This is a genomic window from Arthrobacter sp. SE2 (assembly GCF_058244265.1).
In genome coordinates, this window is the sequence record NZ_JBZAYA010000008.1 from 172,218 (window position 1) to 218,671 (window position 46,454).

The window sequence follows — 46,454 nt, forward strand, 5'->3', positions numbered from 1 at the left end:
GAGGCTGTGCGGGACCTGGGCATCGCGCATTCAGGGAACCCCTCGGGCACCCTGACCCTGAGCGCTGGTCTCTCGGCCTTTGTCCCCGACCACCGGGTCAGCAGCGAACGGCTCCTCAAGGAAGCCGACATGGCGTTGTACGCCGCCAAGTCCGCCGGCCGCAACCGCGTGGAAGTTGCGCCGGAAGTTCGCCAGCACACCCGGAGCTGAGCGGCGTCGAACTGCCGGCACCGCGCCTACAGCTCCGGAACAGCTTCCTGTGCCACAGCCGTCGCCTCCGCGAACTGGGTGTTGTACAGCTCGGCGTAGCGACCGTCCGCGGCGAGGAGCTCTGCGTGCGTGCCGCGCTCAACGATCGATCCGTCCTCCACTACCAGGATGACATCGGCCGCCCGGATGGTGGAGAGGCGGTGGGCGATCACGACGGCGGTGCGTCCCTCGAGTGCCTCGCCCAAGGCCGCCTGGACGGCGGCTTCGTTCGTGGAATCCAGCGCCGCCGTGGCTTCGTCGAGGATGACGACCCTCGGTTGGGCGATGAGGAGGCGTGCGATGGTGAGCCGCTGGCGTTCCCCGCCGGAAAGGCGGTAGCCGCGCTCCCCCACGACGGTCTCCAGGCCATCCGGCAAGGAGCGGACCATCGCTTCGAGCCGGGCGCGCCGAAGCACGTCCCACATTTCCGCGTCCGTCGCTCCTGGCCGGGCCAACCGCAAGTTGGAGGCGATGCTTTCATGGAAGAGGTGGCCATCCTGGGTGACCATGCCCAGGGTCGCCCGGAGGGAGTCGAACGTTGCGTCCCGGACATCCAGGCCGGTACCTCGCCCGTGCCCGCCCAATCGCACGGCGCCGGAGTCGACGTCGTACAGGCGGGACAGCAGTTGGGCCACGGTTGACTTGCCCGCGCCCGAGGACCCTACGAGCGCCACGGTTTGCCCGGGCTCCACGCGGAAGCTGATTCCATGCAGGACCTCTTCGCCGCCGCGGGTATCAAGCGTCGCCACATCCTCCAGCGACGCAAGGGACACCTTCTCCGCGGACGGATAGCCGAAGCGGACGTCGTCGAACTCCACGGCAACGGGTCCCGAAGGCACCGCGACGGCGTCGGGCTTCTCCTGGATGAGCGGCTTAAGGTCCAGGATCTCGAAGACCCGCTCGAAGCTGACCAGCGCGCTCATGACCTCAACGTGGGCACTCGACAACGCGGTGAGCGGCGCATAGAGGCGGGTGAGCAGCAGCGCCAGCACGACGACGTCGCCCGCTGCCAGCTGCCCGCTCAGCGCAAGCCAACCGCCCAGTCCGTAAACGAGCGAGAGGGCCAGTGCGGAAACCAGTGTCAGTGCGGTGATGAACGTGAACTGCAACATGGCGGTGCGGACACCGATGTCCCGCACACGGCCGGCGCGCAGGGCGAACTCGGCGGACTCTTCATCCGGGCGGCCGAACAGTTTGACGAGCGTGGCGCCGGGTGCGGAGAAACGCTCTGTCATTTGGGTTCCCATGGCCGCGTTGTGGGACGCGGCTTCACGCCGGAGGTCGGCCAGCTTGGAGCCCATGCGGCGTGCGGGGATGAGGAAGATCGGCAGAAGCACCATCGCCAGGACGGTGACGAGCCAGGACGTGTTGAGCATGACCACGAGGGTCAGGACCAAGGACACGACGTTGCTGACCACTCCGGAGAGCGTGCCGGCGAAAGCCGACTGGGCTCCGATGACGTCGTTGTTGAGCCGGCTGACGAGGGCTCCGGTGCGGGTCCGGGTGAAGAAGGCGATGGGCATGCGCTGCACATGGTCGAACACCCGTGTCCGCAGGTCAACGATCACGCCTTCGCCGATCACGGAAGACAGCCACCGGGTCAGCAGTCCCACCCCGGCGTCGGCAACGGCCACGGCAGCGATGAGCGCGGCCAGCCCGATCACAACGTCCACGCCTGCATGGGCGATGAGCGCGTTCACCACCTTGCCGGCCAACACCGGGGTGGCCACCGCAAGGAATGCGCCGGCGATGGAGGCCAGTACGAAGGCAATCAGCTTGTTACGGTAGGGTTTCGCGAAAGCGAGCACGCGCTTGATGGTTTCCCGCGAAAACGGCTGGGAGCCGCTCTTGGCGCGGGTGATGTTGTAGAGCGAGCGCCAGGCGACGCCATCCATGCTCATGGCTTGTGATTCCCCATTCCGGAAGTGTGGTGCAGTTCGGTCACGGTGCCGTTGTCAAGGTGCCAGCGGGAATCGAGCCGGACGTTTTCGAGCAAGCGGCGGTCGTGCGTGACCAGCAGGAGCGCGCCTTCGTAGCCGTCGAGCGCATCCTCAAGCTGCTCGATCGCCGGCAGGTCGAGGTGGTTGGTGGGTTCGTCGAGGACCAGCAGGTTGACGCCGCGGGCCTGCAGCAGCGCGAGCGCCGCGCGGGTGCGTTCGCCCGGGGACAAGGAATCCACGGTCCGGGAGGTGTGGTCCGCCTTGAGGCCGAACTTGGCCAGCAGGGTGCGGACATCCGCGGAGTTCCATTCGATCAGGACGGATTCGACGGCGTCTGCCAGGGTGAGGTGCCCCGCCAGCAGTCCGCGGGCTTGGTCGATCTCGCCGATCGCCACGGACGCACCCATGGATGCGTCTCCGGCGTCGGGCTGTTGAAGCCCCAGCAGCAGGCGAAGGAGGGTGGACTTTCCTGCCCCGTTGGGTCCGGTGATGCCAATGCGTTCGCCGGCGTTGAGCTGGAGATTGACCGGTCCCAGCGTGAAGTCGCCTTGATGTGCCACGACGTCGCGCAAGGTTGCGACGACGGAGCTGGAGCGCGGAGCCTGGCCGATGCTGAACTGCAGCTGCCATTCCTTGCGCGGCTCTTCCACCTCGTCAAGCCGGGCGATGCGGGACTCCATCTGTCGGACTTTCTGGGCCTGCTTCTCCGAGGACTCCACGCTCGCAGCCCTGCGGATTTTGTCGTTGTCCGGGCTCTTCTTCATGGCGTTGCGGACGCCCTGCGAGCTCCATTCGCGCTGCGTCCGGGCCCGGGACACGAGATCAGCCTTGGTGTTGGCGAATTCCTCGTAGCGTTCGCGGGCGTGCCGTTTTGCCACCGCCCGCTCCTCGAGGAAGGAATCGTAACCGCCGTCGTAGACCGCCACGCTATTCTGGGCCAGGTCCAGTTCCAGCACCTTGGTGATGCAGCGTGTCAGGAACTCCCGGTCATGCGAGACCAATACGGCGCCACCGCGAAGGCCCTGGACGAATGATTCAAGCCGGGCGAGTCCGTCGAGGTCCAGGTCATTGGTTGGTTCGTCGAGGAGCACGACGTCGAAGCGGCTCAGCAGGAGCGCCGCCAAGGCAACGCGCGCAGCCTGCCCACCGGACAGGCCCATCATGAGCGCATCCGGACCCGATTCCAGGCCAAGGTCCGCCAATACCGCGGGGATCCGGTCCTCCAGGTCCGCGGCACCCGATGCCATCCAGCGGTCAAAAGCCAAGGAATACGCGTCGTCGGCATCCGGGGTCCCGGCCGCGAGCCCCTCGGCGCCGGTTTCCATCTCGGCCGTGGCCTGGGCGCAACCGGTGCGGCGCGCAATGTAGGCGGCCACGGTTTCGCCGGGGGTGCGTTCGTGTTCCTGGGGCAGCCAACCGACAAAGGCGTCGCTGGGAGCGAGGCTGACCGAGCCCTCTTGGGGGCGGTCAGCTCCTGCGAGGATGCGCAGCAGGGTGGATTTCCCGGCGCCGTTGGCGCCGACGACACCCACGACGTCTCCTGGCGCGACGGTGAGGGAGAGCTTCGAGAACAAGGTGCGGTGACCGTGGCCGCCGGAGAGCTCTTTGGCGACAAGCGTTGCAGTCATTGGTCTATCCTCTCACTGCTCCGCCCTTGAGCGGAAAGACCGGGGCATGGAAGAACCCGCTGGTCCGTACTTGGGGGGTGTGCGGACCAGCGGGTTCGAGAATCAAGCATAATTCAATGTGCGCGCATCGTAAAATCGACCTCGCAGTCCTCGCAGGTACCGTCTTCCAGAAACCTCCTGCGGGAACCGTCTATCAGAAAGTGGTTCATGTCCCTCCCCTCCAAGGCGTTCCAACGCTGGCTGCACGGGATCGCCCCGAACACCAGCACGGCCGATGTCTGCCGCTCTTCGGGAGTGAAACGCACCACGCTGGCCCAGCAATTGGTCCGCGGCAAGGTGGCCGAGAGTTCGCTCGTGAGCATCAGCCGGGCCTTCGACATGAATCCCTTCGACGCATTGGCACAATTCGAGGCGTACGCGGCGCTTCGCGGGACCCCGATTCCCCCCACTGATGCCGAACTCGTCAGCCAGGTCTCCACCATGGACCTGCTTCGTGCAGTCCTCGAGCGCTCGGACCCCCGGGACGGCGTCCCGTCGTTGGTCCTGGCGGAGACCCCGCACCCGAGTTCAGTCAGGAACTGGGTGGACGCGATCGACGACGGCGAGCTGCGCCACCGGGTGAGCGGCGCCACCGGGATCGCACCGCAGAACTTCTCCGCGCACCTGACAGCCAACCGCCTGCCCCCGGAACTGGCCTTGGCAACGTCCCGGGCGGCCGGCGTCGGACCGGCCGGAGGCCTCGTGGCCAGCGGCCTCGTCACCGAGGCGGAGGCGGGATGGCCCCCTGGTGCGCGGAGGGACGCCCTGGACCGGATGACCGAAGGCGAACTGGCACTGTTGGCCGGAGAGCGGCTGCAGGCCCTCGGCAAGGCCCTGCGCCGCCATGAGCATGAGCTCGACCACACGAACAGAATCTGGGAGAACCTGGGATGACCACCGTGTTGGCGTGGGCCACCCTCTCCATTTGCCTCGTCTTGACGGCCATTCGCATTCCGAGCGCCGTCCGGGGCGAGAACCGGATGATGTTCGTCCTGTTCGCACTGATTTCCCTCGACATCCTGCTGAGCATCGAGGGTCCTTATTTGTTGATCGACGCGTGGCTGGGCAGCTTCAACCTCTGTAACCTGCTGCTTCGGTTCATGCTGTACGGAACGTTCCTGCTCATGGGCATCAAGGTGGCGAGGGCCTTCGCTTCGCCCGGCGGCGAACGAGCCATCCGTGGCCCCGTTGGCTTGGCCGTTTTGGGAGCAACCGCGGTCCTCACGGCATTCTTCTTCTTCTCGATGGACACCTCAGGCTCCACCGTGGGCCTGGCCGGACTGGATCAGGGTCCGTCCCTCGAGGTCTACGCGGCTTTGGGCAGGTTCTACCCGGGCTACGTTGCCGTATGCCTCATCCCGGGGATCTGGCGATCCATTCGAGGTTCGGGTCCCGTTTTGCTCCGGGTCGCCTCCGCGACATTGCTCCTGGGCCTTGGGTTGCTGATCGTTTCGCAGGTCTTTCCGCTCATCCCGCTATCCAATACGTGGTTGCGGCCCCTCATCAACTACTTTGCCGCTCTGGCGACAGCGCTTGGCTTGGGAGGCATCTGGCTGTCCAAAATCGTTGCAAGCCGGACCCGCCGCACGGTAACGTAAAAACATACCGCGTAACCTCTTTCATAAATCCATTATATCGTGCCATAATTATGAATGTGTGAAGGCGACGCAGCCTGACCTTTGAATCAATGAACGGGTTTCCAAGGTTCGTGGCGCGTGCGGAAGCACTTTTGGGGGGATGAGTGGTGGCGGGCTGTTGGGGACCGCCCCCACTCAGCCTTTTTAAGCGTCCTCCCGTGTACGCCCGCACCACCCGGGTACGGTCCCGTGACTAAGATGGCTCTCATGAAGAGCCTGCTTACCCGCCGCACAGCACTGTCCGCAACCCTTGCCGCCGTCGCGCTGGCACTGACCGCTTGCGGCGGCGGCTCCTCGCCGTCGTCGACGTCGGGTGGAGACACCTCGCTGTCGGCCATCAAGTCCAAGGGCGAGATCGTCATCGCCACGGAAGGCACGTACCGGCCGTTCAGCTTCCACGAGAACGGGGCCGGTCCCCTCACGGGCTTCGACGTCGAGATCGCCCAGGCCGTGGCCGCCAAGCTCGGGGTAAAGGCGACCTTCCAGGAAACCCAGTTCGATGGCATCTTCGCGGGCCTGGATTCCAAGCGCTTCGACACTATTGCCAACCAGATTTCCATCAACCCCGAGCGCACGGCCAAGTATGACTTCTCGGCGCCTTACACGATCTCCAATGGCGTCGTCGTGACCAAGTCGGACAACAACTCCATCAACAGCTTCGCCGATCTCAAGGGCAAGACCACCGCCCAGTCGTTGACCAGCAACTTCTACAAGATGGCAGTTGACGCAGGCGCCAACGTCCAGTCCGTCGAAGGCTGGGCGCAGGCCGCCACACTGGTGCGCCAAGGCCGCGTCGACGCAACCGTCAACGACAAGCTGACCTACCTCGACTACGCCAAGAGCACCCCGGACTCCGGCTTGAAGATCGCCGCAGAAACCACCGACAAGACGCAGAGCGCCATGGTCTTCCGCAAGGGATCCACCGAACTCAAGAGCGCAGTGGACAAAGCACTCACGGACCTTCGAGCCGACGGCACCCTCGCCAAGATCTCCCAGAAGTACTTCGGCGCAGACGTTACCAAGTAGCCGGCGGCCAAGCAGATGACCTTCAACTGGGACCTCGTCTGGAGTTCCTTCGGGCCAATCATCGGCGGCGCCGTCACAGGAACCATCCCCTTGACCCTGGCCTCGTTCGCGTTTGGCCTGGCGTTGGCGCTGCTCGTCGCCCTCTTGCGCCTGAGCCCCAACAGGCTGCTCTCCGGCGTCGCGCGCTTCTACGTCTCCGTGATCCGCGGGACTCCCCTCCTGGTGCAGTTGTTCGTGATCTTCTATGGCCTCCCGAGCCTCGGCGTGAAGCTGGAGCCGTGGCCGAGCGCCATCATCGCGTTTTCCCTCAACGTGGGCGGCTACGCTGCCGAGGTCATCCGCGCCGCGATCCTGTCGGTGCCCAAGGGCCAATGGGAGGCCGGCCACACGATCGGCATGTCGCGGCCGCAAACGCTCGTGCGGATCATCCTCCCGCAAGCGGCCAGGGTGTCGGTGCCTCCACTGTCCAACACCTTCATTTCGCTTGTGAAGGACACCTCGCTGGCTTCACTCATCCTGGTCACCGAGCTTTTCCGCAACGCCCAGCAGATCGCCGCGTTCAGCCAGGAATTCATGATCCTGTACCTCGAATCCGCACTGGTCTACTGGGTTATTTGCCTCGTCCTCTCCACGGGCCAATCCGCCCTGGAGCGCAGATTGGACCGTTATGTCGCCCACTGAGCCAAGCAACGCCCCCCAAGGGAACTCCGCGCTGGTGCTGTCCGCGCGGGACCTCGCCAAAGCCTTCGGCAGCAACGAGGTGCTGCGCGGCATCGACGTCGACGTCCGCCGCGGACAAGTGGTCGCCTTGATCGGGCCCTCGGGTTCGGGAAAGACGACGGTCCTGCGCTCGCTCAACGGTCTCGAAGTGCCCGACGCCGGCACGGTCACCTTCGGGGACGCCGACGCCGGTACGGTCCGGGGGTCCGGCGCAGGACTGACCCTCGATTTCGCCGGCACAGTGGGCAAACGGGAGATCGCCGCCCTCCGGGACCGCAGTGCCATGGTGTTCCAGCACTACAACCTGTTCCCGCACATGACTGTGCTCAAGAACATCATCGAAGGACCACTCCAAGTCCAGAAACGGCCCCGGGCTGAAGTCGTGGCAGAGGCCGAGCGGCTCCTCGCCCGGGTAGGCCTCGCAGACAAACGCGACGCGTACCCCTTCGAGCTGTCAGGCGGCCAGCAACAACGCGTGGGAATCGTGCGTGCCTTGGCCCTCAAACCCCAACTGCTGCTCTTCGACGAGCCCACCTCTGCCCTGGACCCGGAACTCGTGGGTGAAGTGCTGGGCGTCATCAAGGAACTTGCCGACGAAGGGTGGACCATGGTGATCGTGACGCACGAGCTCGCCTTCGCCCGCCAGGTTGCCGATGAAGTCATCTTCATGGACGGCGGCGTGGTGGTCGAGCGAGGGCCGGCCGCGGAGGTCTTGCGGGAGCCGCGCGAGGAACGCACCAAGCAATTCGTCAAACGCCTCCAACACGACGTCTGACCCCCAACTAGCTCGCATTTGTTGTCGTTTTGGGCTTCCAAAACGACATTAACTGCGAGTCAGTTGGGTGGGCCGGGCACGCGACGGCCTAGCGGCTGAATCGCAAGGTCACCAACTGGAACGGGCGCAGGGTCAATTCGGCGGCACCCGCTCCGGGCGTCAGACCGGGAGCCTCAACGGGGCGCTCCAGGAGATCCACTGATTGCACCATCCGGGAATCGAAGTTCGCCGTGATGAGGCCCGTGGAGCGTTCTCCCAGCGATTCATAAAGCCGCACGATCACATCTCCAGAGCCGTCCTCAGCAAGCTTGACGGCTTCGATGACCAGCGCCTGGTTGAACACCGCGAAAAGCGGCTCCACGGGGTTCGCCCCTGCCAGCAACCTCGGTTTCAGGTTGGTCCGATAGCCCTCCTCCACGGCCCCGCCGATGCTGGCGCCGGGCCGGATGCTCAGATCCAGGACGTGCACACCAAGGTCGGCCTGGGGGTCCGGGAACTTGGGCGCCCGCAGCAGTGAAACACGGACGTTGGTGGTGGTTCCGCCGTCGTCGCGGATGCTCCGGGTGACGTCGTGCCCGTAGCTTGCCGCGTTGGAGATGGCGACGCCGTAACCCGGCTCTGCCACGTGGATCCAGCGGTGGGCGCAGAATTCGAACTTGGCAGCTTCCCAGGACGTGTTGGTGTGCGTCGCCCGGAATACGTGCCCGAACTGGGTCTCCGAGGCGGAACGGTCAGCACGGACATCCAGCGGGAAACCGATCTTCAGCAGTTTCTCGTGTTCCTGCCAGTCCACCGCGGTGGAAATGCCGAGGGACTCCGCGCCAGCTTCGAGGGAGATGCGCTGCGTGATGGTGGAGGAGCCCACAGTCCGCTCCACCACGACGACGGCGTCCCAGCCCGCGCTTTCCAGCGTCACCGATCGCGCCTCGACTACCGAGACGACGTTCCGGCGGTAGAACTCGTCGATGTCCCAGGCATCCCATTCGTTGGGCGTGTCCCGGTGGAGCTCAAGGTGGTTGCCGAACATCCCGGGCGCAATGGCTTCGCGGCCGGTTGCGTAATCCGAGAGGGACGTCAGCAATCCGTTGGCGTCCAGCACCGCGCGGACGATGCCGTTGTCCAAAACATAGCCGCCGGCGCGTTCTGCGACGTTGACCGGACTATCCGGGCGGACCGCTTCCGCAGCGGCGAGAGCCGGAACACCGGTGCGCTCATGCGGGGCCGCATTGAGCAGGAACATGGTGTCCCCCTCGCCCAGGAGTGCTGACGCGGCACCCGCAATGATGCCTTCCAGCTCCCGGGCGATCGCGGCATAGTTCCGCTCCGCATCCTGGTGGACCCACGCGATGGAACTGCCCGGCAGGATGTCGTGGAACTGCTGCAGCAGTACAAGTCGCCACAATCGCTTGAGGTCCGCCGCGGGATAGGTGAACGAACCTGCAGTCCGTACTGCCGCCGTCGAGCACCAAAGCTCGGCCTCGCGCAACAGGTGTTCCGAGCGGCGGTTCCCCTGTTTGGTGTTGGCTTGGCTCGTGTAGGTGCCTCTGTGCAGCTCGAGGTACATCTCCCCCACCCAGACCGGGAGGTTGCGGTACTCGGCCTCGGCCTGCGTGAAGAACTCCTTTGCGGTTCCCATGCGCACCTTCGGCGAGCCTTCGAGGTCCGCCGTCCGGTGCGCTGCGGCAACCATTTCGCGCGTGGGTCCGCCACCGCCGTCGCCGTAACCGAAGGGAACCAGCGATATGGTGCCGCGGCCGTGCTCCCGGTAGTTGCGCTGGGCATGGGCGAGTTCGCGGCCGTGAAGCTCGGAGTTGTAGGTGTCCACGGGCGGGAAGTGGGTGAAAAGCCGCGTGCCGTCGATGCCCTCCCAATTGAAGGTGTGGTGCGGCATCTTATTGACCTGGTTCCAGGAGATCTTCTGGGTCAGGAACCACCGGGAACCAGCGGACTTGACGATCTGCGGGAGGGCCCCGGAATATCCGAAGGAGTCGGGCAGCCAGGCCTCCTGGCAGTCGATGCCGAACTCCTGCAGGAAGAAGCTCTTGCCCTCCACGAATTGCCGGGCCATTGCCTCGCCGCCGGGCATGTTGGTGTCCGATTCCACCCACATGCCGCCGACCGGCACGAACTGCCCTGCCTTGACCTTCTCCCGGATCCGGATGAACAGCTCGGGATAGAACTCCTTCATCCACGCCAATTGCTGCGCCGAGGAGCAGGAGAAGACGAAATCGGGGCTCTCGTCCATGAGGGCGACAACGTTGGAGAACGTGCGGGCGCATTTGCGGATGGTTTCACGGACCGGCCATAGCCACGCCGAGTCGATGTGTGCGTGGCCGGTGGCCAGTAGTTCGTGGGCCGAGGCGTAAGCTGGCCGGCTCAAGACCTCGGCAAGGGCTTCCCTGCCGGCGACTGCTGTCCCGGCGACATCGTCCGGGTCCATGATGTCCAGCATGCGCTCAAAGGCGCGAAGGATCTCATGCCGCCGCGGCAGTTCGAAGGGTAGCTCGTGCATCAGCCCGCTGAGGGTCCAGATGTCTTGGTGGAGCTCCCACACCACCTCGTTGAGTTCGGCTATGGCTATGCGTCCAAGCCGGTAGTGAGGCTCGTCTCCGGAGGTGGACTTGTCCCCGAGCGGGGTTGCCGCGAAGCTCCACCCCTGGCTGAGATCCGGATTGGCCGCGGCTTCCACGTAGAAGTCCACCGAGAGTCCGCCACCCAGAAGCTTCAACGGGACATGTTGGTTGCGCGGAGAGATGGCCTTGATGATGGTGCCGTCCGGCCGCCAGGCGATGCCTTCGCACTGGAATCCGGGGGCGTCGATGCTGAAACCGAGATCGACGACGATCTCCACCGTAGTGCCATCGGCGACTCCCCAGCCCTCCGGGACCTCGCCACGAAGCCGAAGCCATTTGGTGCTCCAGGCCTTGCCCCACACGGCGCCGTGTTCCTGGGGTTCAAAGACCTGACGAAGTGCTTCGGAGACCGGGACCGGCTCTCCAGGGGCATCCCAGCTGCTCAGTTCAAGAGGCAGTGCGCGGCCATAGATGGCGGGAGCTATCCGCTCCCGGACAAAACGTTCGAGCCGCTTCTCGGTGATCCGGCGGTCGTCGTGCAATTGAAGTCCCCTTTGGCGGTGGGCTGGGTTGATTGCTTCCTTACCGTTACGAGCAGCTTAGTTAGCAAGGCCACTGTCCGGAGGAAACAGATTCCATTCGATGGATAAAATCTACGTTGTTCCTGGACAATAGCCAAGTGATTGGCGGCTATCCCTACAAGTCCCTAAATGGTGGCCGCAACACCCACCCGGTCACTGCCCGCGTAGACGTTGAGGCTGGTCCCCCGGCTGAAGCCCACCAGGGTCAAACCGGTCTCCTGCGCGAGCTCCACGGCAAGGCTGGACGGTGCGCTGACGGCGGCCAGAACCGGGATTCCTGCGAGCGCCGCCTTCTGGACTAGCTCGAAGGATGCCCTCCCGGAGACCTGCAGGACGGTGCCGCGCAGGGGCAACATTCCTTCGCGCAGCGCCCAGCCCACCACCTTGTCCACAGCGTTGTGTCTGCCCACGTCTTCCCGCAGGCACAATAGCTCGGCAGCGCCGCCTGCGCCGTCGTCGTGGATTCTGAAGAGGCCGGCGGCATGCACTCCCCCGGTCTTGTCGAAGACTGCCTGTGCTTCGCGAAGGCGGTCAGGCAGCGAGGCCAGAACCTCGACCGGGACGCTCAGGGCGTCATCCGCTGGGTTGAAGTGGGAGGATTTGCGCACTGCCTCGATGGAGTCGGTGCCGCAGATCCCGCACGAGCTGGAGGTGTAGACGTTGCGGCCGGTCTCGGGAAGGACGACGTCGGGACGCAACTGCGCCTCCACGACGTTGAAGGTCTGAACGCCGTTCTCGTCCTCACCGGCGCAGAAGCGCAGCGAAATGAGCTGGGCCGGGTCCCAGATGACACCTTCGGAGACCAGGAAGCCCGCCACGAGGTCGAAATCGTCGCCAGGGGTCCGCATGGTCACCGAGAAGGACATGTGCCCCAGGCGCACCTCGAGCGGCTCCTCGACGGCCAGGAAGTCCTCGCGGTAGCGGACCGGGTGCTCCAGCGCCTGGGCGGAGCCATCCAGGACGAATTTGTGCACCTTGCGGCGCTGGGTCACCCGTCCCATCTCAGATACCCACCGTTCCGGCGGCTTCCTTGTGTTCGGCAGCTTCACCGTGCTTGACGAACCGCACCGTCATGGCCTTGTAGCCGGGCGTGTTGGATTCGCGGGCAACGAGTTCCCGGTGGACCAGGGCGTTGGCCTCCGGGAAGTACGCGGCTGCGCAACCCTTGGCCGTGGGGTAGGCAACCAGCCGGAACTTGTCCGCCCGGCGTTCCGTTCCGCCGAAAGTGGAGATGACGTCCACCATGTCCCTGTCCTCGAAGCCGAGTTCGCTGAGATCGTCCTCGTGGACCAGGATGACCCGGCGGCCTTCGGAAATGCCCCGGTAGCGGTCGTCCAAGCCGTAGAACGTGGTGTTGTACTGGTCGTGGCTGCGGACCGTCTGGAGGATCAGGTGGCCGGCCGGGGCTTCAAGGTACTCCAGCGGGCTCACGGTGAATCGTGCCTTCCCGATGTCCGTTGCGAACGTGCGGGTGTCGCGTGGTGGATTGGGCAGGACGAAGCCGTTCTTGGTCCGCACCCTTGCGTTGAAGTCCTCGAAACCGGGGATCACCCTGGAGATGTGGTCCCGGATGACGTCGTAGTCCTCGGCCATGGCACGCCAATCCACAGGGTGGTTGTCCCCGAGGACCGCCTGTGCCATTCGTGCGACGATGACAGGTTCGCTGAGCAAATGCTCCGAGATCGGAGTCAAGCGGCCTTGGGTGGAGTGGATGACGGACATGGAGTCTTCCACGGAGAGGATCTGCCGTCCGCCCGGGTGTTTGTCGTCCGTGTCCGTTCGGCCCAGGGTAGGCAGGATCAGGGAGGTCTTGCCGTGCACCACGTGGGCACGGTTGGGCTTGGTGGAGATGTGCACCGTCAGCCCGGCCCTCTTGAGCCCTTCCTCCAGCGCGACGGTGTCCGAGCCTGCCGCGGCGAAGTTGCCGCCCATGGAAACGAACACGTCCACCTCGCCCTTCTCCAAGGCGTGTTGGGTTTCCACGGAGTCGTACCCGTGCGCCCGGGGGGTCGTGAATCCAAACTCTTTGTCCAAGGCTGCCAGGAAGCCTTCGGAAGGCTTCTCCCAGATGCCCATGGTGCGGTCGCCCTGCACGTTGGAGTGGCCACGGACGGGACAGGCGCCGGCGCCACGCTTGCCGAAGTTTCCCTGCAAGAGCAGCAGGTTGATGATTTCCCGCAAGGTATCCACAGAGTGGGGCTGCTGGGTCAGGCCCAGCGCCCAGCAAATGATGGTGCCCTTCGAAGCGGCCAGCATGCCGGCCACCTTGGTGATTTCAATGCGGCTCAAGCCCGTGGCGCGTTCCGTCTCGACCCAATCCAGCGCCGCCCGGGCCTCGGCGTAGGCCTCGAAGCCGTCGGTCTGCGCCTCGATGAAGGCGCGGTCCACCACTGTTCCCGGCTGCCGCTTCTCCTCCTCCAGCAGGAGGTGGCCCAATGCCTGGAACAAGGCAAGGTCGCCGCCCACCTTGATCTGCAGGAATTCATCGGCGATGTCCGTGCCACCGCCCACCACGCCGTTGAGCGACTGGGGATCCTTGAAGTTCAAGAGCCCGGCTTCCGGCAGAGGATTGACGGCGACGACCTTGCCCCCGTTGTTCTTGCAATCACGCAAGGCGGAGAGCATGCGCGGATGGTTCGTGCCCGGGTTCTGGCCCACGACGAGCACCAGTTGCGCTTCGTGGATGTCTTCCAGCGAGACTGTGCCCTTGCCGATGCCGATGGTCGGGTTGAGGGCGCTCCCGGAAGACTCGTGGCACATGTTCGAGCAGTCGGGCAGGTTGTTGGTGCCCAGGCTGCGGGCGAACAGCTGGTACATGAACGCGGTCTCGTTGGCCGTGCGCCCGGAGGTGTAGAAAACGCAGCGGTCCGGCGTGGTGGCATTCACGTGTTCGCCGATCAGGGCGAAAGCATCCGTCCAGCTGATCGGAGAATAGTGTGTGTCGCCAGGGCGGATGACGACCGGCTCGGCAATGCGGCCTTGGCTGCCGAGCCAGTATTCGGTCTTGTCCTTGAGTTCGGCCAGGGAGTGCCGTGCCCAGAACTCCGCGTCGACCACGCGAGTGGTGCTCTCCTCGGCGATTGCCTTGGCACCGTTTTCACAGAACTCGGCTGGACTGCGTTTGCCGGTGATGGACTCCGGCCAGGCGCAGCCGGGACAGTCGAAGCCGTCCCGTTGGTTGACGCGGAGCATTGACTTGACGGTCCGGCTGACGCCCGCTTGGGCCCAACCGCGTTCCAATGCCACGGTGACTGCCTTGACGCCCGCGGCGGAGCGCTTTGGTGGGTGGATCTGGAGGTCATCTTCGTTGATGTCCTGCTCGGGTGCATGCCTGTTCATGTCCCCATCATTGCAAGGCCTGACTCTCTAATCCACCCGCGTCCATTCGGCGCCGGAACTCTCAGCCTGTCAGGGCGCTCCAGTCGACCGGCCCGGACGAAACCTTGCGGGCCGGCTTGGCAGGAGTCTTCTTGGCCTTGTCTTCCGAGGACTTCGGCAGGGGAAGCGGCGGCCCCCACGGCAACGGAAAAGCGGGCACTGCCTCGCCCAGTTGCACGCCGTGCGGCGGCACCACCATGACTCCGTCCGCACTGGCGAGGCCGCGCATCATCCCGGGCCCCGCATGCTGGGCCGGCGAGGCCAGGCCGTACACGAACCTGAAGGGAAGCAAGCGCGTGCGTCCGGGATCGGCGTCGAGCATTGCACCGCAAGGAACCTCGCCGACCTCCGGCAGCGCCCCGTGCCCCAGCCCCGCGAGAAGCGGTGCACCGATCGTGAAAAGGACCATCATGGCCGCGAGCGGATTGCCGGGGAGACCCAGCACGAAGCGCCCGTCGGGCAGTTCGGCCAGCACGCCAGGATGTCCCGGACGCATCGCAATTCCGTCAATCAGCAAGCGTCCGCCGAGATCCGCAATGGCCCGCCGGAAGTGGTCGGTCCCCGAGCGGCCGGTTCCACCGGTGGTGATGACGACGTCGGCGGGTGGCGCGTCCGGCGACAGCTCGCCTTCTTCAAGGCCCGAGAGCCATTCTTCATAGGAGTCGCCCACCTTGATTTGCTCGCCGCGGATCCCGCCAAGGAGCTCGACGACGGCGCCAAGCTGGGGACCGAAAGTATCCCGCACCCGCCCGGGGACCGGGACACCCGCGGTCACCACTTCGGAACCGGTCAGGAGCATTTTCACGAGGGGCTTGCCCAGCACGTCGAGTTCATCGCGCCCGGCCAAGGCAGCCAGGGCGAGATGGGCCGGGTTCAGGACGACGCCCGATTTGATCAGCAGCTCGCCCGCCGCAGCTTCTTCTCCCGCGTTGCGGATGTGTTGACCGTTGCGCGGTTCGCCCGGCTTCGCGTTCCCGCCGAGCGCGAGCAGCGGCAAGCCATCTTCGTCCGTGCTCAGGACCCCGCTCTCGCTCCGCAGCACGGCCTTGGCCCCCGGCGGGATCAGGCCACCGGTGGCGATAGGACTCGCTTGGTGCGGTGCCAGCCGATGGCCGGGTTCGGCGAGGATCCATGGGCCGCTGCCGTTGACCGCCCAGCCATCCATCGCAGAGGACGCATAGTGCGGCAGGTCCTGCAGGGCGTGGACATCCGCGGCCAAGGTCCTGCCGATGGCGTCCTTCAACGCAATGGGCGCGGCGGGAATGGGCGTGGCACTATCGAAGGCAAGTTGCCGTGCCTCGGCCCACAAGTGGTCGGCATGCGGGACATGCCCGGGGGCATCCGTCATCCGGCGTCGGTTCCGGGATTCGTATAGTCCTTCGCGAGCGTGCGGGCCAGGCCCATGGCGGCATCCATCGATGCAGCTTCAGTCGCTTGTCCCGAACCCGCAGCAAGTCCAGCCGCGAAGCCCGCAATGAAGGTGGTCAAGGGAGCCGCCGGCCGGACCACTGAATGGGCTGCAACGCCTGCCAGGGACAGGATCTCGTTGATGTCGATCTCGACGTCTTCCAGCTCATACGCTTGCAGCAGGCTCCTGCACCATTCCTCGAGCGTTTCTTCCTGGCTCTTCACGATCCGCCTCCACTGTCCGGTCCAGCTGTTGTCACGGCAGGTCGCCGTCCACTCCAAGCGCCGCGGCATCGTCCCAGGTATCCACGTCATCGGTGGACCCCGCGGGGACAGGCACGGCCAGCAGATCAAGCCTAGCAAGCAGTCGGAAGACCGCGGCGTTGGCCAGGCCACCTTGTTCTGCCGCTGCCAGCACTTCCCGTTGCAAAGCAGATACCCGGTAGATGCCGAGCAGCGGCTGCTTCCGGCCGTCGGCGGATACGGACATGGCCCCTTCCGCTTCCTCGTGGCCTGCAAGTTCCCGAAGCAGGACCGGAACCGCGGCGGCGGCCAGGGGCATATCGCAGGCCAGGACCAGGACCCAGGGCGCATGTTCCGGGGACGGGCTCACGCCTTCTTGCGCTTCGGTGTCTTGCCCTTCGCCGTCTTGCGCTTCTCTGTCTTGCCCTAGGGCGAAGAGTCCGGCGGCGATCGCGGCTGCCGGTCCGGCGTAGGGCGGGTCCTCCCGTGCGGTCAATGTGCCGTCCGGCAAAGTGCCGGGATCCGGTCCGACGACGACGACCCTCCCGGCGCCGCGCGAAGCCGCGACGGCACGCTGAAGGAGGGTGGCGCCGTCGTACCTCAACTGGGCTTTGGGCACGCCGCCGAGGCGGGAGGACTTGCCACCCGCCAATATCACCGCATCAAAGTCCACCCGCCCAGATTACCCGGGAAGCAGGCTCAATTCCGGTTCAGGCCGCCGATTCGGGCAGGAGGAAGGGATCCCATGCGGGCGCAGGTTTCTCAAGCTCCTTGATCTGCCAGATAGCCCCGGTGGGCGCCGCCGGAGTGAACCTCAGTTTCCAGCCCATCTCGGCAGGGGTGTGGTCACTCTTGGCGTTGTTGCAGCGCAAGCACGCTGCCACCAGGTTTTCCCAGGAATCCGCGCCGCCCCTGGATTTGGGGTGGACGTGGTCAATGGTGTGCGCTGCTTTCCCGCAATAGGCGCAACGGTGACCGTCGCGGCGCAAGACGCCGCGGCGTGTAACCGCCGTCATGGTGTTGTACCTCGGCCGGATGTAGCGATTGAGCAGAATCACGGAGGGACGTCCGAGAATCTCCTGTGGCCCGACGACAGGCTCGTCGCCTTCGGCCACTACGCTCGCTTTTCCGGTGAGCACAAGGACCAGCGCCCGGCGGAAGGTTACTACCGCCAGCGGTTCATATCCAGCATTCAGAACGAGTGTGCGCATGCACGTACCTCTTCACGGCCGCACCCGTCAGGGGCGCGAGGGCCGGCTGCCCTCTGCATGTACGGGCTGTGGATCGACAACCTAAGAGTAAACACCCGGAGGCCAGATCAACGAATCCTTGCGGGAGTTCCAGCGCGGTGTAGGTCAAAGTTCATGTGCCGGACACATGGCCGGAACCTTTCACGCACCCGGGAGATACTCCTCGAATCGTCCCTTTGAGACTGCCTGGAGCAGTGATTTAGCGCATGCTGGTTAAAACAGAACATCCCCGCCGGCGGACCAGCGGGGATGTTCCAGTGAAGCTATGTAGCCGGAGCTATTTAGCCACCAACGCGGATGAAGACCGGGCCGGAGCCAACGTTGACGCTGTAAAGGGCGGTGGTGCCACCGTTCCAGCCGCCGTGGACTGCCATGCCGTTGCCGACGTAAACGGCGATGTGGGCCATGCCCATGCCACCGTTCTGGTAGTAGACCAAGTCTCCCGGCTGCGCTTCAGCAGCGCTGACCGTACGGCCAAGGGAGAGGTAGTCTGCCGGCCAGCCGTGGAAGTTGATCCCAACAGCGGCCAGGGAGTTCGAAGCCAGGGCGGTGCAGTCCTGGGCAACGCCAAGCTGAGCGTAAGCTGCGGCAGCAATCGCTGCGCCCTTGCCGCTGGCAACCTTCGTGGCGGGTGAAACAGCAGCGGTGACAGAGAGCGTCGAGGCGCCGGTAGCGGCACCCGTCGCAGCCTGCGTGGCCGGAGCAGCTTCCTGCGTGGCAACCGGAGCTGCGACAACCGGAGCAGCTTCGGTGGAGACCGCCGGGCGCTCGTACTTGATGGCGACGGAGGAGTCGGCCGAAATGCTGGCTTGGGCGATGGACTGGACTTCCAGGGCGGAGGTCGAAGTGGACTCGCGGGGGACATTGGTTTCTGCAGCGTTGGCTGCGATACCGCTAGTAAGCACCAGACCGGAAGCAGCTGCGATAACCGCTGCCTGACGGCCTACGCCACCGGCGTTGCTGCCGACAGTCTTAGCGATAACGGCAAGCGAGTTGGTCTTGGTGACCGCGGCACGGTGGCGCGCAACAGTAGAGCGTGAAGACACGTTAAGAGGCCTCTCCCTATGCCCGCGAGGTAAGCTGTCGGATTCGGATGGGAGTCATCCGGCCACACTTCTCCCTCTCGGAAGTTGTGCGACTTAACCCCAAGGCCATCCGTGAAGATGACCAAAAGTGGGTCCCCCGCCTCTGCCAGACGATGTTTTGCGAACGGAACCTCGAGCAGTGGCAGAGCTAGGCAATCCACTCGAGTGCATCAACTCTCTAAAAGTTGATGCGTCTTAGACGGTACATGAGTTTTGGCTGAATGTCACATTCAGGTCACGGAGCGTGACAAGCATGCGAGAGGCTTCCATCGGATTGGCTACAGCCAGCCCAGGGGGTCAACGACGTCGCCGTTGACCATGACTTCAAAGTGGAGGTGGCAGCCCGTGGAGGCGCCCGTGGTGCCGCTCAATGCAATGACATCGCCGCGGCTGACCGTTTGGCCCACCTGGACGTTGAACGACGACAAATGGTTGTACGTGGTTTCCAGGCCGTTGCCGTGGTCCACCACAATGCGGTTTCCGCCGCCATACGGATGCCAGCCAGCGAAAGTGACCTTACCGGCCGCGGCAGCATGGACCTGGGTGCCGCACTGGGCCACGAAGTCCTGACCTCGGTGAAACTCTCCCAAGCCGCCCGTGATGGGATTCACGCGGTAGCCGAAAGGCGAGGCCGTTGTCAGGGTGTCCAGCGGCGCCCCCAGGGTGCCCTTGGAGGACGACGTCTTGATGGTACCGACGGACTGCGCACTCAAGAGCTGCTTAAGCTTGGTGTCCGGATCTGCAGTGGTGGAAACCGCAGCACGGCTGAAGTCGATCGTGGCGCTCGCCGCGGCCGGAATCTCAGGCTGGCTGCCCACTGCCAAGGCGGTTTGGTTTGACTCGGGCGTGGCCGTCATAGCGCCGGCGCCCGGCAAGGCGACCGTCAGGATGAGGCCCGTAGCGGCAAGGGCCACTCCGGCCTTCTGTCCTGCTCCGCTTGCGGCGGCGAACTCGGCCATCTGCCGCAAGGGACCCTTGCGGCGGCGAAGTTCGCGATGGGGATCGCGGGGCCGGTCGTGCTCGACGGCGGTTGTGCTCCGCAGCACAGCAGTAGGACCGGACGCGCGCCTGCGGCCCCTGGTGTTCTGCGTGGTCAAGGTTTTCCTCTCTGGCAAGCCTGCGAAGTTAGCTGTCGGATTCGGGCCAGAGAGATCGTGGACCCGGTCCGCGCGAAGGGCACAAAACGCAAGGTACCCGGAGGGGCCTTGCGCTGTTCGCACTCCTGCTACGGACTTCACCCCAAGGCCGTCTTTCGACAGCCGATGGTGGTTCCTCCGTTTCTGCCAGTGAATGGACTAATCCACCTGATCCGCTGGCAGAACTCGGCTTCGGATCAGGTAACGCTTTGGTATCGGCGCCAGTATTTAACTATAGGGGATTAAGCCCCCGCGGTAATAATTTCGTTACCTTTGCCGACCGCATCGGCGGGCCGGCTAGGCGACCGTGACAAACACGTGCGAGGCAACCTCGGGCGGCAGCTCCAGCGCGCCGTCGATATTGGGCACGCGAACGGAGATGTACTCCCCCACACGTTCCAGGGAAACCCTGGCGCCGGGGCGGATTCCACCCTCGTCCAGCTGCACCAGAAGTTCAGGCTCCACCTGGATCGGTTCAGCCAGTCGACTGACGGTGACCCTGTTTTCAGGTGAGTATTCGTTCATCGCGTCAAGAAGATTGACCACGCCATCCGTAAAGGCGTGGGACGCGACTCCGCCGAGCGCTTCGAGTCCGGGAATGGGGTTGCCATAAGGCGATTCCGTGGGGTGGTCCAGCAGTTCATAGAGCCGCCGTTCCACGCGCTCACTCATGACATGCTCCCAGCGGCATGCTTCATCGTGGACGTAGGCCCAGTCCAGTCCAATGACATCTGCCAGGAGCCGTTCGGCGAGCCGGTGCTTGCGCATGACCTCGGTGGCGCGTTTCCGGCCCGTTTCGGTCAGCTCAAGGTGCCTGTCGTTGGACACAATCACCAGACCGTCGCGCTCCATCCGCCCGATCGTCTGGGAAACGGTGGGGCCGGAGTGCCGCAAGCGCTCGGCGATGCGTGCGCGAAGAGCCACGATGTTCTCTTCTTCAAGCTCCAAAATGGTCCGAAGATACATCTCAGTGGTATCGATCAGATCCGTCATCCAGCTCAGCTCCTCGAGCGCAGTATCTTGCGTATTTTCGCCAGCTCCAAGCTTAGCTTATTTGGAATTACTCCGGATAATTCCGGCGCTTGTCCAGCGCCGCCCCGAACAAGTGCTTTCCACGTGGCGGACTATGACAGCTTCGGTTCTGCCCCCGCCTGCGGCTTCAGGCAGAATTGGGGAGTCGAAGGGGCAGCTTGCCACCTGCCACGACCCATCTAGGCCGCTACTTCACCATTGGAGCATCCCGTGAGCGACAACAGCATCACTATCCCCGCCGATTTGCTGCCCAAGGACGGCCGCTTCGGCGCCGGGCCCTCCAAGGTCCGCCCGGAGCAGATCGAGGCCCTCTCCGCCGCCTCGACAACGATCCTCGGCACCTCCCACCGCCAGGCACCCGTCAAGAACCTGGTGGGCTCCGTCCGCGAGGGACTTAGCCAGTTCTTCCTTGCACCCGAGGGCTACGAGGTGATCCTCGGCGTCGGAGGCTCCACCGCGTTCTGGGACGTCGCCAGCTTCGGCCTGGTCGAGAAGAAGGCCCAGCACCTCTCCTTCGGTGAGTTCGGTTCCAAGTTCGCTTCGGCAACCAACAAGGCACCTTTCCTTGAAACTTCGTCCATTATCAAGTCCGAGCCTGGCACCCGGCCGGTTTCCCAGGCCGAAGCAGGCGTGGACGTATACGCATGGCCGCAGAACGAAACTTCGACGGGCGTGGCCGCTCCGGTCAAGCGGGTTCAGGGCAGTGACGACGGCGCCTTGGTCCTGGTGGATGCGACGTCCGCAGCCGGCGGCCTGGATGTTGATGTTGCCGAAGCTGACGTCTACTACTTCGCCCCGCAAAAGAACTTTGCCTCCGACGGCGGCCTGTGGCTGGGGCTCTTCTCCCCCGCCGCCCTGGAGCGCGCGGCCCGCATCAAGGCAAGCGGCCGCTGGATCCCCGATTTCCTCGATCTGCAGACGGCTATCGACAACTCGAAGCTCAACCAGACCTACAACACCCCGTCCCTGTCCACCTTGGTGACGTTGGATGCCCAGGTCCAGTGGCTCAACAAGAATGGCGGCCTGGACTTTGCTTCCGGACGCACCGCGGACTCCGCAGGCCGGATCTACGACTGGGCCGAGGCTTCCGAGTACGCCACCCCGTTCGTCGCGAAGGCCGAGGACCGCTCCAATGTCATTGCCACGATCGATTTCGACGACTCGATCGATGCCGCGGCCATCGCCAAGGTGCTGCGCGCCAACGGGATTGTGGACACGGAGCCGTACCGCAAGCTGGGCCGCAACCAGCTGCGCATTGCTACCTTCGTTGCCATCGAGCCGGACGACGTCTCTGCATTGCTCGCCAGCATCGACTTCGTGGTGGGCGAACTGAAGAAGTAAGGGCCTGCCGCGTTCCCGCGGTCAGGACTGGTCGGCGTCGTCCGGGAGAGGATCCCGGGCGGCGCTAGCCTCTTTAACAGCGCTAGCCTCATTAACAGCGCCACTGGCGCCTTGGGACTCAATGCGGAAGAACCGGATGCCGCGGGCGCTGCTATCGAAACGGAGCCGCAGCTGGCGGGCGCGGATGATCCACACGATGCCGACGACGGCGGTGCTGGCGCCCGCGACGGCGGCCACGCCCACAGCCCATCTGGGTCCGGCGACGTTGGACACCCAGCCGACGAACGGTGCGCCGATGGGCGTTCCACCCATAAAGATGGCCATGTAAAGTGCCATGACCCTGCCTCGCATGACGGGTTCCGTGGTGGACTGCACGTAGCCGTTGGCGCTCGTGATCATGGTCAGGGCAAACAGTCCACAGGGAATCAGCGCCAAGGCAAACATGGTGTAGTTCGGAGCCAGGGCGGCCAGTCCGCTCGCAAGGCCGAACCCGCCCGCCGCCGCGAAGATGAGCCGCATGCGTGGCCGCCCTCGCCGGGCGGAAAGCAATGCTCCTGCGACGGAGCCGATCGCCATGACCGAGTTGAGCAGCCCGAATGCCCCCGCGTCCATACCGAACTCCGTGCCGACCATGGCCGCGATGAAGAGGACGAAGTTCAGGCCGAACGTGCCCATGATGAAAATCGCGACCAGGACAACCACAATGTCCGGGCGATTGCGGACATAGCGAAGCCCTTCACGGATGCGGCCCTTGCCCGCGGCGGCGCGGGGTTGGACACGCAAGGAGGAAAGGGGAATGGCCCGGATCGCGCCAAGCATGGCAAGGAAGGTCAGGGTATTGATCATGAATACCCAGCCAGGCCCCACCGCGACCGTCAACACGCCGGCCACGGCGGGACCGATCATGCGGGCAACGTTGAAGGACGCGCTGTTCAAAGCGACGGCGTTGGAAAGATAGTCGTCCTTGACCAGCTCCGACACGAAGGTCTGGCGCACCGGGGCGTCAAGTGCCGAGACGACGCCAAGCAACAACGCGAACACATAGACATGCCACAACTGCGCTGCACCGCTCAGGACCAGGAGTCCCAGACCAGTGCTCAGGACCGCCATGGCCGATTGGGTCATGACCAGGAGCCTGCGCCGGCTGTAGCGGTCGGCAAGCAGTCCGGCCCACGGGGCCAGGAAAAGCTGCGGACCCAGTTGGAGGGCCAAGGTCACGCCCATCGCGCCGGCATCGTGGTTGCTCAGGTGGGCGAAAACCAGCCAGTCCTGGGCCGTCCGTTGCATCCACGTGCCGATATTGGAAATAAGGGCACCGATGAACCAAATGCGGTAGTTAAGGACACCGAGCGATTTGAAGGTGGACATCAGTTTCCACCTTCAGGGAATTCACTCGCCGGGTCCGCCAAGGGCTAGTCAGCCTCGATGTCGTCGGCGTCGTCGTTCTCTTGTTCGTCACCGGAGGTAGCGACGTCCTCGTCGGAGGGGCCGCCGTCGTCGTCCGCGTCAACGGGAACGCCAGCCTCGTCCGCCAATTCTTCGGCCTCGGTAGCCTCGTCCTCGGGACGGACGCGCTTTGCCCAGGGCACCCATTCGGGAGCGAGGATGGAGTCCTCCGAAGGCAGCAGGCCAAGCTCGCTGACCGTGACCACTTTGGAGCGCGAGTTGCGGGTCACGACGGCGTACCACTGCCACCCGCCGTAGCCGGCCAGCCGCGATTCGAACAGGTGCGTGACGACTCGTTCGCCTTCGGAGCGCGCGGCAATGTGGGGTCCGATTTCGGCCGGTTTTGCAATGGTCTCCACGGCGTTACGGGCGACGTCGACGGCGGCCGCAAGGAAAGCGTCCGGCTTGCCGACGCGCCACACAGGAAGGCCGGTGCGGGGTTTCGCCGTTGATGTCATGGCAGGTTTAGGCTTCCAGCTCGTCGGCAACCTTGCGCAGGGCTGCGGCGATGGCCTTGCCCTTGGCGCCTTCAGGGTACTTACCGGCGGACAACGTGCCGGAGAGATTGTCCAGGACGGATACGAGGTCCTGGACTACCGGAGCGAGCTCGCGGGCGTTCATACGCTTGGCTTTGGCGATGGATGGCAACTTATCCAGCACGCGGAGTCCCAGCGCCTGCGCGCCCCGGCGACCGTCGGCGACGCCGAACTCAACCCGGGTGCCCGCCTTGAGATCCGCTACACCTTCGGGCAGTGCGGATTTGGGCAGAAATACTTCCTGGCCGTCCTCTGCTGCGAGGAATCCGAAGCCTTTTTCCTTGTCATACCACTTGACCTTGCCGGTGGGCACGTAATCAACCTTCTTCGTTCTTACTTGCGAGACACGGCCGGCGCGCCACCGCATCCGCAGGATACTGCGGGAATAGGGGTAACTGCCTGGACCGTGTTGGTCTATTGCTTCAAGGTTATCCTGCCCGGCAGCGGATTCGCGCTTTGAGACCCCCGCAGGCAGGTCTCGCCGCCTTTGTCCGCAACCGAACTGCACCCTGGCCCCGGAACAGGGGATGCGGCCCGGGACTGTTAGCGTTGCTTCCATGATTCCCCACGACTTCCGCCGCCCGCTCACCATCGTTGCCGCAGTCGTCGCAGTCCTTTCCCTGGCGGCCGTCGTCGCCGTCATGGCGGTCGCTTTCGCCGACGGAGTGGCACCGGTCTGGGTCACGTCCACCGCTCTCTACGGGCTGCCGCTCGCCTTCATTTTGATGGCCGCGTTGGTGGTTGACTCCGTGTGGGCGCGGCGCCGCCAATGAGCAGCCGGAAAGCCCGTCGGCGGACCCGGCTGGCTGTAACGTTGAACTGATGTCCCTCATTCGCGCGCTCAGCAAGGAACTGGAAGCGCGCAGCGATGATTCGCTGCGGGCCCTGTTTGCCGCGCGGCCGGACCTCATCTCCCCCGTGGTCCCGGACTTCGCTGCACTCGCGGCGCGGGCAAGTGCCCGGGTCAGCGTGCAGCGCGCCCTGGAACGGCTCAACAAACCGGAGATGCAAGTACTCGAGACGCTCCACCTGTGCACCAACACCGACACTGGCCACAGCGTCTCCGCGACGGGACTGAAGAAGTGCATCAACGGCGCCACCCTTGCCGCGCTCGAGCCGATCCTGAACAAACTCCAGGAACTGGCCCTCATCCACCGGGCCGATCCGCCGGCTACGGTGCACAATCCAGGCCGGCAGCGTTTCTACTTGCCGGTGGGCAGCCTCAAGGACGTCATCGGCATCTACCCGGCCGGTTTGGGCCGCAGCTACACCGAGTTGGTGCGGCTGCAACCGGCCTTCGCCCAGCGCGTGGTGCACCTCGTTGCCGAACTCCACCAAAGCGGAGCCAATATCCTGGCCGCCACGACGCCCATGGAAGCGGCGCTGGCGCTGCAACGTTGGACATCGACGCCGGAGAACCTTAAGCACATCCTGTCCGAGGCACCTGTACGGACGCGTCCGCTTTTGAACAAGTTCGGCAACTGGGCCATGGGCGCCGTTCCCCAGGCCCAGCGCAAGGCTTCCGTGCTCCATGAAGGCCGCGACGTCGGTCCCGTGGACTGGCTCTTGGCCCGAGGTTTGCTTGTCCCCCTGGACGCCGGCCACGTTGAGCTCCCGCACAGCGTCGGTTTGTCGCTGCGCGGCGGCGCGATCGTGGATCACTTCACGTTGAAGCCTCCCGTGCCGGAGCTGGGCCAGACGAGTGCAGCTTTGCGCCGGAATGCCGCCATGGGTGCCATCGCCGAAGCGCTTCGGCTGGTGGGCGACCTCCTGTACGCGGTCCGCGAGCAGCCGGTGGTTACCCTGCGCAGTGGAGGGGTGGGCGTGCGTGAACTCAAACGCCTGGCAGACAGCCTCCGCCTGGGGTTGTCCGAGACCGCCCTGATCCTCGAGCTCAGTGCCTTGTCAGGATTGCTGCGCCTCGATGTGGACAGTTCCACCTGGATGCAGCCGCCATCGGTGGAATGGCTCACGCTCCCCCGCCAGGAACAGTGGCTCTGGCTGGTCAACGCCTGGCTCGCCAGCGAGCGCGCTCCTTCCCTCGTGGGCCAAACCCTCCCCGGGCCCGCCACCACGGCACCGCGGTCCGGATCTCCGGCAAGTTCAATCAACGCCCTGTCCGCCGAGGCCCAACGCCCTGACGCCCCGCTGGTCCGCAAACGGATCCTGGAGATCCTCGAAGAGCTCACCCTCGAAGTAGAAGCACCGGACGGCAAGGCTCCTGTGCTCAACGCCGAAGCCGTCATGGAACGCGCGGAATGGACCCAGCCCCGGATGTCTCGACGGTTCAGCTCCCTTGTCCGCGGAATCCTGCACGAAGCCGAACTCCTCGGGCTCATGGGCTCTGGCGCCCTGACCCAGCTTGGTTCGGCGATCGCCACCGAACAGCCCGAGCTGGCCCTCAGTATCCTCGGCGAACACCTGCCCGCGGCCGTCAATCATGTCCTGCTCCAAGCCGACCTGACCGCCGTCGCCCCGGGGTACCTGGCACCTGAACTGAGCGAAAAACTGCTCTTGATCGCCGACGCCGAAGGCCAGGGCCCGGCCACGATCTTCCGCTTCTCCGGAGATTCGATCCGCCGCGCGTTGGACGCCGGCCAGGACGCGGAAACCATCCTCGCGTTCCTGCACACCCACTCCGCCACCGATGTTCCCCAACCGCTCCGCTACTTGATCAAGGACATCGCCTCCAGGCACGGCCGGCTGCGTGTCGCCAGCAGCCCCAGTTTCATCCAAAGCGACGACGAGGCCGCCATCGCCGAGCTCGTTCGGGAGCCGGGAGCCGCGAGCCTGGGACTTGTCCGGATCGCCCCCACAGTACTGACCTCCGCCGCGAGCCCCCGGGAGACCGCGAGGGTGCTGCGCGAGCTGGGACTCTCGCCTGCCGTGCAGGAGGCGGAGACCGCCGTCGTGCGCTACAAGAGGACGACGGCCGTGGCCGGGGGCGTCCGCCCCGTTTACACTGCGCCCCGCATTGCACCGCCGGACGACGACGTCGACGCCCAGCTCGCGGTGCTGAGGCACCATCGCGCGGTCCATGGCGAATCGACCGGCGAGGTGGCAACGCAACTGGGACTCGAAACCCTGCAGAGGGCCATCCGGCTAAAGCAAGCGGTCACGATGAACGTGGTGGACGGCTTGGGGAATTCCAATACCGAAACCGTTGTTCCGGTATCGGTGTCGGGAGGACGCGTCAGGGTGTTCGACGCCGCCAGGGATACCGAGAGAGTCTTGTCCATCCACCGCATCATCGATGTGGAGCCCGCGGGGGAACCGCACAAGTGAGGAAGCAATAGTGAGCGACGGTCCGCTGATCGTACAGAGCGACAAAACCATCCTGCTGGAAGTCGACCACGAGCTCGCTACCGAGGCACGGCATGCGATTGCGGCGTTCGCCGAGCTGGAGCGTGCCCCCGAACACGTCCACAGCTACCGGCTCACCCCTCTGGGCCTCTGGAATGCGCGCGCCGCAGGACTGGACGCCGAAAAAGTCCTCGACACGCTCCTGCGCTACTCCCGCTTCCCGGTGCCGCACTCCTTGCTGATCGACATCGAAGAGACGATGTCCCGCTACGGCCGCTTGCGCCTCGAAAAGGATCCGCAGCACGGACTGGTCATGCGCACCACCGACTACCCCGTCCTCGAGGAAGTCATCCGGGCCAAGAAAATCGCACCCTTGCTGGGGCCGAGGATCGACGGCGAAACCGTGGTGGTGCATTCCTCCCAGCGGGGACAGCTCAAGCAATTACTGCTCAAGCTCGGATGGCCGGCCGAGGACCTCGCAGGCTACGTGGACGGCACTCCGCACCTGATCGCCCTGAACGAGGACGGTTGGCACCTGCGGCCATACCAGAAGCTTGCCACGGAGAACTTCTGGGCAGGCGGCAGCGGCGTCGTCGTGCTGCCCTGCGGTGCGGGCAAGACCTTGGTGGGGGCCGCAGCCATGGCTACCAGCTCCACCACCACGCTGATCCTGGTCACCAACACTGTCGCGGCCCGGCAATGGAAGGACGAGCTCCTCAAACGGACGTCGCTGACGGAGCAGGAGATCGGCGAGTATTCGGGCGCGGTCAAGGAAGTCCGACCCGTCACGATCGCCACCTACCAGGTCCTGACCACGAAACGCGGAGGCCTTTACCCGCACTTGGAACTCGTGGACGGGCACGACTGGGGACTCATCATCTACGACGAGGTCCATCTCCTGCCGGCTCCGATCTTCCGGATGACGGCGGACCTGCAGGCCCGGAGGCGTCTCGGGCTCACTGCGACCCTTGTGCGTGAGGATGGTCGCGAGGGTGAGGTCTTCAGTTTGATCGGCCCCAAGCGCTACGACGCACCGTGGAAAGACATCGAAGCCCAGGGCTACATTGCGCCGGCGGACTGCGTGGAAGTGCGGGTAGACCTGCCCCGGGACGAGCGCGTGGCCTACGCGATGGCGGAGGATGCGGACAAGTACCGGCTCTGCGCGACGTCGGAGACCAAGACCCACTTGGTGGAGCAGCTCGTGGCCCTGCACCAAGGCGAGCAGCTGCTGGTGATAGGCCAGTACATCGACCAGTTGGATGAGATCGGCGAGCGTTTGGACGCTCCCGTAATCAAGGGCGATACAACAGTCAAGGTGCGGCAGAAGCTGTTCGATGCCTTCCGCGCCGGTGACATCAAGACCCTTGTGGTGTCCAAAGTGGCCAACTTCTCGATCGACCTGCCCGAGGCTTCCGTGGCGATCCAGGTATCTGGATCTTTCGGTTCCCGCCAGGAAGAGGCTCAACGATTGGGGCGCTTGCTTCGCCCCAAGCACGACGGCCGTGCAGCACGCTTCTACTCCTTGGTGGCCAGGGACACCCTCGACCAGGACTTCGCCGCCAAACGGCAACGGTTCCTCGCCGAACAGGGCTACGCCTACCGGATCATGGACGCCAAGGACGTACCCGCCGCGTAGGGGCTGGGCGACCTAGGGCTGGCAGCTTGAGGGCTACGCAACCAGCTGTTCCGCGCGTTCCTGGTGCTCCGCTGCTTGCAGCACGACGGCGTCGATCACAGCCCAGGAGTCCTCGTCTTTGAGCTGCGCATCGGCGAAGCGTTCAGCGGCGGGGCGGTCGCTGAATGCCTCGTGCTCGATGCGTTCAGAGAGCGTGTCCAGGTAGCTGACATGGAATTCGACGGTTTTGAATTTCAACGCGTGATTCTTGTTTGTTTTCCATGGCTCCAGTGTGAAACGGGGCTCCGACAATTTAGGACTGTGCCCGCGGCGTGTTGGCTTTTGGCCCGCTTGTCAGGCCCTGCGCAGCATCGTCAGGCCCTGCGCAGCACTTCCGCGGCGGTGCTCCGGACCGCCTCAGTCACGGCGTCCAGGATCCGCGACGGTGTCCGCCACCGTTGCCAGTACAAGGGCACATCCAAGGGCTGCTCGGGCGCGAGTTCCACCAAGTCTCCGTCGGCTATCTCCCGGCCGCATTGAGGTTCAGGCAGCAGTCCCCACCCGAGCCCCAAGCGAATGGCCTCGGCAAACTCCTGGCTGGACGGAACATAGTGGCGCGGGCCTGCCGGCTCCATCCCACGCCCAGCCCCGCCGAGGAGTTCCAGGAAACGATGTTGGTACTCGTCCTTGCGGTCGAAGTCCACGGCCGGAGCTGCGCCCAGCGCGGCGACATCGACCCCGTCGGGAAGCCACCGCGCCCTGAATTCCGGCGTAGTGACAGCACGGTATCGCATGCTCCCCAGCGGCTCCACCCGGCAGCCCTGTACCGGCTCGGGAGTCGCTGTCACGGCGGCCATCACCGTTCCGGCGCGCAGCATGGACGTGGAATACTGCTCGTCGTCCCGGTGAAGATCGAAGACGGCGTTCAGCTCCGCAGGGACCTTTGTGAGTGCCCTGAGGAACCAGACGGACAAGGAATCCGCGTTGACCACGATCGGGACCGAAACCATCGGCGACTCGCCCGGCAGGCCGAGTTCGAGCTCGGCGTCGGCCTCCAACTGGGCGAGCTGCCGCGCCAGCCTGAGCACCACATGTCCCGACTCCGTCGCCTGGACCGGATTGCTGCGCTGCAGCAATACCCTGCCGGATGCTTGTTCAAGCGCCTTGAGACGCTGGGAGACGGCCGACGGCGTGATGTTCAGTGATCGGGCAGCGGCGTCGAGTGTACCTTCCGCGAGCACAGCGGCGAAGGTGTGCAGCTGTTCGGATGAGAATCTGGCCATAAGACGATATTACGATACCTAAGAATATTTAGCTGGACTAATGTCAAGGGCGAAACTTAGCCTCGAAGAATGAACTCCCACGACGTCTTCCACGCTGCCGGCTTGGGCCTCGGCACAGGACTGGCCCTCATTGTTGCCATTGGCGCCCAAAATGCTTTCGTCCTGCGGCAAGGAATCCGCGGCGAACATATCGGAGCAATCGTTGCAGTGTGCGCTATCTCGGACGCCGTGCTCATCGCGGCCGGGGTACTCGGCACAGGCGCCCTGCTCACCGCGGCGCCTGCCGCCGTCGTCGTTCTCCGCTATGTCGGCGCGGCATTCCTGGTGACGTACGGCGTGATGGCGGCACGGCGGATCCTCAAGCCACAAGCCCTCGTGTCCGCTGGTCCCGGGCCTTCGGGTGTCGGTCGAAGCGGACTGGCGGCCGCGCTGGCAACCGTCATGGCACTGACGTGGCTCAACCCCCATGTCTACCTGGACACTGTCTTGCTCCTGGGATCCGTAGCGAACACGCAAGGGCCCGGCCTGCAGTGGTGGTTCGGCGCCGGAGCCATGCTGGGCAGTATTCTCTGGTTCTGTTCACTCGGGTTCGGGGCAAAACTGCTGCGCGGATTCTTTGCGCGGCCGGCGTCCTGGCGGATCCTCGACGGAGGGATTGCCGTCACCATGGTGGGACTCGGTGTCGGGCTCGCTCTCGGCAGTTAGCCCGGGCCCACAACCACGACACCCCGATAATTCTCACAACAAGCATCCAGTCAACTCCCAGAAACTGGGAGCATCATGAATGGTATGAAAAAGAACGGTCCCGAAGCCAAGCTCCTCGTTGTCGACGACGAACCCAACATCCGTGAGCTGCTCTCCACCTCGCTGCGTTTTGCTGGCTTTGAGGTCGTTGCGGCGTCGAACGGCCGCGAAGCGCTCGCTGCCGCCGAACTTCACGCCCCGGACCTCGCGGTCCTGGACGTCATGCTCCCGGATATGGATGGGTTCACTGTCACCCGCCGCCTTCGCGCCGCCGGAAAGCACTTCCCTGTCCTGTTCCTGACGGCCAAGGACGACACGGAAGACAAGGTCACGGGCCTGACCGTGGGCGGCGACGACTACGTCACCAAGCCCTTCAGCCTGGATGAAGTGGTGGCCCGGATCCGCGCCGTGCTGCGCCGCACGCAGCCGATGGAAGACGACGACGCCGTCATCCGCGTGGATGACCTGGAGCTCGACGACGACGCGCACGAGGTCCGCCGCGGCGGCACCATCATCGAGCTCTCGCCCACCGAGTTCAAGCTGCTGCGCTACCTCATGCTGAACCCCAACCGGGTGCTTTCCAAGGCGCAGATCCTGGACCACGTCTGGGAATACGACTTCAACGGCGATGCCTCGATAGTGGAGTCCTACATTTCCTATCTCCGGCGCAAAGTGGACATTGACCCGGATGCCACCGCCTTGATCCAGACCAAGCGCGGCGTCGGTTACGTACTCCGGACGGCCGAGAAGCGCTGACCTTGTTCAACCGTTGGAAGTCGGCCTCCCTCAGGTCGCAGCTGGTCGCCATCATCATGGGGCTGCTGCTCCTTGCCCTGGCCGCCACGGGCGCCGGGACGCTGACGCTCGTCAAGAGCTACCTCCAAGGGCAAGTGGATGACAAACTCAAGGCTGCGGTCCAGATCGCCCAGCAACAGCAATCTTTCGCCAATCTGTCTGAGGCGGGCCCTGCCGTGCCCACGGACTATTCGTTGACGCTCTACGTCCAGGGCCAGCCGCCGTATCCGTTCGGCGGCAGCAAGACGGATCGGCCGAGCATCGCCACCATCACACCGGGTGAAGCCAAGAACCGCAATTACGCACCCTTCCAGGTGAACGGCACCGCCGGCGGCGATTGGCGTGTGGTGGCGGTCAACGTCGTGGACAACCGGACCGGGCAAAACGCAGTAGTGATCGTCGGGCTGCCCCTGTCCCCCGTGGACAAAGTCATGGAACACGCCACGCTCGTAGTGGTCGGCGTCGGACTCTTGACCCTGGTGCTCGCGTTCTTCATCGCCACCTGGACTGTTGCACGTTCCTTCCGTCCCCTCTCACGCGTTGAAAAGACTGCAGCCGCTATCGCCGCCGGTGATCTCTCACGCCGCGTGGAGGTCGAAAACCCGGTCACCGAAGTCGGTCGCTTGGGTGCTTCCCTCAACGCGATGCTCGCCCACATCGAGTCGTCCTTCGCGGCCCGGGCGGCTTCCGAGGCGAGAATGCGGCGATTCGCCGCCGACGCCTCCCACGAACTGCGGACCCCCTTGGTCACTATTCGCGGTTTCTCCGAGCTCTACCGCCACGGCGCCCTTGCCACGCCGGAAGATGTGGGCACCGCCATGGGAAGGATCGAGAGCGAAGCAAAGCGGATGGGATCCATGGTGGAAGACCTGCTCCTGCTTGCCCGCCTGGACGAACAACGGCCGTTGCAGCTCAAGCCGGTGGACCTGCACCTGCTGGCGAACGACGCCGTCGTGGACTCATTCGCGACGTCCGGCGAGCGGAAGATTTCACTCACGGGGCTCGACGGCGGAGCGGCAGCGCCTGCCCCCGTCCAGGGTGACGAGGCCAAGCTTCGTCAGGTGCTCGGAAACCTGGTGGGCAACGCCCTGAGATACACCCCGGAAGGAACGCCGATCGAGCTCGCCGTGGGGGTGCGGAACACGCCCGGCGGTCCCTTATCCGTTCTCGAGGTGCGGGACCACGGCAGCGGCATTCCGGCCGAGGAATTGCCCCGGATCTTCGAGCGCTTCTACAGGGCGGATACTTCACGCACGCGGGAGACAGGCGGCAGCGGGCTCGGTCTCGCGATTGTCGCTGCAATTGTGGGGTCCCACGGCGGTACCGTCAGGGTCGAAGAGACCGACGGCGGCGGGGCCACCCTGGTTGTCAGCCTCCCCTTCCAGGACGACATGTCCGAGGTACCTGAAGATGCGGGTATCGCCGACGCGGAGATCTCCGACTAGCAGTTTTCTATGCTGGGCGGCTTGATGTAGCGAGTTGTCCACATAGGAAGATTCGGCTCTGCCTGCGCCATGTGACGGCTTCTAGGCTCATTGTGTGGACCACAAGCCAGCCGCACCTGCGGACCCCTTTAGTTGAAAGGCAACGCCCTATGAGCGTCATATCCGTCGATACCGAACTGCTCCAGCTCAAGTCCGCCAACGTCAAGGCCACCGTGGATCGCATCAGCGCCGACGTCCAGGCGATGAAACGTGGCCTGGACGAGCTCCAAGCCACCTGGAAGGGGTCAGCGGCCAACAATTTCCAGGCCCTCGTCTCCGAGTGGACGTTGACCCAGAACAAGGTGGAGGCCTCACTCGCATCCATCAACATGGCACTGTCCTCCGCCGCGGCAAGCTACCTCCAGACCGAGCAAGGCAACACCCAGCGGTTCAGCTACTAGTAACTGAGGCTGGAAGGTCCCGGCGGGGCGGTTATTCTGCCCTCCGCCGGGATCTAGTTGCTTTCCAGGGTTCAGTTGCCTTGCGCGGTTCGTCTGCTTCCGCCCCGTTACTTCTCCGGCGTCGACTGGTGGAAGCGCAACCGCCAGCGGCCGTCGTCGAGCAACCAGATCGAGCTCCGCAATGCCGAGCCGGTTCGCCCATAACTTCTGTAATTGAGCAGCATGGCGTTGCTGGAGATGCGCTCTGCGGAAATTATCTCGACCTCCGCGGTTTCGCCTGGATCGCCCTCCAACGCCATCATGAGCTCATCGCGGGACCACACACGTCCGGAGCTGCCAATCTCGGTGAAGTCCGGGTGCAACAGGATCCCCGTACGCCCAAGGTCTCCCCTGACGTCGGGCCTCAGGAGCTCCTTCTCAAGGAGAATCACCGTTTCTTCGTCTGAGCGCCCGCGCGCCTGGCCAAGGACTGTTTCCTCGTCGTCTCCGGCGAACAAAGTGGACTCGATGAACGGCTCCTGTTCCATGAACGCCGCCGGCGCGTTAGGCAAGGATGACCCGCTCAAGAGGTCCTGACCGCCGAACAACGTGAGGTCTTCATCCGGGGCATCGGCGTCGTCGTGGTCGTCGAAAAGCGAGGGCGCTTCCACAGGCACTGTGCGGGCTGACGGCGTGCGCGCTGCTGGCGTGCGGGCAAAGGAGCGTGCAGCTTCATCAGCCCCCGGATAACCCGGTCCGCCGGGAGCAGCTGTTCCCTGCTGGAACGCGGTGGCGACAGCGCGGGCGCGCTCGTCGGCGGCCTCGTTGAGGTCGTGGCCGGCGTGGCCCTTGACCCACTCGAACGTGTACTTGCGGCCGACAATGGCCTGGTCGATGTCCTTGAGGAGATCGACGTTCAAGACGGGCTTTCCGTCGGCCTTGCGCCAGCCCTTGCGCTTCCATCCCGGCATCCACTTGGTGATGGAGTTGATGACGTACTGGCTGTCGCAGAGAATCTTCAGCTCTTCATCGGGCACGTGTGCCGTGGACCGGAAGAGGTCGAGCACCGCCATGAGCTCGCCCTGGTTGTTGGTGCCGTGCGGCCAACCGCCGGCCCTCCAGCAAGAGTCGTTCACGTACCAGGCCCAGCCGGCAGGCCCGGGATTGCCGAGGGCAGAACCATCGGCGGCAGCAATAATCGTCATGGTTTCCATCCTGCCAGACCGCCCCGACACTCCCGGACCGCGAGGCAGTGAGCGAGCGTCGGGCCAAAACCCCACACAAGTGAGCGAGCGTCGGGCCAAAACCCGATATAGGTGAGCGAGCGTCGTTAAACGGCGACGACGGCCCCCACCTGAAGTGGGGACCGTCGTCGTGCGTGTGGCTAGTGAGCCAGCGCGGGGGCTTAGAAGCCGCCCATGCCGCCCATGTCGTCGCCGCCACCCATAGACGGAGCGTTCTTCTCCGGCTTGTCGGCAACAACGGCCTCGGTGGTCAGGAACAGACCAGCGATGGACGCAGCGTTCTGGAGAGCCGAGCGGGTGACCTTTACGGGGTCGTTGACGCCGGCGGCCAGCAGGTCCTCGTAAACGCCGGTTGCAGCGTTCAGGCCGTGGCCCGACGGCAGGCCGCGGACCTTGTCGATGACAACGCCCGGCTCGAGGCCGGCGTTGTAAGCGATCTGCTTGAGCGGAGCGTCGATGGCAACGCGGACGATGTTGGCGCCCGTTGCTTCGTCGCCTTCGAGCTGCAGGTTGGCGAATGCCTTGGCACCGGCCTGGATGAGGGCAACGCCACCACCGGCGACGATGCCTTCTTCAACGGCAGCCTTCGCGTTGCGGACTGCGTCCTCAATGCGGTGCTTGCGCTCCTTGAGCTCTACCTCGGTTGCGGCACCGGCCTTGATGACTGCAACGCCGCCGGCCAGCTTGGCCAGGCGCTCCTGCAGCTTCTCGCGGTCGTAGTCGGAATCGGAGTTCTCGATCTCGGCACGGATCTGCGCCACGCGGCCGGCGATGGCGTCGGCGTCGCCGGCACCTTCGACGATGGTGGTCTCGTCCTTGGTGACAACAACCTTGCGGGCGTTGCCGAGCAGTTCGAGGGTTGCGTTCTCGAGGCTGAGGCCGACCTCGGAGGAGATGACCTGGCCACCGGTGAGGATGGCGATGTCGGCGAGCTGTGCCTTGCGGCGGTCACCGAAGCCCGGAGCCTTGACGGCAACGGACTTGAAGGTGCCACGGATCTTGTTGACGATCAGGGTGGCCAGGGCCTCGCCCTCGATGTCTTCGGCGATGATCAGCAGCGGCTTGTTGGACTGCATGACCTTCTCCAGGACCGCAACGAGTTCCTTCACGTTGGAGATCTTGGAGTTGACGATCAGGATGTACGGGTCTTCGAGGATGGTTTCCTGGCGCTCTGCGTCGGTGACGAAGTAAGCGGAGATGTAACCCTTGTCGAAGCGCATGCCTTCGGTGAGCTCAAGCTCAAGGCCGAAGGTGTTGGACTCCTCGACCGTGATGACGCCTTCCTTGCCGACCTTGTCCAAGGCTTCAGCAATGAGGTTACCGATTTCGGTGTCGCCGGCAGAGATGGAAGCCGTGGCAGCGATCTCTTCCTTGGTCTCGATCTCCTTGGCGGAGGCGAGCAGCTCGCGGATGACGGCTTCAACAGCCTTCTCGATGCCGCGCTTGAGGGACAGCGGGTCGGCGCCGGCAGCTACGTTGCGCAGGCCTTCCTTGACCAGTGCCTGGGCCAGGACGGTGGCAGTGGTGGTGCCGTCGCCAGCGACGTCGTCCGTCTTCTTGGCAACTTCCTTGACCAGCTCTGCGCCGATCTTCTCGAACGGGTCGTCCAGTTCGATCTCTTTAGCGATGGAAACGCCATCGTTGGTGATCGTGGGGGCGCCCCACTTCTTTTCGAGGACGACGTTGCGTCCACGCGGGCCGAGGGTGACCTTGACGGCGTCGGCGAGGATGTTCAGACCCCGCTCGAGACCGCGGCGTGCCTCTTCATCAAATGCAATGATCTTGGCCATAACGGCGGTAGTCCTTTCGGGACAGTCGTTAAGAAGGTGCCTTCACTGCGGTGCCCGCGACGGACGATCCTTCGCATTCGGCCTCTGTACGCCGCGTGCTCCGGACCTCACCCCAGCAAGGTTTTCTTTGTTCTCCCAGGCACCACCACTGTTTCCATACGGCCGCAGCCGCGAAGAATTAGCAGTCAGTGCTTGAGAGTGCTAATCAATAATTAGCACTCACCTGAGGAGAGTGCAAGCAGCAAGAGCTGGAAACTACTCGCCACGCCAAGGGAATTCGCTACGGGCACAAGCCCTCACGGAGTCCGTGAGGCCGTCTCCTTGCCGCTAACCCGCGCAGTGTTGTCTGCCCCGTAGGTGAAGACCATGTAATTCGACGAGGTGACGTCGCCGTTGGCGTCGAACCCGATGGTGCCGGACTCGCCGTCGTAATCCGGGAGCTTGCCCCCCTTCAGCAGCTCGACGCAGTCCTTGTATGACGTACAGGACGCGCGTTCTTTCGTTGCCGCATCGCCCGACGTCGGACGCGTCCCGCCGGACACTGTGGTGAGCCAGGCCGCGATCGAGCCACCAGCGTCGTCGCCCGCCGCTGCGGCCGCAAGCGCCGCGAGGGTAACGGCGTCGTACGTCTCGGCGGCGTACGTCGTGTCCTTGAGTTTGGGGTAGATGCCAGTCAGATCGGCTTGGAACGCCGCACTCGGGAAGACACCCGGAAGAATCCCCCGCGCGCCGTTGAGGCCACCGGCACCGAGCGCGGTTCCGTATTGGCGGATGGCACCGTCGCTCAAAATCAGGCTCTTGCCGCTCAGCCCCGCGTTTAGTAGCTCGGCCAGGGCGCCTTGGGCACCATCACGGGCAACCACGACGACGGCGTCCGGTGTGCCGGACTTGATGCCCGCCGCGGCGGGAGCTGCTTTGCCGGCCGCGAATTCCGCGTTGGTCACGGCGTCCATTCCGAGGCCGCGGGCGGCGTCCATGACCGCTCCGGAGACACGTGTACCGTAGTCCCCGGCTTCATGCATGACGGAAATCCTCTTGGCGCCGGCGTCGTGGGCAAGCTTCGCCAGGACGCTGCCCTGTGCGGCATCGGCGGCCGAAGTGCGGAAGTAAAAGCCGCCGTTCTTGTAGCTGCTGAGTCCTGACGCCGTGTTGGCCGGCGAGATAAGTGGAATCCGGGCAGGAGACAGCACATCGATGGCGGCGGGCGCATGGCTGGAATCCGTCGGCCCCACAACGACGTCGGCGTGGGCTGAGAGCAACGCCTTGGCTTGCGCCGCGGTATCGGCAGTGAAAGCCGCCGCGCTGGCCCCCTGGCTAGCGCTGCTGCTTTCGCTGGCCACCGACGCCGGAAGCAACTCGACGGGATGGCCCTTGTATCCGCCTGCATCGTTGATTTGCTTGACGGCCAACTTGGCGGCTGCCAGCTCGGACTCGTTGAGGAATGCGGAACTGCCGGTATTGTCCAGAATCACACCGATGCGCACGATGCCGTCGCCGCTCGGGGTAACCGAGCTGAGCCTGGCGTTAGCCACGGGGGCGGAACATCCGGCCAGTCCAAGGGCCAAGGCGGCAAAGCCTGCAAGAAGAGGAATTGCCCGGGACCGGCGCCCTCCGAGGGGCTGGGTTCCAAAAGGCTGAGTTCCAAAAGGCTGGGACAGCCCTGTTGCCGCAACACCCACTAGATGAGCCGCACGCTTTCTGCCTGCGGGCCCTTCTGGCCCTCGCCCAGTTCGAAGTCGACCCGTTGTCCTTCTTCGAGCGCACGGAATCCATCCATCTGGATGGCGGACCAATGCACAAAGATGTCGTCACCGGACTCATCGACAGTGATGAACCCGTAGCCCTTTTCGGCATTGAACCATTTGACGGTTCCCAAAGCCATGATCCCCACACTTTCAACTAGCAGTGGCCGGCTTCCGGGATCTCCGGGCCAGCTCACAACTACTGTAACCACAGTCACGTTGCCGTAGCGCAACCTCGGGTGTGGGTGGCCGCAATGTTATTGAGGCGTAACCGAGTTGCTACTTGTAGCCGGGGCCCAGAATGACAACCACGGGCTGCTGGAATTCGGCACTGTCCACAAGGTTGGAAATGCCCAGCAATTTACCGAGCGCTTCGGCATTGCCCTTCTGGGCTGCGCCCTTGTAGAAGACCGACGACGTCTGCTGGGGCATGCCACCCCAGTTTGCGACGGTGGACAACGGCCAGCCTCCGCCTTGAACGAGGCCGGCCACGCGGGCAGCCAGGCCACCGGTGGTGGTGCCGTTGTAGACCGCGACTGCCGCCGTCTTGTCCAACGGCGCCGTGCTCGGGGTCGGCGTCGGCGTGCTGGAAGGTGTGTCGCTCGGGCTTGGCTGGCTGGACGCCTGCGCGGCGCCGCTTGCGGATGGTGACGTCGCGGCGCTTTGCTTGGGGGCATCCGCGGTGACGACGGCTTGCGGCGTCGTCGAAGAGGTGAATCCAAGCTTCGGAAGGATGAGGAACGCAACGAGGCCTACAGCCAGCGCAATGCCGCCCAGCAGCAGCACCGGCCACAGGGCGGGCCGGGAAGCGGACGCGACGAGCCTGTGGACACCTTGGCGCGATGAGCTCTGCGGGACACGGTCGAATTCATCCCGGGCAAATTTGGTCATGGTGAAGCCTTGTCCTTGCTGCTTGCTTGCTGGGGGATCAGCGGGTGCTCTAAGCGTCAGAACCGAGACGACGCGCTGTGCGGGCCCTCTGACGTGACATACGTAGTCTACGCAATCTCTTGACCAGCATAGGATCGTGCGCGAGTGCTTCCTCGGTGTCGATGAGGGCGTTGAGCAGCTGGTAGTAGTGGGTCGCGGAGAGATCGAAGAGTTCCCTGACGGCCTGTTCCTTGGCCCCGGCGTACTTCCACCATTGCCTCTCCAGGGCGAGCATCTGCTGTTCACGCTCGCCGAGCGGCGAATCGCTGCGGAGTCCGGTGGACAGGTCTTCGAGTACCAATCCAGTTGCTACGGACGCCATGGGTTCGCGTGCGGGTTCTGCCACGACACACTCCTTCGACGCATTGACTGAAAAATGTCCCCCGCCCATGGTAACGGGCGAATAACATCGATGTCATTTGCCCCGCCGCCTTGCGGAGCCGCTTTCCCCGGAGCCTCCGGACAGGGACAATGACTGGGTGGCAGGCGAAGAAGCGTTATTCGAGCTTGAATCCGAGGATCACTCCGCCGAGTTCGAGGCCCTCCCGGGAATGGCTTTGGCGGACCTCATGGCGCCGGACTGGGCCGACGCGCTCTCTGGCGTCGAGGACGAGTTGCGCTCGGTGCTGACCTTCGTGGCGGCCGAGGCAACACGCGGAACCCACGTGCTTCCTGCCGCGTCCAACCTCCTTCGCGCCTTCCGGCAGCCGCTTGCCGACGTCAAGGTGCTCATCCTGGGCCAGGACCCCTACCCGACGCCGGGACACGCCGTCGGGCTCTCTTTCGCGGTTTCCGGGCCAACCCGGCCCATCCCCCGCAGCCTCTCGAACATCTACCGGGAGATGGAGTCCGATCTCGGACTCCCGCCGCGGGTTCACGGCGATCTTTCGGCTTGGACGGGCCAAGGAGTACTCCTCCTGAACAGGGTGCTCAGCGTCGCGGCCGGTGCGGCCGGCTCGCACCGGGGCAAAGGCTGGGAGGCCATCACGACGGCGGCGGTCGCCGCCGTCGCCCGCCGCCGCACAGTTGCGGGCAAGCAGAGTCCGCTCGTCGCGATCTTGTGGGGCAAGGACGCCGAAGCAGTACAGCCTCTGCTTGAAGGCGCCCCTGTGATCTCCTCCGCGCACCCCAGTCCGCTCTCCGCCTCGCGCGGTTTCTTCGGTTCGCGCCCGTTCAGCCGGGCCAATGCCCTGCTCCGTGCGCAAGGCGCAGATCCCGTCATCTGGGAGCTTCCACCGCTGCCCTAGCTTAGGCTTGCCTACATGACATCTTTGCCCGCGACGTCGTCTGCATCCCGCAATACCCGCCCCCAAGTGAACCTGACGGTGCTGCGCACTGAACAGCTTTCGCCCCATATGGTGCGCATCATTGCAGGTGGACCCGGGTTTGCCGGTTACGCGAACAACGACTTCGTGGACCGGTATGTAAAGATCGTGTTCCCGCAGCCCGGCGTCGACTATGAGCTGCCGCTGGATCTTTGGGCCATCCGGGAGACAATGCCCCGCGAACAGTGGCCCTACACCCGCACCTACACCGTCCGTTGGGTGGACCAAGCTGCGCAGGAGCTGGCAATCGACTTTGTGGTCCACGGCGACGAGGGCCTTGCAGGCCCGTGGGCACTGGCAGCCCAGCCCGGCGACACGCTTGTTTTCACGGGTCCTGGCGGCGCTTACAACCCGGCGCCCGACGCCGACTGGTACCTTTTCGCGGGCGACGACGCCGCGCTCCCGGCGATTGCCGCCGCGATCGAATCCCTGCCGGCCGACGCCAAAGGCTTTGCCTTCCTCGAAGTCGATAGCGATGCCGACATCCTTGCTATCGCGGCTCCCGACGGCGTGGAGTTGCGTTGGCTTCTTCGCTCCGGGGTCCCGGCCGGATCAAGCTCGATCCTGCTCGATGCCTTGGGCGACGCAGAGTGGCTGCCCGGCCGCGTCGACGTGTTCGCGCATGGTGAGCGAGGCTATATGAAGGGGTTGCGGGAGATCTTCTTCAAGCAGCGTGGGCTGGAGCGTTCCCAGGTATCCCTTTCCGGATACTGGGCCCAGGGGCGCGTAGAGGACGACTTCCAAGCGGAGAAGAAACTCCCGATCGGGCAGATCTAGGGACTGTTTCCGCTGGGTCGCCCTCCGGACGCGGCGGGCTATCGCCGGCGGACGCGGCGTCGCTCGTTGCTGGCAAGCCCCTTGGTCAGCGGCCGGGCAAGGTTGTCGCCCAGCACAATTCCTGCGGCCACGCCCAGCACGATCGCTCCCGCGTTGAGCATGCCGCCCGAACCCAGCAGGACGTCTGCTTCCTGCACCGTCAATACATACATGGAACGGAATATCTTCAAACCCGGGAGCAGGATGAGGGCTGCCGGGACTGCCACCACCAGCTGCGGGGCTCCGAGCCTGAGTGCCACCATGCGGGCGAGCAGACCAATGACCACGGCGGAAATCGCCGGCGAGAGCCGGTCTCCGAAGCCGAGGTTGGAAGCCCCCCACAAGACGAAGTAACCCACCAAGCCCACTGCCGCCGTCGGGAGCAGAAGTTTGAGCAGGGTCTGTTCGGTGATGCCGATGGCAATCACGCCGATGGCAATCAGGATCGCCTGGCCCCACAACGGATACGCTTCGGGGAATGTTTGCGTGACATCGATCGCGACGCTGCCGATGAGGTCACCCACAACCACCGCGACGGCGATGCCGGCAACGATCGCGCCGAAGGTCAGGATGGTGGACAGGAAACGTCCGGCCGCAGTCACGGGGAATCCGTTGATGGCGTCTTGCACCGAAGAGACGAGCCGACCCGTTGGCAGGAGCAAGAGAATGCCGCCCGCCACGACGATGGACGGCGGGATATCCGCCCCGGCCCAGTGGAGCATCAGCGCGATGAACGTGACCAGGAAGGAGCAAGCGGCTGTCACGAAGAAGTCAGGCGTGCGCCACTTGCCCAACTGCCGGGCCACGAGGTTGACAAGCATGTTGGAGACGAAAGCCAGAGCGGACGCTCCAACTCCCCCGCCCAGGACTCCGACGAAAACGGCGGAGAAGACGCCGAACGCCATGGTGACCATCCACCGCGGGAAGGGCTTGCTGCTGCGGATGATGTCATCCAGGCGGCTCACCGCTTCTGACCTGCCCACCCCGCCGGCCACGATATCCGTGACGAGCTGGTGCACCTGGGCCAGTCCTGCGTAGTTGTTGGTCCAGGAGCGAACCACCCGGAGCAATGTAATGGGAGTCTGGTCCTTGGGCGCGTAGTTGAGCGCGACGGACTGGTTGGTGATGTCGACTTCGATGTTCTTCAACCCGAGTGCCGCCGTGACCGCGATGATGCTGGTCTCGACTTCCAGGGCACCGGCTCCGTAACGAAACATGGATTCTGCCATGTGCAGCGCGAAGTCGATGGTCTTGCGGGCCGAAGCATCAACACCGCCCACGTGGATGATGGGGTTGGCGTAGGGACTGCCCGCCAGGCGATCGACGATGCTCATGGGCGCGGTGGGAGGATTCTCGCCCTGCACGAGCCTGCGAAGCATGCGTTTAGCATTGACATTCTGGCGCACCTGGGATGGCTTGAGCGGCTGCGTCTTGGGCAAGCCGTCCGTGTTGGGCCTGTTGTCGGGGCGGTCAGTCACGCGGGTGTTCCTCCAAAGGGCGGGGTTCCTCCAAATGCGGGGTTCCTCCAAATGCGGGGTTTTGCACATGCAGCAGACGGGTCGGCGCTGCGATTCTAGTAGAACTGCTGGCCCGTGCGGCGGGTGTAGACCTGCCGCGCAATACGTTCCCCGGCCGCGGTCCAGAGCTTGTACTTCAGCGGGCTGATGACTTGGTCATAGCAGCCGACGAAGTCGGTGACGGTCTTGCTGAAGCTTGTCTTGAACAGGCCAAGTCCGTGGAAGGGGTGCGAGGTGTCTTTGAGCCGGTCAGCGGGCGGGGTGCCACAAAAGTCGTACTCCGTGCAACCCAGTTCCTTGACCTGGTTGATGGCCCTCCACTGGACCAAATGCGAATCGCCGTACTGCGCGCGCTTCTGCAGCGATCCGCCGTCCTTGTAGGTGCCTTTCCGGCCATAGTTGATGACGAAGGCTCCAACCGAGGGGACACCGTTTTCGAAGACAAACAAGAGCCTGCCTTGGCCACGCTCGATGAAGTTGGTCCAGAACTGGCGATAGTACCCGAATTCGCGGACCCGCACTTGGGACTTCGCCTCGACCGTGTTGGTCATCAGCGCATACATGGAGCGGAAGTTCTCTTCCGTGGGTTCCATGGTCTGCACTTCAACCCCTTCGCGGATGGCGCGGCGGACGGCGTTGCGGCCGCGGGAATGCAGGTTGCGCAGTAACTGGTTCTCCTCGGGAGAGATGTCCAGCAGGGCCGTGGAATCGTTCGGCTGCAGATTGGGGGTCTTGACCACCCCGGTGGCCTCGATCGCGTCCCGGGCTTCGTCGCTGAGGACGATGTCCGGCTCGATTTTCACGGCGAAAACCCCGAGCTTGTCCCGCTTCACGAATTCCTGGTTGGCCTTGATGATCCCGGGAATGTCGTCGACGCCGGCCACGTCAGGGCCCTTGATGAGGTACCAGAGCTTGCCGAGCAGCGGAAACGACTTCTCCAAGACCAGGTTGTAGCTACTGTATTCCTCGGTCTCGTAGACGAGATGCAGAGGCTTCCAGCCGAAGTGTTGCTTCACGTCTGCGAAGGCCTCGGATTGGAGGAGGTTGCCGCCGTTGGGATTGGCCGTGACGTGTTTGTCCCAGTGTTCGATTTCCTCGGCGGTGGCAAAGCGTGCGGTAAATTCTCGCAAGGGGGCCGTGTCCAATCAGTTGCTTACTTGAGGCAGCAGGCGCCGGTGTGCGGCGCAGGCGTTCAGCCCCAAGTCTATCGGCCCAGACGGAGAGCTACCGCCTGATCGGTCTCTGACGCCGTCAAACCAGCGCCCTTCGAATCCTCACAGCCACGGCAAAGGTTCCCCAAAGTCCGCAACTATCCCGGCGGCGGAAAGTGGTTGTAACGAAAACCGAACCAGGAGGACCCGATGATCGTCTACCGCCCCATTCCGCCACTCTCCACCGGCCGTAGCAACAGCTTTTGGGCGGTATTCGCTGCCATGGCATCCGCGGCATTGCTCGGCCCTGCCTGGCCGTCCGGTACGCGCCGCCTGGAACTTCAGGACGCGGGCGTCAGCACTCCACGACGTTGACCGCGAGGCCGCCCATGGCCGTTTCCTTGTATTTGGAGGACATGTCCTTGCCGGTTTCGCGCATGGTCACGATGACCTCGTCCAAGGACACGCGGTGGGTGCCGTCGCCCCAGAGCGCCATCTTCGCAGCGTTGATGGCCTTCGCCGCAGCGATCGCGTTGCGTTCGATGCACGGGATCTGCACGAGCCCGCCGATCGGGTCGCACGTCAGGCCCAGGTTGTGTTCCATCGCGATCTCCGCCGCGTTCTCCACCTGTCCCGGCGAGCCGCCCATGACTTCGGCCAGGCCGGCGGCGGCCATCGAAGAAGCTGAACCCACTTCACCCTGGCAGCCCACTTCGGCGCCGGAGATCGAGGCCTGCTCCTTATAGAGCACCCCGACGGCACCCGCGGCGAGCAGGAACTTCACGATCGTCTCGTCGCGGTCCTGTTGCGTGGCTTTGTCCATGCCGGGAGCGAAATGCAGGGCGTAGTACAGCACGGCGGGGATGATCCCGGCGGCACCGTTCGTGGGCGCGGTGACCACGCGGCCGCCGGAGGCGTTTTCCTCGTTCACGGCCAGCGCGATGAGGTTCACCCATTCCTGCCAGTACTTCGGATCCCGGTAGTCAGGGTCCTGGTCTTTGGTTTCCTTCAGGAGCCGCTCGTGCCAGTCGGGAGCCCGACGGCGGACCTTCAGTCCGCCGGGCAGCACGCCTTCGCGCTTGAGGGACGTTTCGACACAGGCCTCCATGACGGAGTAGATGTGCAGCAGGCCGTGGCGGATTTCCTCTTCGGTCCGGGAGGCGCGCTCGTTGATGAACATGATGTCCGAAATGCCAAGCCCCTTGGAAGAACAGCGGCCCATGAGTTCGGCGGCAGTGCGGAAGGGCAGCGGGAGTTCCTTCTTGGACTCCTCCAGTTCCTTCTGGGCCGCGTCCTCTTCGCCTTCGCGGACGATGAAGCCGCCTCCCACGGAAAAGAACGTAGCCTCGTGCAGCACCTCGCCGTCGGCGTCGGACACGGAGAACTTCATACCGTTCGTATGCCGGGGAAGGACCGTGAGCGGGTGCAGGATCATGTCCGCTTCCCCGTACGGCAACGCCACCCCCGACTCGGGATCGACGGCGCCGCAAAGGTTCAGGGTGCCGGTTTCCGCGATCGAGGCGAGCCGTTCCTCCACCTCCTCGGGAAGGATCTCCTCGGGGTGGTAGCCCTCCAGACCCAACAGCACAGCGGTCATGGTGCCGTGCCCCCGGCCCGTAGCAGCCAAGGAACCGTACAGATCAACGCGCAGGGACGCCACCCGTTCCAGGGCACCGGACTCCTTCAGCTCACCCGCAAAGACCGCAGCAGCCCGCATCGGCCCCACGGTATGCGAACTCGAAGGACCAATCCCAATAGAGAAAAGATCGAAGACGCCAACAGCCATGTCGGTTTCCTTAGTTAGTTGTGGTCGGGTGGGGAGGGTGCCGGACATCCTCTGCATGCTGGGCCCACACCGTCCGGGTTCCCTGACCGAGCTTGCGAGGACAGGGGGACGGTGGGGAGCATGCTGCCGGATGCCCAGCCCCCTCCGAGGGGCCGACAGGCCGCGGTTTTCGAAAGCGTGCGTCAAAGCGACGAAGGAGCAGCACGCGTGAAAACTGGGGTCTGCCGGACCCGGAGCCAGGCCCGGAGAACCTCAGCTGAGGTTCGCGACGCCGGGGTAGAGCGGGTGCGCGGCGGCGAGTGCCTCCACGCGGTGACGCAGACCGGTCAGGTCGGCGTCGGCGTCGGCGATCAGTGCCTCGGCGATGATGTCCGCAACTTCACGGAACGCCGCTTCACCGAAACCGCGGGTCGCCAGTGCCGGGGTGCCGATCCGCAGACCGGACGTCACCATCGGCGGGCGCGGGTCGAACGGAACCGCGTTGCGGTTGACGGTGATGTCGATCGCAGCGAGGCGGTCCTCGGCTT

At 64.5% G+C, this 46,454-nt stretch carries 42 protein-coding genes, 1 pseudogene and 2 riboswitches (1 of these 45 only partly in view); of the genes and pseudogenes, 16 read left to right on the plus strand and 27 right to left on the minus strand.

Annotated features, from left to right (window positions below; all coding sequences use genetic code 11):
• Positions 1 to 210, plus strand: partial view of a GGDEF domain-containing response regulator gene (locus AC4CS3_RS13200; protein ID WP_490783869.1) — the 3' portion only. It extends 723 nt beyond the left edge of the window; the window shows 210 of its 933 coding nt (coding positions 724–933); its start codon lies off the left edge, out of view; it ends in the stop codon at positions 208 to 210.
• A 26-nt stretch (positions 211 to 236) separates the two neighbouring features.
• Here AC4CS3_RS13200 and AC4CS3_RS13205 read toward each other — a convergent pair whose 3' ends face one another.
• Together AC4CS3_RS13205 and AC4CS3_RS13210 are read right to left on the minus strand one after the other, a co-directional pair.
• The gene (locus tag AC4CS3_RS13205; protein ID WP_441413758.1) at positions 237 to 2,150 is read right to left on the minus strand and encodes an ABC transporter ATP-binding protein; all 1,914 of its coding nucleotides are present in this window, start codon (positions 2,148 to 2,150) and stop codon (positions 237 to 239) included.
• Entirely contained in the window at positions 2,147 to 3,817 is a 1,671-nt protein-coding gene (locus AC4CS3_RS13210; protein WP_490783870.1) for an ABC-F family ATP-binding cassette domain-containing protein, read from the minus strand. Before AC4CS3_RS13210 ends, AC4CS3_RS13205 begins: the two co-directional genes overlap by 4 nt.
• A 207-nt stretch (positions 3,818 to 4,024) precedes the next feature.
• On the opposite strand from AC4CS3_RS13210, the gene AC4CS3_RS13215 reads away from it, so the two are divergent.
• The 5 genes from AC4CS3_RS13215 (at position 4,025) to AC4CS3_RS13235 (ending at position 8,014) form a co-directional block, all read left to right on the plus strand.
• Entirely contained in the window at positions 4,025 to 4,750 is a 726-nt protein-coding gene (locus AC4CS3_RS13215; RefSeq protein ID WP_490783871.1) for a hypothetical protein, read from the plus strand.
• Entirely contained in the window at positions 4,747 to 5,454 is a 708-nt protein-coding gene (locus tag AC4CS3_RS13220) for a hypothetical protein (protein ID WP_490783872.1), read from the plus strand. The genes AC4CS3_RS13215 and AC4CS3_RS13220 overlap by 4 nt, the downstream gene beginning before the upstream one ends.
• 246 nt (positions 5,455 to 5,700) lie before the next feature.
• Complete coding sequence (locus AC4CS3_RS13225; protein ID WP_437772589.1) at positions 5,701 to 6,519, plus strand: amino acid ABC transporter substrate-binding protein; 819 nt, start codon at positions 5,701 to 5,703, stop codon at positions 6,517 to 6,519.
• A gap of 15 nt (positions 6,520 to 6,534) precedes the next feature.
• Entirely contained in the window at positions 6,535 to 7,200 is a 666-nt protein-coding gene (locus AC4CS3_RS13230) for an amino acid ABC transporter permease (protein WP_441413754.1), read from the plus strand.
• A complete protein-coding gene (locus AC4CS3_RS13235; protein WP_490783873.1) occupies positions 7,187 to 8,014 on the plus strand; it encodes an amino acid ABC transporter ATP-binding protein in 828 nt (275 codons plus the stop codon). The genes AC4CS3_RS13230 and AC4CS3_RS13235 overlap by 14 nt, the downstream gene beginning before the upstream one ends.
• 88 nt (positions 8,015 to 8,102) lie before the next feature.
• Here the strand turns inward: AC4CS3_RS13235 and AC4CS3_RS13240 are convergent, their stop codons facing one another.
• The 10 genes from AC4CS3_RS13240 to AC4CS3_RS13285 form a co-directional block, all read right to left on the minus strand.
• Complete coding sequence (locus AC4CS3_RS13240) at positions 8,103 to 11,129, minus strand: alpha-mannosidase (RefSeq protein ID WP_490783874.1); 3,027 nt, start codon at positions 11,127 to 11,129, stop codon at positions 8,103 to 8,105.
• Positions 11,130 to 11,293: 164 nt separating this feature from the next.
• Entirely contained in the window at positions 11,294 to 12,169 is an 876-nt protein-coding gene (fdhD, locus tag AC4CS3_RS13245) for a formate dehydrogenase accessory sulfurtransferase FdhD (RefSeq protein ID WP_490783875.1), read from the minus strand.
• Position 12,170: 1 nt separating this feature from the next.
• On the minus strand, positions 12,171 to 14,507 hold the full coding sequence (locus AC4CS3_RS13250) for an FdhF/YdeP family oxidoreductase (protein ID WP_490783876.1): 2,337 nt from the start codon (positions 14,505 to 14,507) through the stop codon (positions 12,171 to 12,173).
• A gap of 61 nt (positions 14,508 to 14,568) precedes the next feature.
• Positions 14,569 to 15,894 carry a molybdopterin molybdotransferase MoeA gene (locus AC4CS3_RS13255; RefSeq protein ID WP_490783877.1) on the minus strand — a complete coding sequence of 442 codons (1,326 nt, stop codon included), beginning with the start codon at positions 15,892 to 15,894 and terminating at the stop codon, positions 14,569 to 14,571.
• Entirely contained in the window at positions 15,891 to 16,178 is a 288-nt protein-coding gene (locus AC4CS3_RS13260) for a DUF6457 domain-containing protein (RefSeq protein WP_234751566.1), read from the minus strand. The genes AC4CS3_RS13255 and AC4CS3_RS13260 overlap by 4 nt, the downstream gene beginning before the upstream one ends.
• Before the next feature lie 31 nt (positions 16,179 to 16,209).
• On the minus strand, positions 16,210 to 16,869 hold the full coding sequence (mobA, locus tag AC4CS3_RS13265; protein WP_490783878.1) for a molybdenum cofactor guanylyltransferase: 660 nt from the start codon (positions 16,867 to 16,869) through the stop codon (positions 16,210 to 16,212).
• A gap of 37 nt (positions 16,870 to 16,906) precedes the next feature.
• Positions 16,907 to 17,407: an HNH endonuclease gene (locus AC4CS3_RS13270; protein WP_490783879.1), complete on the minus strand. Its 501-nt coding sequence runs from the start codon at positions 17,405 to 17,407 to the stop codon at positions 16,907 to 16,909.
• Positions 17,408 to 17,727: 320 nt separating this feature from the next.
• Positions 17,728 to 18,492, minus strand: coding sequence for an NlpC/P60 family protein (locus tag AC4CS3_RS13275; RefSeq protein WP_441413746.1), 765 nt, complete (start codon positions 18,490 to 18,492; stop codon positions 17,728 to 17,730).
• A 5-nt stretch (positions 18,493 to 18,497) separates the two neighbouring features.
• Positions 18,498 to 18,664, minus strand: a riboswitch (cyclic di-AMP (ydaO/yuaA leader).
• A 145-nt stretch (positions 18,665 to 18,809) separates the two neighbouring features.
• Positions 18,810 to 19,628: a M23 family metallopeptidase gene (locus AC4CS3_RS13280; protein WP_490783880.1), complete on the minus strand. Its 819-nt coding sequence runs from the start codon at positions 19,626 to 19,628 to the stop codon at positions 18,810 to 18,812.
• Between the two features lie 2 nt (positions 19,629 to 19,630).
• A riboswitch (cyclic di-AMP (ydaO/yuaA leader) is annotated at positions 19,631 to 19,838 on the minus strand.
• 126 nt (positions 19,839 to 19,964) lie between these two features.
• Positions 19,965 to 20,660 (minus strand): iron-dependent transcriptional repressor DtxR, encoded by a 696-nt coding sequence (locus AC4CS3_RS13285; RefSeq protein WP_345452396.1) that lies wholly within the window; start codon positions 20,658 to 20,660, stop codon positions 19,965 to 19,967.
• Between the two features lie 249 nt (positions 20,661 to 20,909).
• On the opposite strand from AC4CS3_RS13285, the gene serC reads away from it, so the two are divergent.
• Positions 20,910 to 22,040: a phosphoserine transaminase gene (gene serC, locus AC4CS3_RS13290; RefSeq protein WP_490783881.1), complete on the plus strand. Its 1,131-nt coding sequence runs from the start codon at positions 20,910 to 20,912 to the stop codon at positions 22,038 to 22,040.
• A 21-nt stretch (positions 22,041 to 22,061) separates the two neighbouring features.
• Here the strand turns inward: serC and AC4CS3_RS13295 are convergent, their stop codons facing one another.
• From AC4CS3_RS13295 to AC4CS3_RS13305, 3 genes are read right to left on the minus strand one after another with little or no spacing between them, the layout of a single operon-like run.
• Positions 22,062 to 23,408, minus strand: a complete 1,347-nt coding sequence (locus tag AC4CS3_RS13295; RefSeq protein WP_490783882.1) for an MFS transporter — start codon at positions 23,406 to 23,408, stop codon at positions 22,062 to 22,064.
• A gap of 44 nt (positions 23,409 to 23,452) precedes the next feature.
• Positions 23,453 to 23,944: a DUF3027 domain-containing protein gene (locus AC4CS3_RS13300; RefSeq protein ID WP_441413741.1), complete on the minus strand. Its 492-nt coding sequence runs from the start codon at positions 23,942 to 23,944 to the stop codon at positions 23,453 to 23,455.
• A gap of 7 nt (positions 23,945 to 23,951) precedes the next feature.
• A complete protein-coding gene (locus AC4CS3_RS13305; protein ID WP_059388199.1) occupies positions 23,952 to 24,335 on the minus strand; it encodes a cold-shock protein in 384 nt (127 codons plus the stop codon).
• Positions 24,336 to 24,579: 244 nt separating this feature from the next.
• Here AC4CS3_RS13305 and AC4CS3_RS13310 point away from each other — a divergent pair, with 244 nt between their 5' ends.
• Genes AC4CS3_RS13310 through AC4CS3_RS13320 form a run of 3 tightly spaced genes read left to right on the plus strand, consistent with a single transcriptional unit; the run spans position 24,580 to position 28,961 of the window.
• Positions 24,580 to 24,795, plus strand: a complete 216-nt coding sequence (locus AC4CS3_RS13310) for a hypothetical protein (RefSeq protein WP_441413740.1) — start codon at positions 24,580 to 24,582, stop codon at positions 24,793 to 24,795.
• Positions 24,796 to 24,844: 49 nt separating this feature from the next.
• Complete coding sequence (locus tag AC4CS3_RS13315) at positions 24,845 to 27,307, plus strand: helicase-associated domain-containing protein (protein WP_490783883.1); 2,463 nt, start codon at positions 24,845 to 24,847, stop codon at positions 27,305 to 27,307.
• 10 nt (positions 27,308 to 27,317) lie between these two features.
• On the plus strand, positions 27,318 to 28,961 hold the full coding sequence (locus AC4CS3_RS13320) for a DNA repair helicase XPB (RefSeq protein ID WP_490783884.1): 1,644 nt from the start codon (positions 27,318 to 27,320) through the stop codon (positions 28,959 to 28,961).
• 33 nt (positions 28,962 to 28,994) lie between these two features.
• On the opposite strand, the gene AC4CS3_RS13325 is transcribed toward AC4CS3_RS13320, so the two are convergent.
• Complete coding sequence (locus AC4CS3_RS13325) at positions 28,995 to 29,198, minus strand: hypothetical protein (protein WP_490783885.1); 204 nt, start codon at positions 29,196 to 29,198, stop codon at positions 28,995 to 28,997.
• Between the two features lie 116 nt (positions 29,199 to 29,314).
• Complete coding sequence (locus AC4CS3_RS13330) at positions 29,315 to 30,223, minus strand: LysR family transcriptional regulator ArgP (protein WP_490783886.1); 909 nt, start codon at positions 30,221 to 30,223, stop codon at positions 29,315 to 29,317.
• Positions 30,224 to 30,292: 69 nt separating this feature from the next.
• Here AC4CS3_RS13330 and AC4CS3_RS13335 point away from each other — a divergent pair, with 69 nt between their 5' ends.
• From AC4CS3_RS13335 to AC4CS3_RS13350, 4 genes are all read left to right on the plus strand, one after another.
• Positions 30,293 to 30,928 carry a LysE/ArgO family amino acid transporter gene (locus AC4CS3_RS13335; RefSeq protein WP_490783887.1) on the plus strand — a complete coding sequence of 212 codons (636 nt, stop codon included), beginning with the start codon at positions 30,293 to 30,295 and terminating at the stop codon, positions 30,926 to 30,928.
• 84 nt (positions 30,929 to 31,012) lie between these two features.
• Positions 31,013 to 31,723, plus strand: a complete 711-nt coding sequence (locus AC4CS3_RS13340; protein ID WP_234751552.1) for a response regulator transcription factor — start codon at positions 31,013 to 31,015, stop codon at positions 31,721 to 31,723.
• A gap of 2 nt (positions 31,724 to 31,725) precedes the next feature.
• Positions 31,726 to 33,207, plus strand: coding sequence for a sensor histidine kinase (locus AC4CS3_RS13345; RefSeq protein WP_490783888.1), 1,482 nt, complete (start codon positions 31,726 to 31,728; stop codon positions 33,205 to 33,207).
• Positions 33,208 to 33,356: 149 nt separating this feature from the next.
• Positions 33,357 to 33,647, plus strand: coding sequence for a WXG100 family type VII secretion target (locus AC4CS3_RS13350; RefSeq protein ID WP_490783889.1), 291 nt, complete (start codon positions 33,357 to 33,359; stop codon positions 33,645 to 33,647).
• 107 nt (positions 33,648 to 33,754) lie between these two features.
• On the opposite strand, the gene AC4CS3_RS13355 is transcribed toward AC4CS3_RS13350, so the two are convergent.
• From AC4CS3_RS13355 to AC4CS3_RS13380, 6 genes are all read right to left on the minus strand, one after another.
• The gene (locus AC4CS3_RS13355; RefSeq protein ID WP_490783890.1) at positions 33,755 to 34,831 is read right to left on the minus strand and encodes an RNase H family protein; all 1,077 of its coding nucleotides are present in this window, start codon (positions 34,829 to 34,831) and stop codon (positions 33,755 to 33,757) included.
• Positions 34,832 to 35,031: 200 nt separating this feature from the next.
• Complete coding sequence (gene groL / locus AC4CS3_RS13360; protein WP_269998773.1) at positions 35,032 to 36,660, minus strand: chaperonin GroEL; 1,629 nt, start codon at positions 36,658 to 36,660, stop codon at positions 35,032 to 35,034.
• Between the two features lie 296 nt (positions 36,661 to 36,956).
• Entirely contained in the window at positions 36,957 to 38,192 is a 1,236-nt protein-coding gene (locus AC4CS3_RS13365) for an ABC transporter substrate-binding protein (protein WP_490783891.1), read from the minus strand.
• A gap of 146 nt (positions 38,193 to 38,338) precedes the next feature.
• Positions 38,339 to 38,542 (minus strand): cold-shock protein, encoded by a 204-nt coding sequence (locus tag AC4CS3_RS13370; protein ID WP_059388209.1) that lies wholly within the window; start codon positions 38,540 to 38,542, stop codon positions 38,339 to 38,341.
• Between the two features lie 139 nt (positions 38,543 to 38,681).
• Positions 38,682 to 39,293 (minus strand): LytR C-terminal domain-containing protein, encoded by a 612-nt coding sequence (locus AC4CS3_RS13375; RefSeq protein WP_490783892.1) that lies wholly within the window; start codon positions 39,291 to 39,293, stop codon positions 38,682 to 38,684.
• A 49-nt stretch (positions 39,294 to 39,342) separates the two neighbouring features.
• Positions 39,343 to 39,678 carry a DUF3263 domain-containing protein gene (locus AC4CS3_RS13380; protein ID WP_490783893.1) on the minus strand — a complete coding sequence of 112 codons (336 nt, stop codon included), beginning with the start codon at positions 39,676 to 39,678 and terminating at the stop codon, positions 39,343 to 39,345.
• Between the two features lie 133 nt (positions 39,679 to 39,811).
• Here AC4CS3_RS13380 and AC4CS3_RS13385 point away from each other — a divergent pair, with 133 nt between their 5' ends.
• Both AC4CS3_RS13385 and AC4CS3_RS13390 read left to right on the plus strand, forming a co-directional pair.
• A complete protein-coding gene (locus AC4CS3_RS13385; RefSeq protein ID WP_490783894.1) occupies positions 39,812 to 40,579 on the plus strand; it encodes a uracil-DNA glycosylase in 768 nt (255 codons plus the stop codon).
• Positions 40,580 to 40,594: 15 nt separating this feature from the next.
• Positions 40,595 to 41,434, plus strand: a complete 840-nt coding sequence (locus tag AC4CS3_RS13390) for a siderophore-interacting protein (protein ID WP_490783895.1) — start codon at positions 40,595 to 40,597, stop codon at positions 41,432 to 41,434.
• 38 nt (positions 41,435 to 41,472) lie between these two features.
• Here the strand turns inward: AC4CS3_RS13390 and AC4CS3_RS13395 are convergent, their stop codons facing one another.
• From AC4CS3_RS13395 to AC4CS3_RS13410, 4 genes and pseudogenes are all read right to left on the minus strand, one after another.
• Positions 41,473 to 42,951, minus strand: a complete 1,479-nt coding sequence (locus tag AC4CS3_RS13395; RefSeq protein WP_490783896.1) for a threonine/serine exporter family protein — start codon at positions 42,949 to 42,951, stop codon at positions 41,473 to 41,475.
• Positions 42,952 to 43,046: 95 nt separating this feature from the next.
• The gene (locus AC4CS3_RS13400) at positions 43,047 to 44,120 is read right to left on the minus strand and encodes a lipid II:glycine glycyltransferase FemX (protein WP_490783897.1); all 1,074 of its coding nucleotides are present in this window, start codon (positions 44,118 to 44,120) and stop codon (positions 43,047 to 43,049) included.
• A gap of 376 nt (positions 44,121 to 44,496) precedes the next feature.
• Positions 44,497 to 45,927: an L-serine ammonia-lyase gene (locus tag AC4CS3_RS13405; protein ID WP_490783898.1), complete on the minus strand. Its 1,431-nt coding sequence runs from the start codon at positions 45,925 to 45,927 to the stop codon at positions 44,497 to 44,499.
• Between the two features lie 252 nt (positions 45,928 to 46,179).
• Positions 46,180 to 46,454, minus strand: a pseudogene (locus AC4CS3_RS13410) (serine hydroxymethyltransferase); the annotation flags it as partial.

Bases quoted from the DNA above. Each gene is read 5' to 3' on its own strand.
- AC4CS3_RS13350 (WP_490783889.1), top strand. From the start codon at position 33,357: ATGAGCGTCATATCCGTCGATACCGAACTGCTCCAGCTCAAGTCCGCC.
- AC4CS3_RS13355 (WP_490783890.1), bottom strand. From the start codon at position 34,831: ATGACGATTATTGCTGCCGCCGATGGTTCTGCCCTCGGCAATCCCGGG.
- AC4CS3_RS13390 (WP_490783895.1), top strand. From the start codon at position 40,595: ATGACATCTTTGCCCGCGACGTCGTCTGCATCCCGCAATACCCGCCCC.
- AC4CS3_RS13225 (WP_437772589.1), top strand. From the start codon at position 5,701: ATGAAGAGCCTGCTTACCCGCCGCACAGCACTGTCCGCAACCCTTGCC.
- AC4CS3_RS13215 (WP_490783871.1), top strand. From the start codon at position 4,025: ATGTCCCTCCCCTCCAAGGCGTTCCAACGCTGGCTGCACGGGATCGCC.
- fdhD (WP_490783875.1), bottom strand. From the start codon at position 12,169: ATGGGACGGGTGACCCAGCGCCGCAAGGTGCACAAATTCGTCCTGGAT.
- AC4CS3_RS13230 (WP_441413754.1), top strand. From the start codon at position 6,535: ATGACCTTCAACTGGGACCTCGTCTGGAGTTCCTTCGGGCCAATCATC.
- AC4CS3_RS13235 (WP_490783873.1), top strand. From the start codon at position 7,187: ATGTCGCCCACTGAGCCAAGCAACGCCCCCCAAGGGAACTCCGCGCTG.
- AC4CS3_RS13315 (WP_490783883.1), top strand. From the start codon at position 24,845: ATGTCCCTCATTCGCGCGCTCAGCAAGGAACTGGAAGCGCGCAGCGAT.
- AC4CS3_RS13295 (WP_490783882.1), bottom strand. From the start codon at position 23,408: ATGTCCACCTTCAAATCGCTCGGTGTCCTTAACTACCGCATTTGGTTC.
- AC4CS3_RS13220 (WP_490783872.1), top strand. From the start codon at position 4,747: ATGACCACCGTGTTGGCGTGGGCCACCCTCTCCATTTGCCTCGTCTTG.
- AC4CS3_RS13370 (WP_059388209.1), bottom strand. From the start codon at position 38,542: ATGGCTTTGGGAACCGTCAAATGGTTCAATGCCGAAAAGGGCTACGGG.
- AC4CS3_RS13340 (WP_234751552.1), top strand. From the start codon at position 31,013: ATGAAAAAGAACGGTCCCGAAGCCAAGCTCCTCGTTGTCGACGACGAA.
- AC4CS3_RS13255 (WP_490783877.1), bottom strand. From the start codon at position 15,894: ATGACGGATGCCCCCGGGCATGTCCCGCATGCCGACCACTTGTGGGCC.
- groL (WP_269998773.1), bottom strand. From the start codon at position 36,660: ATGGCCAAGATCATTGCATTTGATGAAGAGGCACGCCGCGGTCTCGAG.
- AC4CS3_RS13310 (WP_441413740.1), top strand. From the start codon at position 24,580: ATGATTCCCCACGACTTCCGCCGCCCGCTCACCATCGTTGCCGCAGTC.
- AC4CS3_RS13250 (WP_490783876.1), bottom strand. From the start codon at position 14,507: ATGAACAGGCATGCACCCGAGCAGGACATCAACGAAGATGACCTCCAG.
- AC4CS3_RS13375 (WP_490783892.1), bottom strand. From the start codon at position 39,293: ATGACCAAATTTGCCCGGGATGAATTCGACCGTGTCCCGCAGAGCTCA.
- AC4CS3_RS13405 (WP_490783898.1), bottom strand. From the start codon at position 45,927: ATGGCTGTTGGCGTCTTCGATCTTTTCTCTATTGGGATTGGTCCTTCG.
- AC4CS3_RS13205 (WP_441413758.1), bottom strand. From the start codon at position 2,150: ATGAGCATGGATGGCGTCGCCTGGCGCTCGCTCTACAACATCACCCGC.
- AC4CS3_RS13210 (WP_490783870.1), bottom strand. From the start codon at position 3,817: ATGACTGCAACGCTTGTCGCCAAAGAGCTCTCCGGCGGCCACGGTCAC.
- AC4CS3_RS13285 (WP_345452396.1), bottom strand. From the start codon at position 20,660: ATGACGGATCTGATCGATACCACTGAGATGTATCTTCGGACCATTTTG.
- AC4CS3_RS13270 (WP_490783879.1), bottom strand. From the start codon at position 17,407: ATGCGCACACTCGTTCTGAATGCTGGATATGAACCGCTGGCGGTAGTA.
- AC4CS3_RS13300 (WP_441413741.1), bottom strand. From the start codon at position 23,944: ATGACATCAACGGCGAAACCCCGCACCGGCCTTCCTGTGTGGCGCGTC.
- AC4CS3_RS13335 (WP_490783887.1), top strand. From the start codon at position 30,293: ATGAACTCCCACGACGTCTTCCACGCTGCCGGCTTGGGCCTCGGCACA.
- AC4CS3_RS13330 (WP_490783886.1), bottom strand. From the start codon at position 30,223: ATGGCCAGATTCTCATCCGAACAGCTGCACACCTTCGCCGCTGTGCTC.